Raw genomic sequence first — 57,671 nt, forward strand, 5'->3', positions numbered from 1 at the left:
TGTGGTGCAGGGAGTCGTGGCGGATGGTGAGGGTCTCCCCCTCGCCACCGAGCAGGACCTCCTGGTGGGCGAGGAGGCCGCGCAGGCGCACGGAGTGGACCGGGATACCGTCCACGTCCGCACCGCGCGCGCCGTCCAGGGCCGTCACCGTGGCGTCCGGCTGCGGGGCGCAGCCGGCGTCCCGGCGGGCCTCGGCGATCAGCTGGGCGGTGCGGGCGGCGGTGCCGGACGGGGCGTCCGCCTTCTTCGGGTGGTGCAGCTCGATGACCTCGACCGACTCGAAGAAGCGCGCCGCCTGCTGGGCGAACCGCATGGTGAGGACCGCGCCGATGGAGAAGTTCGGGGCGATCAGCACGCCGGTCTCCGGCGCGGCGGCGAGCGAGGTGCGCAGCTGCGCGAGGCGTTCGTCGGTCCAGCCGGTGGTGCCGACCACCGCGTGGATGCCGTGGCGCACGCAGAAGTCGAGGTTGCCCATGACCGAGGCGGGGGTGGTCAGCTCGACGGCGACCTGGGCCCCGGCCTCGACCAGCGTCTCCAGCTTGTCGCCGCGGCCGAGGGCGGCCACCAGCTCCATGTCCTCGGCGGCCTCGACGGCCCGTACGGCCTCGGAGCCGATGCGCCCCTGGGCTCCGAGTACGGCCACGCGCAGCTTGCTCATCGTTTCCAGTCCTTCGTTCGGCTTCGTTCGGTGGTACGGCGAAGGGGCGGGGGTGGAGCGGCCCTGCGGCCTGTGGACCGTGGCCTGTGCAGGAAGTCCGTCCAGAAGTCCCTCCAGAGGTCCCGTCCGGAGAACCGTCTAGGCGACGATGTCGTCCAGGCGGGCCGCCTGGCGGTCCTTGAGGGGGCCGATGACGGACAGCGAGGGGCGCCGGCCCAGGATGTCGCGGGCCACCTCGCGCACCTCGTCCGGGGTGACGGCCGCTATCCGGGTGAGCATCTCGTCGACCGACATCTGCTCGCCCCAGCACAGTTCGCTCTTGCCGATGCGGTGCATCAGCGCGCCGGTGTCCTCCAGGCCGAGGACGGTGGATCCGCGCAGCTGGCCGATCGCACGGTGGATCTCGTCATCGCTGAGGCCGTGCGCCGCCACGTGGTCCAGTTCGTCCCGGCAGATCTTGAGGACGTCCGGCACCTGGCTGGGACGGCAGCCCGCGTAGACGCCGAAGAGCCCGCAGTCGGCGAAGCCGGAGGTGTACGAGTACACGCTGTAGGCCAGGCCGCGCTTCTCGCGGACCTCCTGGAAGAGGCGGGAGGACATGCCGCCGCCCAGGGCGGTGTTCAGGACGCCCATCGCCCAGCGGCGGTCGTCGGTGCGCGCCATACCGGGCATGCCGAGGATGACATGGGCCTGCTCGGTCCGGCGGTTGAGCAGCCCGACCCGCCCCGCGGTGCGGATGGCGCGGGTGCCCGAACGCGGGGTGATCGGGGTGGCGTCCGTCCGGTGCAGGGCCCCGGCCTGCTCGAAGGCGCGGCGGACCTGGCGGACGACCTTGGCGTGGTCGACGTTGCCGGCGGCCGTGACGACGAGGTGGGTGGGGTCGTAGTGCTTCTTGTAGAAGCGCCGGATGCGTTCGGGCGTCAGGGCGTTGACGGTGTCGACGGTGCCCAGGACGGGGCGGCCGAGCGGGGTGTCGCCGAGCATGGTGTGCGCGAACAGGTCGTGCACGCAGTCGCCGGGGTCGTCCTCGGTCATCGCGATCTCTTCGAGGATGACGCCGCGCTCGGCGTCCACGTCCTCGGCCTCGATCAGCGAACCGGTGAGCATGTCGCAGACGACATCGATCGCGAGCGGGAGGTCGGTGTCGAGCACCCTTGCGTAGTAGCAGGTGTACTCCTTCGCCGTGAAGGCGTTCATCTCGCCGCCGACCGCGTCGATGGCGGCGGAGATGTCCAGCGCGCTGCGCCGTTCGGTGCCCTTGAAGAGCAGGTGCTCCAGGTAATGCGTGGCGCCGTTGAGCGACGGGGTCTCGTCGCGGGAGCCGACGTGCGCCCAGATCCCGAAGGTGACGGAGCGGACCGTCGGCAGGGTCTCGGTGACGACGCGCAGGCCGCCGGGGAGGGTGGTGCGGCGGACCGTGCCGGCGCCGGCGGTGCCCTTGAGAAGCGTTTGGGTACGGGCGACGGCCCGCCCCTCCTGGGAGGGGCGGGCCGTCGTCCTGTGCGTACGGGACGTCACTTGTCGGCGTCGTCCTTCTTGTCGGCGTCCTCTTCCTCGATCACGGGGATCAGGGAGAGCTTGCCGCGCTGGTCGATCTCGGCGATCTCGACCTGGACCTTGGCGCCGACCCCGAGCACGTCCTCGACGTTCTCCACGCGCTTGCCGCCGGCGAGCTTGCGGATCTGCGAGATGTGCAGCAGGCCGTCCTTGCCCGGGAGCAGGGAGACGAACGCACCGAAGGTGGTGGTCTTGACGACCGTGCCCAGGTAGCGCTCGCCGACCTCGGGCATGGTCGGGTTGGCGATGCCGTTGATCGTGGCGCGGGCGGCCTCGGCGGCCGGGCCGTCGGCGGCACCGATGTAGATCGTGCCGTCGTCCTCGATCGTGATGTCGGCGCCGGTGTCCTCCTGGATCTGGTTGATCATCTTGCCCTTGGGGCCGATGACCTCGCCGATCTTGTCCACCGGGATCTTGACGGTGATGATCCGCGGCGCGTTCGGGGACATCTCGTCCGGAACGTCGATCGCCTCGTTCATCACGTCCAGGATGTGCAGGCGGGCGTCGCGGGCCTGCTTCAGGGCGGCGGCCAGGACGGAGGCCGGGATGCCGTCCAGCTTGGTGTCGAGCTGCAGCGCGGTGACGAACTGCTTGGTACCGGCGACCTTGAAGTCCATGTCACCGAAGGCGTCCTCCGCACCGAGGATGTCGGTGAGGGTGACGTAGTGGGTCTCGCCGTCGATCTCCTGGGAGATCAGGCCCATGGCGATACCGGCGACGGCGGCCTTGAGCGGCACACCGGCGTTCAGCATCGACATCGTGGAGGCGCAGACCGAGCCCATGGACGTCGAGCCGTTGGAGCCGAGGGCCTCGGAGACCTGACGGATCGCGTACGGGAACTCCTCGCGGGTGGGCAGCACCGGCACCAGCGCACGCTCGGCGAGGGCACCATGGCCGATCTCGCGGCGCTTGGGGGAGCCGACGCGGCCGGTCTCGCCGGTGGAGTAGGGCGGGAAGTTGTAGTTGTGCATGTAGCGCTTGCGGGTCACCGGGGAGAGGGTGTCCAGCTGCTGCTCCATGCGGAGCATGTTGAGGGTGGTGACGCCCAGGATCTGGGTCTCGCCACGCTCGAACAGGGCGGAGCCGTGCACCCGCGGGATCGCCTCGACCTCGGCGGCGAGCGTACGGATGTCCGTCACGCCACGGCCGTCGATGCGCTTCTTCTCCTTGATGACGCGCTCGCGGACCAGGGTCTTGGTCAGGGAGCGGTACGCGGCGGAGATCTCCTTCTCGCGGCCCTCGAACTCCGGCAGCAGCTTCTCGGCGGCCAGGTTCTTGACGCGGTCCAGCTCGGTCTCGCGCTCCTGCTTGCCGGCGATGGTCAGCGCCTGGGCGAGCTCGCCCTTGACGGCCTTGGTGAGCGCGTCGAGGACGTCGTCCTGGTAGTCCAGGAAGATCGGGAACTCGCCGACCGGCTTGGCGGCCTTGGCGGCGAGGTCCGACTGCGCCTTGCACAGGACCTTGATGAAGGGCTTCGCGGCCTCGAGACCGGCGGCGACGACCTCCTCGGTGGGGGCCTCGGCGCCGTCCTTGACGAGCTGGATGGTCTTCTCGGTGGCCTCGGCCTCGACCATCATGATCGCGACGTCGCCGTCCGGGAGGACGCGGCCGGCCACGACCATGTCGAAGACGGCGTCCTCCAGCTCGGTGTGGGTCGGGAAGGCGACCCACTGGCCCTTGATCAGGGCGACGCGGGTGCCGCCGATCGGGCCGGAGAAGGGCAGGCCGGCCAGCTGCGTGGAGCAGGAGGCGGCGTTGATGGCGACCACGTCGTAGAGGTGGTCGGGGTTGAGCGCCATGATCGTCTCGACGATCTGGATCTCGTTGCGCAGGCCCTTCTTGAAGGAGGGGCGCAGCGGGCGGTCGATCAGGCGGCAGGTGAGGATGGCGTCCTCGGAGGGGCGGCCCTCACGACGGAAGAAGGAGCCGGGGATCTTCCCGGCTGCGTACATCCGCTCCTCGACGTCGACGGTCAGCGGGAAGAAGTCCAGCTGGTCCTTCGGGCTCTTGGAGGCGGTGGTGGCCGACAGCACCATGGTGTCGTCGTCCAGGTACGCGACGGCGGAACCCGCGGCCTGCTTGGCCAGGCGGCCCGTCTCGAAGCGGATGGTGCGGGTGCCGAACGCGCCGTTGTCGATCACGGCTTCGGCGTAGTGGGTCTCGTTCTCCACCAGGAATATCTCCTCGTCTGCGTCCGCTGCCCGTATGGCGGCGGACCGTCTTCGGTGGAGCGCCGGTGCGGGCCGGTCTTCGATCGAAGCACCCGGAGTGATGACACCTGGGTCACAGGGATCGTCCGGGGGCCACTACCGAGGACCGGCGGCCAGGAGGCGCTCCTACCGCGTTCACTTTTGCGATATGGCACCAGACTACAAAGCTTCCGTCCACCGTGAGAGGGCGAAGGCGTCCGGTGCGGATGACCGCGTATGGCAAAGGGAGCGGCCCCCGGTGGGAACCGCTCCCTCTACGGCGTCTTACTTGGCGCCCGCCGCGCCGCGGCGGATGCCCAGGCGCTCGACCAGCGCACGGAAGCGCGTGATGTCCTTCTTCGCCAGGTACTGCAGCAGGCGGCGGCGCTGGCCGACGAGCAGCAGCAGACCACGGCGGGAGTGGTGGTCGTGCTTGTGGGTCTTGAGGTGCTCGGTCAGGTCCGAGATGCGGCGGGAGAGCAGTGCGACCTGCACCTCGGGGGAGCCGGTGTCACCCTCCTTGGTGGCGAACTCGGCCATGATCTGCTTCTTGGTAGCGGCGTCGAGCGACACGCGGTACTCCTCGGGGTTACGGGCCGTCGAGCGTCCCTGGTCTGCTTCACAGGGAATTCTTGGATGACTCGGCCGGGCCGTCACACAGCGTACCAGCTGGAAACGGCCCCCCGACCAGGTGGTCGGAGGGCCGCGACTCAGGGTGCAGGCGCTCTAGGCGGTGAGGCCGCGCACCGTGGCGTAGACGTCCAGGACCGCCAGGCACAGCGGCACCAGGGACAGCAGGATCAGGCCGTCGAAGATGTCGAAGATCCGGCCCCAGAAGGGGGTGACCCCCTTGCGCGGGACGATCAGGCCGACGCCGACGAGGAGGGCGGCGCCCAGCGCGATGCTGCTGGAGAACCAGACGGTGCGGATGTTCAGCGGGCCGGCGTCCTGGTACTGGAGCAGCTGGACGAAGATCTCCTGCGGCGGGTGCAGGGTGATGCCCAGGATCAGCAGGACGATGGTGAGGATGCCGGCGACGGTGAGGCAGGCGACCTGCGCGGTGTAGTCGAAGAGCCGGGCGCGCAGCATGATCGTGATACCGGCGGCCATCGCCAGCAGCTGGGCCCACATGTTGTCGGAGAAGCCGAGGACGACTCCGGCCGAGCCCACGACCAGGGCGGAGCAGCCGGCGACGAGGCCGAGGAGCAGCTCGTGGCCGCGCTTGGCCTGGTTGCCGATCTTGATGAAGTCGACGGACTCGGTCTCGCCGCCGCTGTCGAGGGCGCCCTTGGCGATCTGGTCGGGCGACCGGTAGCCGATGGGCAGCCGGGCGAAGCGGGCGGAGAGGCCGGGCAGCCAGGCGACCATGGCGATGGCGACGACTGCGGTGACGGCGGCGACCTCGCGGGGCTCGGCCCCGGTGAGGATCGCGGCGAAGACCGCGAGGGTGCCGATGGCGGAGAGGAACGCGGCGGCGACGAAGGGGGCGTCACCGCGCGGCAGCAGGACGACCAGGAGGACCGAGGCGATCAGTACGGTCACACAGCCGACCAGGAGGTGCAGCCGTCCGGGGCCGGATCCGGCCTCGACGGGGAAGATGCCGGAGCCGGCGATCAGCAGGTGCGGCAGTGCGGACAGGCCGAGCGCGATGGAGGAGGCGTGGTCGTCGTAGACCCGGGCGCGGATGCCGGCCAGCGCGACCAGGACGATGCCGACGACACCGGCGATGATGCCGGGCAGGCGGTGCATATCGCGGTCGACCGGGTTCGAGAACCACAGCGCGAACGCCATCATGACGAGCAGCAGCACACCGGCGGTGAGGCCGACGAGGTGCATGAGGTCGTCGCTCCAGCGGCTGCGGTTGCGCTTGACCGCGGAGGCGACGGCGTCGGAGACGTCGTCGAAGACCGGGAGCGGCAGCGACTCGGCGAAGGGCTTCAGCAGCAGCAGGTCGCCGTCGAGGATCTGCTGCTGGGCGAGTGACTGCCCGGCGTCGAGGACCGTACCGTCGCGGCGTACGAGGTGGTAGCCGGTGGGTGCGCCTTCCGCCTGGGACTGCCCGGAAAGCCGCAGGATCTCCGGATAAATGTCGACGAGTGCGACATCCTCCGGCAGAGCCACGTCGATCCGTGCGTCCGGCGCGGCGACCGTGACCCGGCAAAAGCCGGTGCCCGTGCTCGTGCTCACCTGGCGGTTCCCCCTATCCGTTGGGCGTTTTGTCGCTTCGCGCGCCGTATATATAGGGCCGTCACTTCGGGGCCGTGGCACGCTCGCGAGGCGTCAGCGTACCGTCCAATTCGGCGGCCGCCCCACCCACCCCGAGACTTGACGGTTGACAGTAGGATCAACGCCTGGTTCGGGCCGCGCACTTGGCCCGGGGGGACCGTCGAATCCAACGGGGGCGGTCCGAGACTGCGACATGCATGAAGGACTGATGCCTCGGTGAGCGTTGTCATCGTCAAGCGCCCGCCCCGCGCGCTGCCACCCGAAGTCCCCTCGGAGGAGGTGACACTTGAGGCGCCGCCCGAGCTGCCCCGCGAGGGCGAGCCGGACAACCTTTTCATGACCTTTATGCCCATGATGGGCATGGCCGGTTCCGCCGGTTTCCTGTTCATGGGCAACCAGCCGTTCATGAAAATCATGGGCGGCTTTATGGTGGCGTCCACTCTGGCAATGGCGATCTTGCAGATCGTCAAGGCGCGGCAAGGTCCTTCCGGACAAATGCTTCAGGAGCGCCAGGATTACCTCAAGTACCTTGCGCAGAAACGAAAGGAAGTGCGGCGCACCGCCCGTAAACAGCGGGATGCGCAGCTTTTCACCCACCCCGATCCGAGCCAGCTGTGGTCCGTCGTCGCCGAGGGAAAGCGCGTGTGGGAGCGCCGCACGAGCGACCCCGACTTCGGGCAGGTACGCCTCGGGCTCGGGCCGCAGCAGCTGGCCACCCCGCTGAAGGCCCCGGAGACCGCCCCGGTCGACGAGCTGGAGCCGCTCACCGCGCATGCGATGAAGGAGTTCCTCGACAAGCACGGGCACTTGGACGACCTGCCGCTCGCCGTCTCGCTGCGCGCCTTCTACCACCTCACCGTCTCCGGTGACCCGGACACCGTCTACGGCGCGTCCCGGGCCGTCATCGCCCAGCTGTGCACCCTGCACTCCCCCGAGGACCTGGCCGTGGCGGTCGTCACCGCGCCCGGCGCGGCGGCGGAGTGGGAGTGGACGAAGTGGCTGCCGCACGTACAGGACAAGACCACGGACGGCGCGGGCAGCCGCCGGCTGGTCGTCGGCGACCTCGGTGAGATCGAGGAGTTGCTGGCGGACGAGCTGGACGGCCGCGGGCGGTTCAGCCCGCAGGGGACGCCGGTCAGCGACACCCCCCATGTGGTGATCGTGCTCGACGGCGGCGAGGTGCCGATGGACTCGGTGATCGCCGGGGCCGAGGGCCTCCAGGGCGTCACCATCATCGAGGTCGTACCGGGCGACCTGGACGAGATCCGCGGCGGTCTCGCAATCCAGGTGTCGCCGGGCAAGCTGGTGCTCGAGTCGGCCGGCGGCGCGGTCTACCACGGCGTCTGCGACACCCTGTCGATCGCCGAGTCGGAGGCGCTGGCGCGTCAGCTGGCCCCGCTGCGGGCGGGTTCGGGCGCGGACGGCGAGGAGCCGCTGCTGTCCAACCTGGACTTCACCGACCTGCTCAACATCGGCGACGCCGGCTCCCTGGACGTCTCGCGTACCTGGCGGCCGCGGACGCTGGCCGAGCGGCTGCGCGTACCGATCGGCGTCGACCGCGACGGCCAGCCGGTCATGCTGGACATCAAGGAAGCCTCGCAGCAGGGCATGGGCCCGCACGGCCTGTGTGTCGGTGCGACCGGTTCCGGTAAGTCCGAGGTGCTGCGCACGCTGGTGCTCGCGCTCGCGGTGACGCACTCCTCGGAGACCCTCAACTTCATCCTCGCCGACTTCAAGGGCGGCGCCACCTTCACCGGTATGGCGGAGATGCCGCACGTCGCGGCGGTCATCACCAACCTCGCCGACGACACCACGCTGATCGACCGTATGCGCGACTCGATCACCGGTGAGCTCCAGCGCCGTCAGGAGCTGCTGCGCTCCGCGGGCAACTACGCCAACATCACCGACTACGAGAAGGCGCGTGCCGCGGGTGCCCCGCTGGACCCGCTGCCGTCGCTGGTGATGATCATCGACGAGTTCTCCGAGCTGCTCGCCGCCAAGCCCGACTTCATCGAGATGTTCATCCAGATCGGCCGGATCGGCCGTTCGATGGGTGTGCACATGCTGCTCGCCTCGCAGCGCCTGGAGGAGGGCAAGCTGCGCGGTCTGGACACGTTCCTGTCGTACCGGCTGGGTCTGCGGACGTTCTCCGCGGCCGAGTCCCGTACCGCGATCGGCGTCCCCGACGCCTACCACCTGCCGAACGTCCCCGGCTCCGGCATCCTGAAGTACGACACCGAGACGATGGTCCAGTTCAAGGCCGCGTACGTCTCCGGTACGTACCGCGGTCCGGGCGGCGGCAACGGCCGCGGCGGCAACGGCGGCCGGTCGATGCGGATGCCGGTGCCGTTCACCGCGGCCCCGGTCATGGAGCAGATCATCGAGGAGCCGGTCGTGGAGGCGGCCGAGCCCGAGATCGACGACGCGCTCGCCGACACCGTGCTGGACGTCATGGTCCAGCGGATGCAGGGCCAGGGCCCGCCGGCGCACCAGGTGTGGCTGCCGCCGCTGGACGAGTCGCCGACCGTCAACCAGCTGCTGCCGGCCCTCGCGGTCACCCCCGAGCGGGGTGTGCACGCGCCGGAGTACACCGCGCTCGGCAAGCTCGTGGTGCCGGTCGCGCTGGTGGACAAGCCGTTCGAGCAGCGGCGCGACGTGATGTACCTGGACTTCTCCGCCGGTGCCGGTCACGGCCTCGTCGTGGGTGGTCCGCAGTCCGGCAAGTCGACCCTGATCCGGTCCACGATCGCGGCGTTCTCACTCACCCACACCCCGTCCGAAGTGCAGTTCTACTGCCTCGACTTCGGCGGCGGCGGCATGCTGACGATGGAGGGCCTGCCGCACGTCGGCGGGGTCGCCTCGCGGCTGGACGCGGAGAAGGTCCGCCGTACGGTCGCCGAGGTCGTCGGCATCCTCAACCAGCGCGAGGAGTTCTTCCGGGCCAACAGCATCGACTCGATCGCGACCTACCGCCAGCGGCGGGCCGCGGGCGCCTTCCCCGACGAGAAGTGGGGCGACGTCTTCCTGGTCATCGACGGCTGGGCGACGTTCAAGACCGACTACGAGCAGCTGGACCCGGTGATACTGGACATCGCGGCCCGCGGTCTCGGTTTCGGTGTCCACCTCGTCCTGGGCGCCTCCCGCTACACCGAGGTCCGGCCGGCGCTGCGCGACCAGCTCCTCAACCGTGTGGAGCTGCGCCTGGGCGACCCGATGGAGTCGGAGTTCGACCGCAAGCGCGCGGAGAACGTCCCGATGGGGCGGCCCGGCCGCGGTCTGTCCCCGGAGAAGCTCGACTACCTCGCGGCGCTGCCGCGCCTGGACGGGATGAGCGACCCGGAGACGATCAGCGACGGCATCGCGAACCTGGTGGCGACGGTCAAGGAGCACTGGCAGGGCGAGCCCGCCCCCAAGGTGCGGATGCTGCCGACGATGCTGCACGTCAACGAGCTGCCCAACGGCGGCGACTACCCGGAGCACGGCATCGCGATCGGTGTCGACGAGACCACGCTGTCGCCGGCGTTCATCGACTTCGAGACCGACCCGCTGCTGGTCGTCTACGGCGAGAGCGAGTCCGGGAAGTCGTCGCTGCTGCGTCTGCTGGCCAAGCAGATCGCCGAGCGGTACCCGACCGACAAGGCGCTCATGGTGGTCGGCGACTACCGGCGCGCCATGCTCGGCGAGCTCCCCGACAGCCATGTCTACAAGTACTGCGCCGCGGGCCCGCAGCTCCAGGAGGTCATCAGCGGACTGGCCGGTTCGCTGGGCCGCCGGATGCCCGGACCGGACGTCACACCGGAGCAGCTGCGCAACCGCAGCTGGTACGACCTGCCGGACGCGTTCGTCATCGTCGACGACTATGACCTGGTGGCGACCAGCAGCGGCAACCCGCTGCAGCCGCTGGTGGAGTACCTGCCGTTCGCGCGTGACGTGGGTCTGCGCCTGATCATCGCGCGCAGCTCCTCGGGCGCCGGACGGTCCTCGTTCGAGCCGGTGATGCAGCGCACCAAGGAGCTCGGTGCGCAGGGCCTGATCCTCTCCGCCGACCCGGGCGAGGGCCCGCTGATGGGCAACATCAAGGGCCAGCCGCTGACACCGGGACGGGCCACGTTCATCACGCGCAAGCGGGGTGCACAGCTGGTCCAGACGGGCTGGCTGCCGGGCCAGGGGCAGTGACCGGTGGCGGCCTGGCCGGTAACCGGTAGTCGGTAGCTGGCAGCCGGTAGTCGGTAGTCGGTACGGCCAAGGGCCGGGTGCACGACGGCGGTGGGGCGCTCCTCTCAGGGGGCGCCCCACCGCCGTTTCGTCGGGCTCTACCGCCGTCTCGTCGAGCTCTACCGCCGTCTCGTCGGGCTCTGTCCTCCGCCTGTCGGGCTCCGGTCAGCCGAAAGCGCCGTGCCGGGTGGTGTCGGGGGCCGTGGGCCCCGCGCCCTGCGCCGGCTTCCCGGGGCCGTCCGCTGCCTCAGGGCTCTCCGGCTTCCCAGCGCCCTCCGGCTCGCTGGGGCCTTCCGGCTGTTCGGGCGTCTCCGGGCCGGCCGGCTGGGTCCGTACGCCCTTGGCGATGCCCTCGCCGCCGCGCGTCCTGGCCTCGCCGGGCTGGACCGGCCCGAACGGGTCGGGCCCCGGCGCGGCCGTGGAGGTGTCCCAGCGGTGCCGTACGAGCGGAGCCTGGCTCTGGCCACCGCCCTTGCCGCCGTTCCGGCCCAGTGCGGCGCCCAGACCATTGGCGAGCTGGCCGAGCGCCATGAAGCCGTAGGCGGCGCTGCTGCCGGACGGGGTCGAGGACGAGCCGCCGGGGTCCCGCGCAGGCGGCGCGCCGTGCCCCTGACTGCTGTCCGGGCCGCCCTGACCGTTCTGGCCGTTCTCGCCGTCCTGGCCGTCGTGACCGTCCCCGCCTCCGTCCGGCTGCGCGGCGGCGGTCTCCAGGTCCGCCGCGGCCAGTTCGAAAGCCGGCAGCGACTCGTCCACGGCCCCCTTGAGGCGGTGCCACTCCGCGGCGAACGCCTCGCCCGCCGGACCGTGCCAGTTGGCCGCCGCGGCGGTGCCGACATGCCGGTCCAGTTCGCGGACCATGCCGTCGAGGTGCTTGCCCATCGCCCGCCAGCCGGCCGCCGCCGCGTGCAGTGCCTCGGGGTTGCGTCGCTCGCTCACTTGACGCTCCGCATGATCTCGACCAGCTCGTCCTCTGCCGCCTGCGCGTTGGCGACGGTCTCCCTGATGTCACCGCCGACGTCGGCGAGCCGCTGCTGCAGCTGGACGAGGGCCCGCTCGGCCTGCTCGTACAGCTCGCGGAACGGCCGGGACGCCTCCTCGCTGCCGAATCCGTCCCGCAGCGCCTCGGCATCCGCCCGTCGTCTGAATGCGGCCAGCTGCCGGCTCAGTTCTTCCGCGTGTATCCCGAAGGTCGCACCGAGTGTGTGCAACTCATCAGTACTGAGCCGGACGTCGTCGGACATCTTTTCTCCCCGAATTGAATGACAGCTGCCTGCCCACATCGCCTCAGGTCTAGCACACCCGCAATAGCCCGGAAGTCCGCCGCCGAGCAGACCGCGGCCGGACTCGGAATGCATAAGGAGGAATACCTGGCTATGCAGCAATACCCGGCAATACCGACAACCCCACCTTGACGACCCGTTCGCACCCGTCATTAGACTCAGGACGCCGGTGCGGCACACGCGGTTGCTGCGCATGACGCCCTAGGGGGACTGAGATGAGTAACGAGCGAGAGATCCGGGACGAGGACCTGATGGACGTCGCCCAGGATCCGGAGCAGGCGCACCGGCTGCGCAAGGCCCTGAAGGTCCTGGCGGACAACCCCAAGGTGGGCGGCAAACTGCAGGAGATGGCCCAGGAGGTGCTGGCCGGCCGTATCGGCATGAAGGAGGCCATCCAGACACCGGGCTACATGGACGCCATCGGGGACCGGCTCGGCGAGATGCGACGGGCCGCGGAGAACCAGACGATGGCCGAGCGCGAGGAGTCGCGGACGAAGTTCGCCGCCTGGCAGCAGGAGCAGGAGACCAAGGAGGCCGAGGAGCGCGCCGAGCGCGACGGCCCGTCCCTCAACATCGTCACCGGCTCGCGACGCGGCGGCGGCCGCAGCCACCGGGGCTGACACACGTAGCAAATTCACCTGTTTACGTGGAGAATTCGGGCAGGTTTGCGCCCTTCTCGCTCTCGCCTTGAGCACATCAATCCCGAATTCTCCATAACTATCGCAACGGGCTACAGGGACAACACGCACCGCATTCGCCCCATGCGGCGGATCGATGGGGGACAAGAAAACATGAGCACCTCGGACGAAGGCAGCGCCGCCGACGGAAGCAGTGCCGCTGACGAAAGCAGCGCCGCCGACGGAAACGGAAGCAGTGCCGCAGACGAAAGAAGCGTCGCCGCACCGGCCGCCGGGTACGCACCGCATCCCTACCTCGGCGGCCGCACCGCCGCACTCCGCGCCCTCGCGGCGTGGCGTATGCGCTGGCCCGGCGCACCGCGCGTCATCGTGCTCACCGGGAACCCGGGCAGTGGGCGTTCGCGCCTGGTCACCGGCTTCCTGATGCTCTGCGATCCCGAGTACCGCAAGCAGCTGCCGCTGGACGACCTGGACCCGGCCACCGTGCCCCCGGACCTGCCGGCACCCGCCGTACCGAGCCCCAGGGGGCGCACCGCGGCACAGGTGCTCCAGCTCCTCACCGAACACTTCGGCCTTCACGGTGAAGACATCTTCACCGAACTCGCCACTCGTGCGGAGCCGGTGAGCATCGTGGTGCCGGACGTCGACCGGGCCGGTCCGGTACGCGCCGCGCACGAGCCGGCCCGCCTGGTACGGGACGTGCTCACGCCGCTCGCCGCCACCGAAACGGTTCAGCTGCTCGCCGACGTACCCCGCGAACTCGCCGCCGAACTGGCCGGGGCACTGCCGCACGGACAGGCGCAGATCATCGATCTGGACGCCCCCGAGTGGGCCGACCCCGAGGGCCTGGTACTGCACGCCGAGACCGCCCTCGACCCCGCGAACGGCGCGCCGGACCTCCCTCACCCCCTCCCCCGCACCACCGACCCGGCAGTCCGCCGGGCGCTGGCCGAGGTGCTGGCCGAGCGGGCGGCCGGCAACCGGCTCACCCTCCAGCTGGCCGTGCGGTCGCTGCTCGCCCAGCCCGGTGGCTTCGATCCGTCGGATCCGGCGGACGCCGCCGCTCCGCTGCCGGGCAGCGTCGGCGAGGCACTCGACCTGCACGCCCGCCGCCTGGGCGCCGATCCGCAGACCCTGCGGCTGGTGCTCGCACCGCTCGCCTTCGCGGAGGGTGCGGGGCTGCCGGTCCAGCTGCTGGCGCCGCTGGCGACCGCCGTAGCGGGCCGCGACATGAACCAGGCCGTCGCCGACGGCTTGCCGCTGGCGGGCCCGTTCATCCAGGGGGCCACGGGAGACACGCCGAGATCCGGTGGCGACGGCGGCCGCCCGCTGCTGCGCCTGGCACACCCCGGCATCGCCGAGGAGATCCGCTCCGGTCTGCCGGACGTCCGGGACGCCCAGACCAGGATCGCGATGGCGCTGCTGGAGGCGGTGCCCCAGCAGGACTGGTCCCGCGCCGACCCGTACATCCGCGACCACCTCGCGGCACACACCCTCGAAGCCGGCCTGCTCCCCCAACTCCTCACCGACCCGGGCCTGTTCGCGCACGCCGACCCGGCGGCACTCCAGGCGGCCGTCGAAGCCGTACCCCTGGAGCAGCTGGGCGCTCCCGCCCGTACGTATCTGCGCACCGCTCCGCTGCTCACTCGTACGCAGGCACCGGCCGTCATGCGGGCGGCGTACCTGGAGTCCGCCTTCGTCGAGGACGGGCTGATGCCCTACGCGGAGGCACTGCACGAGCTGGGCCTCGACCTGCCGTGGCGCACGCTCTGGAGCGCACCCCTGACCGGTGTACGCGCGGTGACCATCGGCTCGCTTCCCCAGAACAATGGGGACGGCGGGGACGATGGGGACGGTGAGGGCTATAGGGACGGCGGGAACTATGGGAACGACACGGATGACGCGGCTCCCCGCCCCGTCGCCGCCTTCCTCGTCCCCGAAACCACCCCGGGCGCCCGTACGCTGCCCGGCCCGGCCGATGGCTCCGGTCCGGCGCTCCTCCTCCACGACCTGCTCACCCCGGAGTATCTCGACGCCGACCCGTCACACGTCGTACCGCTCTCGGAGGAGGCCCTGGCCGCCGCGCCCTTCGGCCTGCGTCACGGCGCCGACGCGTTGCGGGTCCGGGCCCGTGCAACCGAGGAGGTGCTGACCACCCTGGTGTCCGACACCCCGATCACCGGCGCCGCCCTCTCACCGGACGGTGTCCTCGTCATCGCCACCGAACGCGGCGTCACCGCCCGGCAGATCCGCACGCCCGCTCAGGACGAGACATGATCGCCCCTCAGGACAGCAATCATCCTCAGGGCAACAACCGGCCCCAGGGCAAGAATCGCCCTCAGGGCAACAGGAGCCAGTCCGAGGTCAGGGCGGCCGCCAGCCCGATGCCGAGCAGCCAGGTGCCGAGCCGGGTACGCCCATGCCGGCTGAGCTCGATCACCACGCCGCAGAGCACCAGCGCGGCTCCGTACACCCCCACCACCAGTACCGACGTACGCGATGCCAGGCGCACCACCAGTACCGCCGCCATCGCGGCCATCAGCACCGAGGCCAGGACGATGCGTATGCGCCGCGCCTGACGGGGAGTCAGCCCACTGCGGCCCTCAGTCTCCTCGGATCCCTCAGTCTCCTCGGGTCCCTCAGCTGCTTCAGGGTCCCCAGTTCCCTCGGAGACGGGCTCTTCACGGGACTCTGACTCTTCCTTAGCGCGTTCGCTCATGAGCGCATCATCCCCCTCGGTGTGCGGCGGCGACGAACGCCTCCATATGTGCGCGCACCGCGCTGCCCAGGGCGATCCATGAGCCGTCGACGAACGTGACATCGAACCGCCCCCGGGCCGCCAGGGCCTTGGGGTGCGGGTCGATACGGGCGATGTTCGGCCGGGGCACCGCCGATCCAACAGCCCACTGCGGGGCGGCATCCCGCCGGCCGGTGCCGTGATCCACGAGCAGGATCAACCGGCGGTCGGTCAGCGCCTGCCGCCGTGGATCACCGCCGGCGTTGGTCAGATTGACGAGGAAGCGCCCGGCCATGCTCTGCCAGCCGCCGTCCATCACCGTGCCCCAGATCGCCTTCTCGACGGCACGGTCGGCGGCATGGTCCAAGGCATCCGTGGTGCGCTCGATCCGATCCCCGACGCGCCCCGCGGCCCGAGTGAGCGGGTTGTTGACCAAGCGGCTGCCGGTCACCGCCTCCAGCGGACGGGCCACCTTGCCCAGTGCGTTGCCCAACACGCCCCGTACCCGCTCTTCGAGCTTCGACTGAGCCGGTGGGCCCTGCGGCGTGCGCAGCTCGGCCGGGACAGAGGGCAGCGCCGTATTGGGCCAGTAGTCACAGGCGATGACCAGCCTCTCGCCTGGATGAAGAAAGGGCAGGAAACAATCGCGGTACTCGGGCTTCATACGGCGCGACTCCTCTCGTCGAATGCGGGCGTCAGCCGAACGGGTTGTCGGGATCGCGGGGCTGCTGGGCTGCGGCCGGGCGCGGGAAAAACCGCGGGTCATTTTCGACCGCCGGTTCGCGGTAACGGCTGAGCGGGTCCTGCGCGACGGGCGCCGGATCCTTCTCAACCGCCGGATCCCGGTAACGGCTCAGCGGATCCTGCGCGACGGGCGCCGGGTCGAAGTCCGACACCGGCGGCAGATGGTGGCTGCCGGGAGCGGCGGTGCGCTGGCCACTGCCGCCCGCACCGGACGGGGCCTGCTTGCCGCTCAGCGCCTCGTCGATCTTCTCGGCAGCCTCGTCGATCCCATGGCTGATGACGGGCTGCGCCGCGGCGCCCACCGGGTTCCCGGTGAATCCCAGACCGTGCATCACACCCTTGGCGCCGTGCTTGATCGCCTTGTGCGTCATCCTGGCGCCCTGGGAAATGGCGAACTTCTCCGCCTCGCCGGCCTCCTTGATGTGCTTCCACGTCAAGGGGTTGTACCGCTTGACCTTGGACAGCTTCTTGGCCTGCTTGAGCATCTTCAGGATATTGGCGAGGCTCTTGAGTTCCGCGGCAAGGTCGTACACGACTTTGGCGATCCGGGACGTGGCGACGCTCGCCTCGGTGGCGGCCATCGCGGCTTCGGCCGCCATGGACACACCCGCGGTCACCACGGACAGCGCCACCGCCGCGGCCAGCGTGATCAGGGCCCACTCGATGAGTTCACGGATGACGGCCTCGACCATCTCCTGAGCCATTTGGGCCTGCTCGGCCGCCTGGTCCAGGACATCGGCCGTGGAGTCCATGTCCGCGGCTTCCGCCTCCATGGCGGTTTCCAGCTCGGCGAGGTGGTTCTGGAACGCCTCGGCGGCCGGGCCGGTCCACTCGTGCGACAGATCCGCGCGGTCACGGCGCTGGTCGGCCACGATCTCCCGGAACTCGGACGCTTTCTCCCGCCACAACTTGGCCGCTTCTTTGAGCGTTTCCGGATCGCCGGTCACGCACTCCAGCTGGTCGGCGAGCGGTTCGACGAGCGGACGCATGATGCTGTCCACCACATCGCTCATCCCGCTCATCCAGTCGTTGACCTTGTTATAGGCGCTGACCGCCGTCGACGCGGGACCACTCATCGACTACCGCCCCCCGAGTGCACGTTGCGCAGGGCCGAGACAGTCTCGTCGTCGCTGCTCTGGTAGGACTGCGCCGTGTCGGTGACGGCCTCGCCGATCTTCTCCTCCAGCGTGGCGAGGGATTCCAGCGCCTCCAGAACGTGCTCTTGCCGGTCCTCGTAGTCCTTGGCTATCTCGTCCGACTCCGGCAGCTTCCCGAAAGCCTCTCGGTGCACCGAGTGCGAAGCGAGGCTGCTACGGATCGCCCGCAGTTTCTCGGCGCGCTGCTCGGAAGTTTTGGCAAACTTCCGCAGCGCCTCCTGGGCAGCGGTGAATTGCTCCGCCACAGGTCTCCCCCCATTTTTCGTTGTGAGCGTGCGGCCAAAGGCCGATCCTAGCAATGACTTCGGACAGCAGTGCGGTGCCCCATCTCTTAGGCGGAGCACCGCACCATCAATTCCCAGCTACCGCAAAGACAACATTCCGCCCTTAAGAGGGCGTCTCACGTTGGTGACGCACCGATCCACGGCATCGCGCATACGCGTCCGCCCCGTCGAGCCGTCGCCGCGCGCGGCGGTGCGCCACCACCCCGCGAACGACCGCGAACGACCACCTCGAAGCCACCACCTCGAAGCCACTGAACGACCGCCTCCGGAACGGCCCGAAGCCGACGAGCAGGCAGCCGAGCCCGACCAGACAGGCGAGACAGGCCACCCGCCCCGCAACCCAGCCGAGGCATACGGCACTGACGCATCAGCCCTCCCCCCCACCGCACCAATACCCCAATGCCCCAATGCCCCAATGCCCCAATGCCCCAATTATTCAAAAAAGTCCACAATCTCCTTCCGGCCCAACTCCACATCTCCTCCACGCCACTCCACACCCCCGACACCTTCTCCCGCCTCGCCCCCTCGCGGTTGACACGGCCGCGCGCAGACCGCCTAAACTGAGAGGGATAGACGTGGCAAATGCGCTACGCGGCAGGCGGAAATACCGGGGGTCTTGGTGTCGGGCAAGGCATTTGATGTCGATCCGGATGTACTGCGGACACAAGGCAATGCGTTCGTCCACATCGGCAACGACTTCTCCAAAGCCTCGAAGAAACTGCAGGATGACCTCAAGTCCCTCGGGGACCCCTGGAACGACTGCGACTTCGGAACGATCTTCGACACGATCTACACGCCCATCCGGGACGGTATGTTCACGTCGATGGACTCCCTGGGGGAGCGAATCGAAGAGATCGGCGACAAGCTCCAGCACATGGCCCGCAAGTACGCCGACTCCGATGAACAGAACATCCACACCATCAGCGCCGTGGGCCGCCCGGCCATCTGAGGCACTGCCTTCCCGTGAAGGCGAGAGCGCCCGCCCCTCACTTCACTCCACGCCGCCCCACCCGGCCTGCCCGGCCGGCCCCACCCTCCACTCCACCCACCATCCCGCCACAACCGCACGGGGGACGACCACTGTGTCACTGATGCTGCCAGGCGAGCTCGTCTGGGTGCTGGATCTCCTCGGATACAACTGGCCGAACGCCGACGAGGAAAAGCTCCACGAATGCGCCCAGGCCTGGCGCAACTTCGCCGAGTCCGTCAACCAGGCGGCGTCGTCCGGCACTTCGGCGTCCAATGAAGTCGTCTCCGCCAATTCCGGCGAAGCGATCGAGGGCTTCACCAACGAGTGGGGCACTTTCACCGGCGGCGGGGACAGCGGCGACAACTACCTCCGTGACGCGGCCATGGCCGCCGAGGCCATCGCGATCGCCTTCGACGCGGCCGCCATCGCCGTACTGGCCGGCAAGGTCGCGGTCATCACCCAACTCGTCATCCTCGCTGCCGAGCTCATCGCAGCCCAGGCCGCCGCTCCCTTCACCCTGGGCCTGTCGGAACTCGGCGCGGCCGGCGCCACCCAGGCGACCCGCGTGATGGTCCGCGAGATCCTCGAGAAGATCAAGCGCGAGGTCATGGAGGCGGCCACCAAGGCGATGGAGCACGCCACCAAGGACGCCCTCAAGAAACTGGCCAAGAAGGCGGTGTCCAAGGAGACCCGAAAGGTCGTCGCGGACTACGCCAAGAAGACGGTCAAGGACACGGTCAAGGAGACCGCCAAGAGCGCGATCGTCGACGGGGCCAAGGAGAAGGCCACCGAGGCCGCCACGGAGATGGGCCAGAACGTCGCACAGCAGGGCATCGAAAGCCACTTCGGCGCACGCGACGGCATCGACTGGGGCGAAACCGCCGACATCGGCAAGGAGAAAGCCGGCGAATATGTCGACGGCGTCAAGGAAGGCGCCCAAAGCCTCACCGACCCCAAGACCTACGTCGATCACGCCAGGGACGACCTCACCCAGCGCGGCCTCGACCAGACCCAGAAACAGGTCGACCAGCGCACCGGCGGCGCCGCCACCCGCCACCAGAACGTCACGGACGGCGCCCGCTCCGCCGTCGAGGAACAGGTCCGCTCAGTCTTCGGCTGACCGGGCGACGACCGCCCCATCACACCTGCCGAACCGCCGCCCCGCCCAGCTACGCGAAGCCACCCGGCCCCGACCAAGCGCCCCAGGGCCGCTGCTCCCGACCACCTGGTCCCCCGCAGCGGCCCTGCCGCCATTCCCCGCCCCTTCCCTCCGCTCCCCGGCGTGCTAGCTCGCCCCGGACGATCCCGCCGACCCACTCGGCCTCGGAACGAGCCGGCCGAACGCCGCACGGGACAAGGCCCTCGACACGCTCGCCAAGTCCCTCAAGGACACATACGAAGAGGCGTACCCGAAGCCCTTTCAGGGGCAAGAGATCAAGAACCGCGCGAGGAGGCTCTTCCACGACCTGATGAAGGCGCCTTCAAAATAGGCCCCTTTTCGGGGCCCGAGAACTACCAGGTGGTCACCGACTTCCGCGGTGCGACCGAGCCCGATCGACGGTCCTCAAGCAGGCGCACGTGCTGGTCGTTTCGAACAAGAAGCACCGGAAGGACACGGAGCGGTTCACACCCTATATTTCTCGTGCCGCTGACGACGATGTCGAGGCCTGGGAGAAGAGCGGAGCGGACACTTCCAGGACCTCCAAGGGCGCACTGACCGTGCTGGAGCCCGATCGGACGGTGTACGAAAAGTTCCACCGGGGTGAGGGGGTCACGACTCCCTGAAGGCCGGCGTCAACCTGGCCCTTCCGAAACACAAGGCCGAGTAGAAGGACAGCGCGCAGTAGGCGGTTCCAGAACGTCATGGATTCGTCCCAGCGCCGCTTCACCTCACCCACCACGTGGCAGCGCGGCCGCCTCAGTCGAAGACTGAGGCGGAACGACCCCTGAACGGTTACAACTTCGGCCAACGGCAAGGAACGCCATACCAACTACGCACTTGCCAGACGGGTGATCCAGTACATGGTGCACAGGTACGGCGAGAAGGCCACCTTCAACTTCGTCACGGCCGAGTACGCGAACCCGGTGAAGCCGCACGAACATTTCGTGAAACACCTGGGAGTCCAGCGCCAGGAATTCTTTGGCGGCTGGCACGCCTACGTCCGGGGCTGAAGTGCCCGGCCTCGGTGGTGTCACCAGCTGACGTGCCATGCGGCAGCGCCAAGGCCCCGGTGCCGGGCCTCCTCCCCAGCACAGGACCTCGGCATGTGGACACAGCGGCCACGTGGACAGCACAGTGGAAGTGTGGACACCACGGTGAAGACGCCGATGGCCCACCAGCGCGTGTGCTACGACTTCTCCCTGCACTTCTCCGCCCGTGGCTGACGCCCCGGCCCGTGTATGAAGGGATCCGTATCCGTGTCCGACCGATACTTTCCACCGCCACCGAATGAGCAGCACCACCAGCAGCCGTATCAGCAGGCTGCGCCGCCGCAGACGCAGTACGGGCAGTACTCGTATCAGCAGCAACCGCCGACCCCGTATCAGCACCAGCATCAGTACGAGCCGCCGACGCCGCCTATGGCGGCGCCGCGTATACCGCCCGCGGCCACTAATACATGGCGCCACCTCGTGGCAGTCGCAATCGACGCCGCGCTGGCCGCGTGCCCCGCATACATCGCCTCTGTCATCGCCGACGGAGTGCAGCAGCAGATATACGCCATATCCATCGCGTTTTTCGGGGTCTCTTTCCTCAACCACGTCCTCGTGACCCGCGTCTACGGCGCGAGCCTCGGCAAGTTCGCCACCCACACCCGCGTGATCACGGCCACGGACGGCAGCCGCCCCCGCCTGCCCCGCTTGGTCCGCCGCTGGCTGGGCGGGTGCCTCTTCGCCGCGTGGTCACTGATCGACCGTTGGGCGAAGGATGAGGAAAGGGACCGTACGGACGACTGGCGACCCAATCGTCCAGGGCCGGACCTTCCCAAGGACTTCTGCGGCGTCCGCCTGGTGCGCCTCTGTGATCTACGGACAGCCGGCTCTATGCAGGCCAAGTAGGAACTGCGCGAGGACTGACTTCAGCCCAGCCCATCGGCGGGTCCTGGCCCTGAAGCCGCGTCGCCGCGAGCATTCTTGACGACCGTCGGTTCTCCACGTCCACGCCGTCCATCCCACGCCCTTGACCAGCGTCTCAAATGCATCCTGGTGCGGGTGGCGACGACCGTACGCCTGTAGGGTTATCGGAATCCTATGTGCTTGCGCAGCACATAACGAGGCGAGCGACGGGGGGCACCTCATGGCAAGTTCTGGCTACAACATCGATGTGGACGTTCTCAAGGAGCAGGGCAAAAGGTTCGCGGACCTCTCCGCCGACTTCGGTGCAGCAGCTACGGAGTTCTCGAGCAAGGTGACCGAGTGCGAGACGAGCTGGGGGACGGACAGCGTCAAAATCGTCAAGACTCTCCTCGACGGCTACAAGCCAGTGAGCGCGGCCATCCAGAAGGTTCTGCCCCGCCTTGAGGTCGAACTCGGCGAAATCGGGAAGAAGCTCACCCAGACCGCCAACGAGTACGCGGCCGCTGAGCAGGAGCAGATCACAACCCTCTCGAAGGCTGTGCCCGGGGGCCACTCCTAGCCGCTCTTCCCGACTCGAGTCTCGCCAACCATCAACACCTTTGCTCCTGGGGGAGTACGCCTTGTCCATCATGCTGCCTGCTGAGCTCGACTGGCTCTTGGATCTGCTGGGCTTCGAGTGGCCCAACCTCGACGAGGACAAGATGATGGAGGCGGCGCAGACCTGGCGCACCTTCGGTCAGGCCTGCCAGCAGTGCCAGAACAGCGGAACGTCCGCAGCCAACGAGGTGCGCAGTTCCAACTCGGGTGACGCCATCGAGGCCTTCGGGGAGGCCTGGGGCAAGTTCACTGAAGACGGACTCATGGGTATGGGCTACCTGGACGCCCTGTCAGATGCGGCCGAGATTCTGGCAGCCCTGCTCGATATCTGCGCGATGATCGTGCTGGCGCTGAAGATCTATGTCATCGTTCAGCTCATCGATCTGGCCATCGAATTCGCCATCGCCCAGGCATCGGCCCCGATCACCCTCGGGGCATCCGAGGCGGCTCTGGCCGGCCGGGTCGTGATGATCCGGGCGCTCGTCCGGCGGGCGCTCACGGAGGCCGGGCAAAAGATTGCCGCAAAGGTCACTGAAGCCCTGGAGCAGAAGGCGGTCAAGTCCGTCACGGAGATTCTCAAAGATATCGGGAAGGAATCCCTGATAGCGGTCGCGAAGGAGGGCGGCAAGCAAATAGCCCAGGGCAAAGGCGCCAACTGGGCGGACCTGGGACGGGCGGCGGTCAATCCGGCACTCAAGCCGGTCGCCGGCGAAATCACGAAGGACAAGGACGGCGAGTACGGCTTCAAACCCGGGGGCCTGGGGGCGGTCGCCGCCGGCGCCTATCACCAGGGCGAGGGCCTTGGGAGGATCGCGCAGGGGGATGTGTCCGGAGGCTTCGAGAAGATGCGTCAGGGACACAGCGAGGCGGTCGGGGGAGCCAGGACAGCCTTCGAAACCGTCACAAAGGACAAGCCAGCGCCGGACGCGGGAGGGGCGCCCACACCGAGTCCGTCAGGTGACGAACGCCCGGCTCCTGCCCGGCCCACCCCTGCCCCCACGCCGGCCCCGCCCACGACCCCGGATACGCCCAGCGCCCAGGCCGAGCGTGAACGGGCCCGTAACACCTTCGGCTGACAGGAACCCCACAATGCGCAGCAACCACAGCGATTCCGGTGCCCTCGGCGAGCGCGACTACCCCATCGAGGAAAAGGACCTCACCGAGGAACAGAACGAGCACCTCACCAAGTCCCTCCGGGCAGTTCGCGACAACTCCAACGCACCCGACGCACTGAAGGAGTTGGCGCGGAAGATGCTCAGCGGGCGGCTTCAGCTCAAGGACGCCCTGGACGACCCGGACGGAAACCGCGCGCTGGTTGCGGGGCTGGCCCCGCTCAGGGATCAGTGGCGGTCGATGTCTCCGCAGGAGCGTCAGGCCGTCCGAGAGCGGGACCCCGACGAGGACGCCCGGCGCGGGGACCTCGATCCCCGCCGCGCCCCGAGGCGCTGATCGGCGGCGGCTGGACCGGCACTGACGCACGGCACCGGGACAGCTTCAGGGGCCTGCGGGAGTACACCGCAGGCCCCTGAAGACTGCACTCTTCGTGCACTCGCTGACTCTGGTGCCCTTGGCTTGGCGGCTGTTTCTTCCGGCGTCGCGCTGAGGTCGTCATCCGAAGGGCCACGCCGGTGGTCGCAGGCCCTCACCCTCGTCCGCCGACGTGTCGCCATCGGCGGACGAGACTTGCGCGTCCCGGCTCCAGGCGATCCGCAGAGCATCGTCCAGTGACTCCGTCGCCCTCTGCAAAGCGAAACGGATCAGCCGGGCTTCCGCGTCCGGGGCGGCCAGTACCCCCTTGGCTCACATCAGCACCACAGTCGCCGAACTCATCAACTCGCCCTCGACGCGGTCAGCCAGCCGGGAGAGCAAGCCGTTGCCATCGGAGCTGAGGACGCATCGCTTCCCACCCCTCCCCGGTCCCGGGCAGGAGCCGCGAGGAGGAAAGGAGAGTCGCCTCCACGGCGCGGCAGCTGGCGTTCCTGGGAATCCACTCGGATCTGCTGACGGTTGGCTGGCATGCGCACGGATCACCGACTTTGCGGGGTGACGACGCGATGACACGGGCAGACGCACTGCTCATCCGTCACGGGAAGCAGGAGCGGTGCGCGCCTGGGCTGAGCCTCCCTGCACTCGGCATGTCTGCCTCTGCGAAAGGCCGACGACCGGTACGGCGCGGGTGCGGGCGCAGGTGTGCCGCGGCGCCCCTGCCACTGCGGCCGCGTCGGCATCAGCAGGTCCCCGCGAGGTCGAGAGGCTGATAGTGATCGAGGGGCACTCGGGCGTGTAGCTGTCTGCCGCCGCACGGTGCGTTCCGTCGGGGGCAGTACGTACGGCCGGACAAGGGCGGTGTCCTCTCCACTGAGGAAAAGGCCCCCGTTCCACGCGGACATGGCCGCTCTCGGGAAGCACGGATCCTGGGAGAGCCGCACCGAAGCCAAAATTCCCGCCCCCCGCAGCCATCGCTGAGCGACTCGGCGTCGCCGAAGGGGACCTCTGCGTCCGCACGACGTACGAGTTCTTGACTGACGGCAAGCCCATCCCGTTGTCGACCAGGTGGGAGCCGTACAGCCTCACGGCCAGCACTCTCGTAGTGCTGGCCGAAGGCGGGCCTTACGCCGGGATCGGCGTGGTCGGCCGCATGGCCGAGATCGGCATCACGGTCAGCCATGCCGTGGAGCGGCCGGAGCCAGGAACGGCAATGCCGAGGAAGCACACCTCCTCGGCATTCAACGGGGCGCACTGGTCACCCGCATCGAGCGGACGTATTACAGCGACGACGACCAGCCGGTCGAGACCGCGGACATCGTACTGCCCACTGCCTTCTGCGAGATCGTTTACGAAGTGCCGATCAATCGGAGATAGCACCTGCCGGCCGAACTGCACAAGACCAATCGCTCGTGGCTTCACGTAACTTGACGTGGGCGGAGCGGGCTGCCAGGGCCTGGTGCCGACGAGCTCCACACGCTCACGACCCGCGTCGATCTCGGCGCGGTCGCGCGGCTGGTCGCCTGGCCAGGTCGCTCACGGTAGGAGCGCCGAGCCGCCGGGGAAAACCCGCCACGGCCCTTGGCGTTCAGCGCCAGCAGCAGTCTCGCGTCCTCCAAAAGGACAGCAGGACCGTCCCCCACCAAGGGCGCGACCTGACGCCTTGGGGTCCGCAGCACAAATGCTGCGGACCCCAAGGCGTCCTTCTGGCCTCCTACCTCACGGCCGCATCAGACACGAACCGCGCCGTACTCTCACTGCCCCGGTGGCTGGGTGGGCGGAGCCGGTGGAAATGCCCCCGGAACACCAGGCTGCTGCTGGTACGGGCCAGGTTGCTGCTGATACGGACTGGGCTGCTGAGGGAAGCCGGGGCCACCGAAGCCGCCTCCAGGGCCACCGGGAGGCGGACCATTGCGCCCGTTCTTCTTCTGCCGCACCACGACGAGGACGACAACAGCCGCGACAACTACCAGAACACCGGCTGCGATACCCACGATGGCACCGGTACCGAGCCCGCTGTCCTTCTGCCCGCTCGCCTGGTCATCCCCCGCACCCGGAGCGCTCGGCACACCGCCGTTTGACGCCGGTCCGGCCTCAGGAGCCTTCAGCGGGCCGTTCTTCGGGCCTGCCGGGATGTCAGCAGTCAGTGCCTTCAGTGGCTGGATGAAGCCGTACCCGTAATGCGGGTCTGGAAGCTTAAGACCTTCCTTGCCAGGCGGCAGACCAGCAGACTTTACGAGGCGATTGGCGATCTGACCTGCGGAGAGATTGGGAAACTTGGACCTCAGGAGTGCCGCAGCGGCCGAGACGTACGCCGTTGAGTCAGAAGTACCGTCAGCCACCCGATAGAGACCGGGAGTGGCAGAAGCAGACGTGATCTCCACGCCGGGGGCTGAAAGCATCAGTTGGCTACCCGAGTTGGACTTCGACCAGACCTTTCCAGCCTTATCCACTGCCCCGACGGAAACGACCCCAGGCACAGAAGCCAATTCGCTGATCTTGCTCTGCCCATCGTTTCCTGCACCAACTACAACCAGTGCATCCTTCTCGAGCGCATATGCCAGCGCGCTCTTGTCAGCCTCGCCAACATAGTAGGGGTTGAGCGAAATGTTGATGACTGACGCGCCCTGATCGACCGCATACCTGACCCAGCTACCAACACTGCTACCGCTGGCGTCATCTCCCCCTCCTGGCACTGCAACAGGAAGGATTTTCGCATCGGGGGCGAGCCCCATTACCCCATCGGAGTTCCCCGCACCATGCCCATGTCCAGCGATAAGAGACGCCATGCCGGTTCCATGATCACGCGTCCCCTTTTGGTCGCCACGCCCACCGTCGACGAAATTCTTCCCAGGTAGCACATTACCTTTCAAGTCCGGGTGGCTACCGTTGACAGAATCATCGATTACTGCGACAGTGACGCCCTTTCCTGTGGATTCCTTCCATACGCTCTGAGCGTCAAACGCTTTGAGTGGCCATTGGTCGTCCCTGTTCTGGTCTGCCAAAGCGGTCGGGGCGGCGCTGAAGAGCAGCGCTCCCGCCGCCACCGCGCTGCCCACTGCACGCAGCGTCCGCGTGAAGCTCATGCCGATACACCTTCCCGTAGCAAGCTGGGGCCCGCAGCCCGAAGACTGCGGGCCCCGTTGTTTCCGCCTAGCGGCTCATACCCAACCGGCAGGTCCCTACTCGATGACCTTGGGCGCCAGATTACGCTCTGGCGTCCAGGTCTCCTCATCTTCTACCAAGTAGTCCGGACGCTGTCCGTTCTCGTTGTTCTTGTCCTTGCCCTTGGCGCCATGAGCGCCCGGAGCACCCATCATTCCTGCCGGACGGCGACCACCGGTGGCACCCTGTTGCGTACCGCCACGGCTGCGGTGCAACCCCGAGCCACCCTGCGTGCCTGCTCCGGCCTTGCCTGCCTGGCCACCGATCACGCCGCCCTTCTGGCGGGCAAGCGAACCACCGCGTCCGGCGCCCCCTGCGCCCTTGGCACCAGCGCCCTTGCCGGCACCAGCAGCGCCAGCCATTCCTGGCATGCCAGCCCGACCAGCACGAGCACCCGCACCACCCCCGGTTCCGCCGGCACGAGCACCACCAGCGCCGCCCACCATTCCGGGCATGCCTGGGCCACTGATACCTGGTCCAGCCCCTGAGCCTGCACCAACGCTACCGGCGCCTGCACCCAAACCTCCGGTGCCTACGCCTCCGCTGATGCCCCCGCCACCACCGCCAGTCTTGAGAGCACTTCCACCAGACAGGCCATCAAGCCCAGTTCCAATGTGCGGGGCCCCGGACCCGCCGTGCGGTGCCGGTGCCGTCGGCATACTGCCGATACCGCCGTTGATGCCGTTCGGTCGCGGCGCTTCCATCGGCTGGGGAGATGTGTATCCCCCACCCTTCATACCGGGAATCTTCGCTCCACCTACACCCGGCTTCGGCCCAGAGGGCGGAGGTCCGTACGGACCAATCGGGGGGATACCGCCACCGTCAGGGCCATTCTCTGGCGCCTTGATCCGATCTTCATCGACCCTGGGGGGCACCAAAGCCTTCACCCCAGCCCGGTACGTCGTCCCCAACTGCTCCATGTAATGAGCAGCCTCAAGCTGCCGCTCCTTGCCGAGCGACAGTTGGTGACGGTTCTTGCTCATCGCATCCCAGATGCTCATCTTGGGATTCTGAAGGTCAACCTTCAGCTGCGAGTCATCGCGCCCGTCACCGCCGACCATTCCGCCCACAAGACCGCCGACAAGGGCGCCGCCACCTCCAGGGAGGATCGTATTTCCGATTGCTGCACCCTTGCCGACACCGGAACTTGCCTTGTCAGCCAGCCAGTCTTTCTTGCTCTCCCAGTCGCTCGGCTCCTTGACGTCTTCGACGAACTTCTGGACTTCCCCGAGGTTCTCGCCGATCTGCTTGAGGACCTCGCCGACACTATGCGGGTACGGAGCCAGGTTCGCGAAGTTTTCGCTGATCTTTTGAGCCGCTGTGGCGAACTGATCCGCGGAAGAGCCGTGCCACGTCTGCAGGACCTTCGTCACCGCATCGTCGAACTTCTTCTTGATTCCGCCGTCCCAGCCCTCACCGACGAGTGCGATGCGAACGTCCCGCCAGCCCTTGGCGACATTGGCGACCTCACCCGGGTTGGCGCCTGCCACCATCGCCTTCAGGTCGTTGAGCCCCTTTTCGGTGAACTGGGAACGGCTCGCGATGACCTCGTGGTCCACCTCCTGAGCCGCACCCGACCCCTTTGCCGGCCTCTTACGTGGCTCCGGTGCCTGGACCTTTGCCGGATTGAAATCGCTTTCCTTGGCTGTCATCTTCTGTCCCCCAGTCCATCAACGTGACTCATGCCTGGCTTCGCCCCACCGACGGACATCACTGACCAGTCATCTTGATCGAATTGTCCGCCTCGGCGTCCTGGTACGCGCCCCTGACCTTGGACGACTTCGTGCCGAACGTGTCCACGAGTCCCTCGACCATCTTCATCATCTTCTGGATGTCGGCCTTCACCTTGTCGTGAGCGGCGTACAGCACCGTCGCTTCCTTGAATCCCTCGCCCAAGGAGCCCTGAGGAAGGTAGGTGCTGTTCTCGGCTGTGCTCGTCGAGTCGCCCATCTCCTTGAGGACATGGTTGAGTTTCCTGATGACCTGGTCCAGTTCGTCCAGATCGACGCGATACTGCCCTTGAGCCACGATTAAGCCTCCCCGTGTGTTGTCAAACCAGTCTTCCGTCGCCAGTCGCGCATCGCAACGGCGGAGCCCACTACCGCGGCGACCGCCAGGAGGCCGGCGCCGACGATGTAGATGGAGATGCGGGCGCGCCGGTCCTCGGGGCTTTCGCCCGCGGTGACGGCGGCCGGCTGGATGTTGGAGCCGTCGGCCACGCTGGAGGGCTGGCCCGGCTTGGGCGGGGCGGTGGGTGCGGTGTCGTCCTTGAGGGCGGCCACCGGGTCGACGACGCCCCAGCCGATGAAGTCGTCCCGGTCCCTCTTCACGCGCTCGGCGGTCTGCTCGAGGTGCCAGATGAGCTGCTGCGGAGTCCAGTCCTTGTGCCGTGCCTTGAGCAGGGCCGCGGCGCCCGTGACGTACGGGGCGGCGAAACTGGTGCCCTGGTCCACGCAGTTACCGCCGTCGGGAACGGTGGAGACCATGTCGACACCTGGGGCGGCGATGTTGACGAACTTGCCCGACTGGGAAAAGGGTGCTCGCTCGTTGTTGCGGTCCGAGGCCGCCACCGCCAGGACGTTGGAGTGGTCGTCCGAATAGGCGGCGGGGTACATGCTCTTTTCGCCGCCGTCGGCACCACCATTGCCGGCCGAGGCGACGATCAGGATTTTCTTCTGCTCGGCGTAGGCGACGGCTTGCTCGAGCACGGGCAGGAGCCGGCGGTCGGCCCCGGTGCCCTGCGAGATGTTGATGATGTCGACGTGTGCGTCGACGGCCTGCCGGATGGCTTTGGCGAGGCTTTCGGCGGTGCCGGCCTTCTCCTCCGAAGTCTGCTGGAACGGGATGACCGTTGCCTCGGGGGCGATGCCGAAGAATCCGGAACCGGGGAGGGGCCGGGCCGCGATGATGCCGGCCACCTTGGTGCCGTGGCCGACCTTGTCGTCGGTCGGCTTCCCCTTGACCAGGCTCTCGCCGCCTGCGCCGATCGCGCCTTCGAGCTGCTTGTTGCCCGCGTCGATGCCCGTGTCGATGACGCCGACCCGGATGTCCTTGCCCTGGCCGTGTGCCCACATCTGAGCCGTCAGGAGGCGCTGCAGCGACCAGGGGGTTTCTTTGATGTAGTCCGAGCCGAACTTGCATTCACCGCTGTTGAGCGGCATGTTCTCGTCCGCGACCGCCGGCGCGGCAGTGACGGCCGACAGGCCGACTATGCACGCCGCTGTGGCCAGTACGCCCGCCGCTCGTCGACGGTGCCCGGCTCGGTGACCAATGGCGCGAGATCCCACGGGTTGTCTGCTCTCCATGTGTGGCGTAAGGGGCGGGGGCGGGGCGGAACGAAGGAGCCGGAGGCCCGGCGGAGCGGTGGCGTGGACGGCAGAAGGGCGAGCGCACTGGTGCAGCGCGCTCGCCCTCATTGACCACTGTGCGAGCCGCGGGGGCTGCTCAGCCGATCGCCATCCGTAGCTTGCCGACCTGCGGTCAGCCGCCCCAGATGTTGGCGTTCTTGGACTCGGTGGCCTGGTAGTTCTGGGCTGCGGTGTCCAGCGCCTTGGCGATGGCCTCCAGCGTGGTGTGCAGGTGGTCGGCGCGCTGGTCCCACTCGCGCTGGCGGGCCTGGTAGCCCTCCTGCGCCGCACCTTCCCAGCTGGCGGCGATCTTCTTGACGCCGGCCTCGAGGTCGTCGAGCTGCTGGCGGATCCGGTTGGCCGTCTGCCGCACGTCGGAGCTGGCCTGCGAGATCGTCGAGAAATTGACGAGGATCTGGCCTGACATGGTGTCTCCTCAGGAGTTGATGAGCTGGTCGATTCGCATGCCGCAGCGGGCCGCCGGCGGAGTCCGCCGAGCCGCCCGCACTGCGGCTGCCGGGCACATGCGCCGCGGCTGGCGGCGCGGCCCCATCATCCGAACGGGGAAGCCGAGGCGGAGATGTGCGAGATCGACTGCGCCTGCTCCTCTTCGGAGGCGGAGTAGTTCTGGGTGGTCTGGTCGATCGCTTCCTTGATCTCACCCAGAAGCTGGTTGATCCGGTTGGCGTCTTCGTTCACCTGGGACTGCAGCTGGTTGTACTGGTTGGCCGCAGCGCCCTTCCATCCGGACGTGATCGTGTCGACGACCGAGTTCAAGCGCGAGATCTCGCCCTGGATCGACTGATTGACCGAGGCGATCTTGCCGCTGAACGCGACCATCTCCTCCTCGGTGGTTGTGTACTGCTGACCAGCCATAGTCAACGTCCCCCATGAGGCTCGTACGTCATACCGCGCCGACACCGGCGAGCCGGCTTGCGTGGTGGGCATCTCCTGCTGACGCCTCCGACCACTTTACCCACTCCGCACCGCCGTTCCCAACAGCGGGTCGTCCGTTGTGACGGGATCACAACACAGGCAACTCCCGCTCAGGGGAATGCCGTTCATGGAATTCGGGCAGATGCGGCGCTATCGGTCAGAGGGGAAAGGCGAGAGAAAGGGAGAAGAAGGGTGAGTGAAAGGCACATGCCGGGAAGGGCGCATGCGGGGAAGGGCGCATGTGGAGAAGGGCGCATGTGGAGAAGGGCGCATGCCGGGGAGAAGGCTGCGGGTGAATCGGAACTCGGGGCGCGGAGGCCGTACGTACCAGCCGTACCGATACGCCTTACCCGTTACCCGTATAACCGCTACCCGTGTAACCGGATCCCCGTGAACGGATTTCGGTACGGCTGGTACGTACCAGAGGTGCGGCGTCGTCGCCGCACCTCCCGCACTTCCCGTACGGCCTCCCGGCGCCGCCCCTACGAGCTCTGCGGCTTCCGTGCGCTCTGGACGTCCAGCATCGGGCCCGCGGGGAGCAGCTGGGACCACGCCTTGAGGATCATCGGCGGGTGTGCCGACTTGTAGCCGAGGTGGAGCTGCGACTTGCCCTGCTCCTGGTCGGCCTTGCCCGCCTTGTCGCCGCCGTCGTTGTTGGCCGGGATGGAGTAGCGCAGTCCGGTGTCCGTGACGAGGAACAGGCTGCCGGAGGTCGCGGAGGTGGTGGCCGCCTCCCGGTACAGCAGGCCGCTGCCGGGGGTGACGTACGCGCTGGCGCCCGGTGCGATCTTGGCCGGGTAGTCCTTGCCGGCCCAGGTCTGCATGTTCGGCACACCGTTCGGGAAGCCGAGCAGCTTGTTCGCCTCGCCCGGGTACTTGGTGGTGGTGCCCTTGTAGACGCTGCAGGAGACGCCGTTGGCCGCGGACGATCCCAGGCCGCCGTTCCCGGATTCCCGCTTGAAGTCGTTCGCGGCGGAGACGACCTCGGTGGGCCACGGCATGTCGATGTCGGTCTGCGGGATCTTGCCCATGAAGGACTTCGCGTGGCCCGCCTCGTCCATTTTCGGGGAGATGCTCGCGGCGGAGACGCCCTGGGGCTTGAGCTCTCCGCCGCCCGCGTGCAGGTCCTGCGCGTTCTGCCCTTCGAGCAGGAGCTTGGCGACGAAGTTCGAGACCTTGTAGACGCCGTCGGCCATGACGACGTACTTCTGCTGGCCTTCGTTGGTCTGCAGGACCGTACCGATGGTCCGGTACTTGTCCGGCACATCCAGGACGGGGGTCTGCTGACCCGCACCGGGGACGACGGGCATGACGACCGGGACCGGGCTCGGGATGAGGGTCGCCATGAACTCCGCGGTGACCTTCTGCGGCTCGGTCTCCCCGAAGACGATGCGTTCGAGGTCGCGGTTGGTCTTCTCCGGTCCCCCCTTCGGACCGAGCTTCCCGCCGAACGAGGAGTCGAACTGGAAGGCCATGCCGTTCTGGTCGACCAGCCAGCGCAGGCCCTTGGGGTCCTCGACGTAGAGCGCCTGGTGGAGGTCGAGCTTGCCCTTCTTGGGGTCGTTGATGGCGTCCCTGTCCTTGCCGGCCAGCACGAACACGGCCTGCTGGGGCTTGCTGTTCTGACCGCTGCCGGGGCGGTCGCAGACGGCCCAGGTCTTCGGCGCGTCCGCGTCCTTGGCGGTCGGGAGCCGGTCGGGGGCGTACGGGATGCCGACCGCCGGGCCGTGCGGAAGCTTGCCGTCCAGCTCGGCCTCCTTGACCTTGACGACCTGGAACTTGTCGGGGTCGAGAAGGAGCTTGGCGGATGCCAGGTTCAGGATGGGGTGCAGGAGTTTCTGCTTACGGCCATTGGCGTCCGTGTTGTTGAGGACCACATAGCGCGTGGTGGATTCGTCCCCGACAATGACATTTGCCCCGACCGTGTCCCATCCCTTGGGCGCAACCGGCTTGATAATGCCACAGGCGCCGAATCCCGCGAGGATGAGGACACCCATCACGATGCTCGGCACCACCGCTTTGAGCGGCCGGGGGGCGCTCTCGATCGATCCGTTCGGCAGCGGCTTCAAAAATGCCGCATTCGTACGCTTTCGAGCGAACGAATACGCATTCAGCTCGTCCCGACGTGATGCCATTGTCGCTTTCTCTCCCCGCCTGTTGGATCCACATCGAACCGCCCCCGGCACTCACGCCGTAGCGCCCTCTACTATGCCGTGTGTCGATCGACCCGTACGGTACGGGTGCCACCTTCCCACGCACCAGTCCAGGCGTCAGTCCAAGCACCAGTCCGAGCAATCAGTCCGAGCAATCGGTCTCAGCGGCGGCCGTTTCGCCCAGAGGCCCGGATCGCCGGTACCAGATCACCAGTAGAGGAGCAGGCCGGGGGATGTCCAGCGCCACCAGGGCTCGACGCCGCAATGGGCGGCATCAGCAGCAACAACCGTCCGCCGCACCGCAGAATGCGGGAAATGCCGGCCAAAACGGTACAGCTCCGGGCAACAGAGGAGATGGGGGCGGAGATTCCGCGGCCCGCCCGGCCGGTCCGGTGGCACCGCGGCTGCGCCAGCAGGCCGGAACGATCGGCGGTGTCCGCGTACAGCAGCTGGCCATCATCGAACTCGCCGCCGCGCTGGTGCTGGTAGGCCTGGCGATGCACAACGCGGTCGCAGTGACCGTGGCCGTCGTCGTGGCGGCGCTGCTGGTCGCCTTCGCGCTGGGCAGGCGGCGCAAGGTGCCGCTGCCGGAGTGGATCACGACCGTCCAGGCGATGAAGCGCCGCGGCAAGGAGAGCAGCTCCGCGCTCGCCGCCACGCAGGGCGTCGACCCGGCGCTGGCGCCCGTCGTGGAGTGCGAACCGGCCCTGCGCACCTTCGAGTACACGACGGAATCGGATCAGCGCGCCATCGGTTTCGTCGGCGACGGGACGTTCCTGACGGCCATCGTGCAGGTGGACGCCCGGGACGAGCCGCTGCGGCCGCAGCGCGGCAGCCACATGCTGCCGCTGGAGGTGCTGCACACCGCCCTGGACATCGAGGACATCCACCTCGAGTCGGTGCAGTTCGTGCAGTACACCCAGCCCGCCCCGGCGCCGCACCTGCCCGAACAGGCCGTCGCGGCCCGCTCGTACGCCCCGCTGCAGGCCCAGTCCCAGACCCCGGCCCTCCAGCTGACCTGGATCGCGCTGAAGCTCGACCCGGAGCTGTGCTCGGAGGCGATCGAGGCCCGCGGCGGCGGGATGGAGGGCGCCAAGCGCTCTCTGCTGCGCGCCGCCGACCAGCTCGTCAGCCGGCTCACCGCGCACGGCGTACGCGCCAGGGTGCTCGACGAGCGGGAAGTCGTGGCCGCGATCGGCACCGCGGTGTGCGTCAGCCCGCGGGCCGCGAGCGGCGCCATGGGGCGCGACGGCCGGGCCGCCCGGCGCACCCAGGAGACCGCCCGCGCGATGCGCTGCGACGACCGCTGGCACGCCACGTACTGGATCGGACGCTGGCCCCAGCTGGGCCCCGGCGGCGCGCCGCTGGCGGCCGTCACCCAGCTGCTCACCAGTACCCGGGCGATGGCCAGCACCTTCGCGCTGACCGCCACGCACGGCAGCGGCCGCGCCCCGGCCATCTCGGGCTACGTCCGCCTGTCCACCCGCAGCGAGAACGAACTCTCCGCCGCGCAGGGCGAGTTGGAGCACCGTTCCGGTTCCGTGAAGGTCGGCCTCGTACGACTCGACCGCGAACAGCTGCCCGGCCTGCTGGCCACGCTCCCCCTCGGAGGTACCCGCTGATGGCCTCTCCCACCTATCAGCCCCGCGTCAACACCAGCGGCGAGGGCTGGCGCAATCCCCCGCTGGCCCGGCCCGGCAGCGGCCAGCGGCCCTCGCACCAGCCGCGTCCGGACGAGGAGCTGTCCGGGCCGGCCGGACCGAAGCCCCGGCCCGGTTTCGGCCTGCGCGGCCCGCGGCGCAGCCCGCATGTGCTGACGGCCGAGTCGCTGGGCGCGCTGACCCTGCCGGTCGGTGACGACGGCGTGATCATCGGGATCGACCCGGAGAACCAGCCCGCCGTGCTGAGTCTGCTGCGTCCCACGCCGCTGGAGGTCGTGCTGGTCGGCAGCGTGTGGATGGCGCAGGTGCTGGCGCTGCGCACGGTCGCCACCGGCGCCCGGGTCGCGGTCGAGACCGCTCGTCCGCCGGCCTGGGGCCAGATGGCGCAGAGCGCGGGCGGCGGCCAGCAGTGCGTGACGGTGCACGACGTGCGCCAGATCGCGCCCCAGGGGCCGTCGGTTTCCAGCCCCGTGCTGGTCGTACGGGACATGGGAGCGCGGCCGCCGCGCAATCAGCTCGCCCCGAGCCCCTGGCAGTCGGTGCTGACCCTGCTGCCGTTCCTCGGTCCGCGCTCGCCGCAGATGCTCGGCCGGGCCGATCTGGTCGGCCTGCAGCGGCTCTCGCCCGAGGAGGCGGAGGTCGTGACGCGCATCATGCGGCTGCCGGAGCAGGTCGGCGCGGTGCTGCCGACGCTCAGCGACAACGCGATGCTGTGGTGCCGGCGGGACGGCGGCCACCAGTTCGTCATGACCCAGCCGACGGAGGCGGAGACCAACCTGCTCGGCGGGCCGCGCCGGATGGACTGACGCGAGACGGTCCGACGGCAACGCGACCGCCGGCCCCGGCACGTTTACGGGCGCACCCTCGGGTGCGCCCGTAAACGTGCCGAAGGGGCTTGAAGACACCATGACACCGACTGCCGTTACGGGGCGACTCTTGATTAGGCTGTGTGGCAGAGCCGCAGGAGCACGGCACGACGGCAGCCGATACGGGGATGGAGAACGTTAGTGTTGGCGCAACCCCGGGTGGTGTGTTCCGACTTCCGCTATATCCGAACGATCCGCCTGTATCCGGTCCTGCCGTTCAGGTGCGTTGCAGTACACCAGGAGGCACAGTGAAGGAGCAGGAGGCTTTCCGTCCGGACGGAAACGATCCTGACGACGACCAGTCCGAGTTCGACCTGACCGGTGAGTTCAAGATCGACTTTGCGGCGCCGGCCTGGTACGCGAGCAACGACACCAGCGGCGGCGGCGCGAGTCCCGCCGCCCCCGCGGCTTCTCCTGCGCCTTCGCCCACCGCACCGCCGACCGGGCCACAGCCCCCCGGGCCGCCCACGGGCCTGCCGCTGACCGGTCCCGCACCGGGCGCGCCGGTACCGGGAGTTCCGGAGCAGGGCGCACCGACGGCCCCGGCGCCCGTGGATGCCGCACCGCCCGGTTTCCCGACGCTGCGCCCGCAGGAGACGGGTGACGCCGCGCCGCCCGCGATGGCTCCGCCGGTCACGCCGGCCCCGCCGGAGGCGGACTCGCAGGCCGCGCCGGCCGCGCACGAGGCTTCCGGCGGCGACGCTTCGGTGGGCCCGGGAGACTCGGGGGACTCCGGGGGCAACGCCCCGGGCAACGACGCCGCCGAGGGCGGCAACAGGCGTTCCGGCACGGGTGTCGATCCGTCGGCGTCGCTCTGGGACGACGAGGACGAGGGCGGCACGGAGCCGGAGGCGGCGACGGAGGCGGCGGCGCAGACCGTCGAGCCGGAGGCCGCACCGGTCGCACCGGCACCGCAGCCGGAGACGGCTGCGCCCGCTCCGCAGGCACCCGTCGAGGGCGCCGCACCGGTCTCCCAGGCCGCTCCCCCGGTCCAGCCCGCACCCGACGCCGCGGCACAGGGCGCACACCCCGCACAGCCCCCGCAGGGCCAGCCGCAGCCGGGCATGCCCCAGCCCGCCGTCCCGCAGCAGGGCGTGCCGCAGCAGCAGGCCGCTCCCCACGGTGTGCCACCGCAGCAGGCGGTTCCTCAGCAGGGCGTCCCCCCGCAGGGTGTGCCCCCGCAGGGCGTGCCCCAGCAAGGTGCTCCCTGGGGTGCCGCGGCGGAAGGGCAGCAGCAGGGCGTGCCCGGTCAGGGCGTACCGGGACAGGGCGCGCTGCCGCCGCTGCCGCCCGAGTTCCAGCCCGCGGACCCGCGGATGGCGCAGGCGCAGCCGCAGCCCGGCCAGCAGCACCAGGCGGGCCAGCAGGGCCAGCAGCCGTCCGTCCCGCAGCAGCCGCAGGCCGGTTATCCGCAGGGTCAGCCGCAGCAGCAGGCGGGCTTCCCGCACCAGCAGCAGGGCGGGCCCGGTCAGCAGTCCGCGTACGGCTATCCGCAGCCCGGTTACGGCTACCCGCAGCAGCAGGCCCAGCAGCCGCCGCAGAACCCCAACGCGCCCGCGCAGCAGCCCGCGTACGGCTATCCGCAGACCGCACCACAGGGCTACCCGCAGCAGGGTCAGCAGGCCCAGCCCGGGTACGACCAGCAGCAGGCAGCGCAAGCGGCCCAACAAGCACAGCAGGCCCAGCAGGCAGCACAGGCCCCCCAAGCCCAGCAGGCCCAGCCGGCGCAGCAGTACCAGCCGCTCCCCGGGCAGCAGTTCGGCGCCGGTGACCCGAACGCGGCGGCGAACTACGCGTCGTACTCCCAGCCCGGTCAGCAGCAGCCGCAGCGGGCCGCTCCGGGTGCGCCGCTCGGTTACAGCGCCGCCGTCGAGCTGACCTCCGACCGGCTGCTGCGCAACCAGCCCAAGAAGCGCAAGCCGGGCGCCAACGCCCAGCCGTCCAAGTTCAAGCTGGGCGCGAAGAAGGAGATGGAGGAGCGGCAGCGCAAGCTGGAGCTGATCCGTACGCCGGTGATGTCCTGCTACCGCATCGCCGTCATCAGCCTCAAGGGCGGCGTCGGCAAGACGACGACCACGACCGCGCTGGGCGCCACTCTGGCCTCCGAACGGCAGGACAAGATCCTGGCGATCGATGCCAACCCGGACGCCGGCACGCTCGGCCGCCGGGTGCGCCGCGAGACCGGTGCGACCATCCGTGACCTGGTGCAGGAGATCCCGCGTCTGCACAGCTACATGGACATCCGCCGGTTCACCTCGCAGGCCCCGTCGGGTCTGGAGATCCTCGCCAACGACGTCGACCCGGCCGTCTCGACGACCTTCAACGACGAGGACTACCGGCGGGCGATCGACGTCCTGGGCAGGCAGTACCCGATCATCCTCACCGACTCGGGTACGGGTCTGCTCTACAGCGCGATGCGCGGAGTGCTCGACCTCGCCGACCAGTTGATCATCATCTCCACCCCGTCCGTGGACGGCGCGAGCAGCGCCAGCACCACCCTGGACTGGCTGTCCGCGCACGGCTACGCCGACCTGGTGCAGCGCGGGATCACGGTCATCTCCGGTGTCCGCGAGACCGGCAAGATGATCAAGATCGAGGACATCGTGTCGCACTTCGAGACCCGCTGCCGCGGTGTGGTCGTCGTCCCGTTCGACGAGCACCTCGCGGCCGGCGCCGAGGTCGACCTCGACATGATGCGGCCGAAGACCCGCGAGGCGTACTTCAACCTCTCCGCGCTGGTGGCCGAGGACTTCGCACGGCAGCAGCAGGCGCAGGGGATGTACCCGCAGCAGCAGATGGGCGGCGATCCGTACGCCCAGCAGCAGATGGGCGCCGACCCGTACGCCCAGCAGCAGTACCCGCAGCAGGGCCAGCAGCCGCCGCAGGGTTACCCGCAGCAGCAGGGGCAGCCCGTCCAGCCGCCGGCCGGCTACCCGCCGCAGCAGGGCGGCTGGCAGCAGCAGCCGCCCGCTCAGCCGCCGGCCCACTGGCAGCAGCAACAGCCGGCCCCGGACGCCCCGCAGCCGGAACAGCAGCCCGGCCTGGCTCCGGGCTGGCAGCAGCAGCCGCCTCCGCAGTGAGACCGGCGTGGTGTCCGTGCCCCCGGCGGCACGGACATACACAGCCATACGGGGCGGGGCCCGGCACTCGTACAGTGAGTGCCGGGCCCCGCCCCGTATCACGGCATACATCGCCGTATCACGGCATACGTCGAACGAGTGAACCGCTCTCGGCCGAACTCCACCCGAAACCGGCCGAGTTGGCGCGGCGAGCGGCTCTAGGGCTCCCTAGGCCACCGGGCCCCGGCCCGCCTCCGCGATCAGCTCGCGGGCCAGCTTCACATCGACCGCCATCCGCTCCAGCAGCGCGTCGAGAGTGGCGAACTTCTCCTGGCCGCGGAGGTAGGCGACGAAGTCCACCCCGGCGTGCAGGCCGTACAGGTCCAGGCCGACACGGTCGATCGCATACGCCTCGACCGTGCGGACCTTGCCGTCGAACTGCGGGTTCGTACCGACCGAGATCGCGGCCGGCATGGCCTCGCCCCCGACCTGGAGGTAGCCCGCGTAGACGCCGTCGGCGGGGATCGCGGTGTGCGGCAGGGTCTCCACGTTGGCCGTCGGGAAGCCCAGTTCGCGGCCGCGCTGGGCGCCGCGGACGACGACGCCCTCGACGCGGTGCGGCCGCCCCAGGACCTCCATCGCCCCGGCCACATCGCCCTCGGCGACCAGGCGGCGGGCGAGCGTGGAGGAGAACGGCTCCCCGCCGCCGGCGGTGCCGCGCTCGTAGAGGTCGACGACCTCCACGGTGTAGTCGTAGGTGGTGCCGAGCTCGGCGAGGGTGGCGACCGTGCCGGCCGCGCGGTGCCCGAAGCGGAAGTTGGGGCCCTCGACGACGAGCTGTGCGTGCAGCTTGTCGACCAGCACCTTGACCACGAAGTCGGCCGGTGCCAGCTTCGAGAACTCCTTGGTGAACGGGAGGACCAGCACCGCGTCCACCCCCAGCTCGGTCATCAGCTCGGCCCGCCGGTGGTGCGGAGCCAGCAGCGGCGGGTGGGTGCCGGGCCGCACGACCTCGCTCGGGTGCGGGTCGAAGGTGACGACCACCGCCGGGATGCCCAGCTCCCGGGCGCGCTCGACGGCCTTCCCGATGATCAATTGATGGCCGCGGTGCACTCCGTCGTACGAGCCGATGGTGACGACGCTGCGTCCCCAGCCCTCGGGGATGTCCTCCAAGCCACGCCAGCGCTGCACTGTGCCCGCTCCTCGCCCGAACTTCGGTCAGTTCCTGCGCGCCACGTCGGCATGGCGCAGCTCTAAGACTGCCATGCCGTACGAGGTGCCTCGCGGGAGGGTCGCCCCAGGGGCCCGCGCAGTGGATCTTCGCAGGCCGTGTCCGGGCACCGCCACCAGGCCGCGACCGGGCCGCCACCAGGCCGGGAACCCGCGATTCCCGGTGCCGGTCCGCCGACCGCCCCCGCACACCCGGCCGGGCTCAGCCGCGCAGGCAGCCGGCGAGCGTGGCCCGGGCGCCGGGCCCCACCACGGCCGCCCACTCCCCCGGCTCGGCCACCAGCCAGTCCTGTACCCGGCGTGCGAAGCCCGGCACCCTGCGTCCCAGCTCCACCAGCTCCCGGTCGAAACAGGCCGCGCCCTCGGGGGTACGGATCAGCAGCATGCCGGTGCGGTGCACCAGCTCCCGGGTGCGGTCCTCCGGCCGGCGCTGCACGCCCTCGGCGGCCGCCCGCAGCAGCGCCTCCAGTACGCGGGTGTCCTGGATGCCGTCCCCGTAGGCGCTGTGCGAGACCGCGTCCGCGTACGACGCCTCGTACGCCAGCAGCACCTCCAGCAGCTCCCGGCGGAGCGGGGCCGAGTCGCCGGATCCGGTCTCGGCCAGTACGGCGGCGAGCGCGCAGCGGACCGGTGCGGGGTACGCGGTGAGCAGCTCCACGGCGAGCGGGCGGAGCGTGGCGCGGGCGGCCGGTCCGCGTTCCAGGCGGTGCGCGAGGAACTCCGCGACCGGGCGCGCCGCGCGCTCCGGGCACTGGCCGGCGTAGCAGCGGACCACGGCGGCGGCACGGGCGGCGAGGTCCGGTGTGTCGAGGCGGGCCAGCAGCCGCAGCAGGGCGGCCGCCACCGGCGGTCCCTCGCCGCTGGTCAGCCGGGTCCGGAAGGCGGCGAGCACGGCGTCGGGGCAGTCCGTGAGGGCGTCCGTGAAGGCCGTCGGCGGCAGCTGGGGGTCCCCGGCCACGAAGCGGGCCAGGGCCCGTTCCAGGAAGCGGGGCCGGCTGGCCGGGTCGCCGACCAGCAGGGCGAGCGCGGAGCCGTGGTGCGCCTCGTCGGCGGGCCGGGAGAGCAGGCGGAGGGCGGTCCGGCGCAGCAGTGCGCGGTCGGTGTCGCCGGTGGCGTACGGGGCGACCCGCAGGCCGTAGGTCACGGCGGCGAGGCGGCGCCGGGGGCGCTCGTCGTGCGCCCAGCGGTGGACGGCCCGGCACATCGCGGACGGCTCGTCCTCGGCGAGGGCGTCGAGCAGTTCGTCGCCCTTGGGGTGTGCGGCCGCCACCAGCGCCTCCGTGAGTTCGTCCAGGGCCGGCCGGCGGTGGGTGTGCAGCAGGGCCTGGGCGGCGCCCGCGACGGTGATCTCGCTCGGGGCGCCGGGGGCGGGGCGGGTCCGGCCCGCGGTGCCCCGGCGGCGTTGCAGGGGGCGGGGGTCGTCGAACCAGGCGCACAGCAGCGGCTGGATCCGGCCGGGGTCGGTGCTCAGCAGTGCGGCGGCCGCGTCGAGGAAGCGCGTCGGGCGGGCGGCGGGCGGCTCGCCGGGAGCCTCCGGTGCGGGCTCCCCGGGGGCCGGCTCCGGGGGGACGGGGTGGACGCGGACGCGGGGTGGCCGGGCGAAGGGGAGGCGGTCGGCGCGGCGGCGTTCCGGGCCGGCCGGCGGCCCGTCGGCGGGCAGCAGGCGGCGCAGCAGGTCCATCCGGTCCCCGTCGGGCAGGGCCAGCCGCGCCCAGAACCACGGTCCGAACGCCGCCAGGCCGGTCCGTGCGAAGCCGCCGGCCCGCAGCGAGCGTTCGGTGATCCGGTCGGCGAGCAGCCGCAGCACACCCGTGTACGGCCGGGCGTCGGGGACCCGGAGCAGCACCCCGGCCAGCACCTGGGCGGACCACCGGCGGCTCGCCGCGTCCCGGCCGCCCGGCTCCGCGTCCGCGTTCGCGTCCCCGTCGTCGGCGGCGGTCGCCAGCTGCGCCAGCTCCGCGAGGCGGAAGGTCAGCTGTACCGTCCCCTGGCGCCGGGCGAGCAGCAGCAGTCCGTGTACGGCGGGCCCGAAGCGGAGTCCGCCGGGGACGGGCAACAGATCGGGGTCCGCGTGGGCGCCCTGCAGCCACTCGGCGAACTCCTCGTGCGCGAAGCGGTATCCGGGGCCGGCGGCGACCAGCAGCCCCTCGGCGAGTACCGCGGCGGCCCAGCCGGAGCCGGGCGGGAAGACCTCCTCGAAGGCGGTACGGTCCAGCGCGCCGGGGCCGGAGCCCAGGCAGCGGCGGGCGGCCTCGTGGACCTGGCCGGTGACCTGGGCGGCGAGCCGGCGGACGGCGGTGCCGCGCGGCCCGGGACGGTGGGCGGCCGCGATCCGCCGGGCGATGCGCAGGCACATCAGGCCGAGGTAGGCGTCGAAGATCTCATGGCGGTCCGGGCTGCCGAGGACCGGCGGCGGCCCGTCGGCGGCCCCCCCGGCTCCGGGGGCGTACGGTCCGTCGCCGCGCGATCCGTCGCCGTCCTGTCCGTCGCCGTCCTGTCCGTCGCCACGCGATCCATCGCCGCGCGATCCGTCGCCGCGCCGTCCATCGCCGTCCGGCCCGTCACCGCACGGCCCGTCGTCGTCCAGGAGCTCCGCCCCGACCTCCGCGAGCAGCCGCAGGGCCAGGGGGTGGCGGGCGTCCGGCGCGGCCGGTGCGCCGGCCGGCAGCCGGTAGCGGCGGCGGGCCAGCTCCGCCGCCGCCTCGGGCAGGTCCCCGATGCCGGTACAGGCGGGCAGCCCGGGCAGCGGGCGGCGCGGGCGGTGCAGCAGACCGGGCGGGAAGAGCGGGCCGGCCTGCTCCCAGTACGCGGGGCGGCAGGCGAGGACCAGCCGTACGCCGGCGGTGCGCAGCCAGTCGGCGGTGGCGGCGGTCCACGCGGCCAGCCGCTCCCGCCGCGCCAGGTCGGCCGGCATCTCCTCGGGCGCGTCGAGGAGGACGAGCAGTGGACGGCCGGTCGCCCTCGCCAGCCGGGCCACGGCGTCGGGGGTGAGGTCCGCCGGGTCGCCGGCGGTCCGGCCGGCCGCGGCGAGGGTCTGGCCCGCGGAGCGCAGTGCGCGCCCGACGGCGGCGCGTACGCCGTCGTCGCCGGCCCGCAGCTCGGCGCCGCGCAGCCGGACGGCGGGCCCCGCGTCCGGGCCGGCGGCGCGGCGGGCGGTGAACCGGGCCAGCTCGGTGCTGCGCCCGGTGCCCGGCTCCCCCACCAGGGCCAGCACGCCGGGCCCGTCGCCGTCCGCGAAGTACCTGAACTCCTCGGCCACGTCGGGCCGTTCGACCGCCTCCGGGCCGCGCGGAGGCCGCTCGCTCCGGCCGGCGAGGACCGCGGTGAGCCGTAGCGCTCCGGCCGCATTGAGCTCGCTGCCGTACGCGGGGACGGTCCGTGCGTTACGCTCCAGCAGCGCGGCGAGCGCGCCCCGGGGGACGGCCTCGGCGACCGCGCGCAGCGGGATGGCGAAGCCGCCCGCCCGGCGGCCGGAGTGCAGGGCGGTGCCCAGGACCCCGAGGACGGTGCCGGTGCGGGCGTCCAGTACCGGGCCGCCGACCGCCGGGCCGCCCAGCCGCAGCGCCTCCCGGCCGCCCGCGCAGAGGCCCAGCTCCAGCGTCTCGTCGAGGAGATGGACACGGTCGGTGGCGGTGTACGTCACTCCGGAGGCGGGTCCGGTGACCGTACCGTCCAGCCAGCCGCCGGCCCAGATCCGGGCGCCGGTGCCCGGGGCGGGGCGGCCGGTGGCGACGGGCAGCGGTACCAGCCGGCGCAACCGGTGGTCATCGGTCCGTACGAGGGCGAGCCCGGCCTCCGGGAGGGGCGTGACCGTGGTGGGCTCCGCCGGGCGGCTCCACCCGGCCGTCCCGGAGACGCTCCCGCTCGCGGCCATCGGCTGCAGCACCAGCCGCTCCGCGCCGTCCACCGCCTCGTGGCTGGTGACGATCGTGCCGTCGTGGTCCGCGAGGAACCCCGTGCCGCGCGTGCGACCTGCCAGATCGCGGATGCGCACCAGCGCCGCGTCCGCATCGGCATCCAGCAACGCCATTGCCGATCCTCCCCGCCTGTGCCGTCCTCCGACGGTAGGCAGGTGGTGATCGTTACGGGAGAGGGCTCTGGGAACGCGCCCCCGTCCGCGCCTTGATTCACTCCGAGCGCCTCACCGAATGAGTGAAAGCTCCTGGCCCGCTGGATAGAGATCCAGCGGAGGGGGATGGTGGAGCGCGGACCGCCGCTCCGCTCGCGCCGGGCGGCCCGCGTTCCACCACCCTTCCGGCCCAGGAGTGCCGGTGAGCCCAGGGGTGCTGGTGCGCCTCAGACGGCGAAGACCGCCAGGCTCTTGGCCTTCCCGCCCTGGTTCTCCACCAGTGCCAGGAACGTGCCGTCCGGCCCGAAGGCCGCGACGGGGCCGTCGCCCTCGAAGCGCGGCATGGCGATCCGCGCGCCGTTCAGCAGCAGCCGGGCCTGCGCCTCGGTGACGTCCCAGCGGGTGAACGCCGCGTCGGCGGCCTCCCCTACGGGCATGACGGGCAGCCCGCCGCCCTCGGGGTCGTCCACCGCGGCCTGCAGCTGCTCCAGGGTGCGCGCCCGGTCCAGCTTGTACGGGCCGACGCGGGTGCGGCGCAGCGCGGTGAGGTGCCCGCCGACGCCGAGCCCGGCGCCCAGGTCGCGGGCGAGGGCGCGGATGTACGTACCGGAGGAGCACTCGACGGAGACCAGCAGGTCGGTCACCGGCGTGCCGTCCTCGGCCTCGGCCTCGTGCACGGAGTGCACCACGAACGAGGAGACGGTCACCGGGCGGGCCGGGATCTCCACGTCCTCGCCCTGGCGGATCCGCGCGTAGGACCGCTTGCCGTCGATCTTGATGGCGCTGACCTTGGACGGGACCTGCATGATCGCGCCGGTCAGCTGTGCGACACCGGCGTCGATGTCCTCGCGGGCGAGGCCGTGCGCCGCCTTGGCGGCGGTGATCTCGCCCTCGGCGTCGTCGGTGACGGTGGTCTGGCCGAGCCGGATGGTGCCGACGTACTCCTTCTCCGTCAGCGCGAGGTGGCCGAGGAGCTTGGTGGCCCGCTCCAGGCCCAGGACGAGTACGCCGGTGGCCATCGGGTCGAGGGTGCCGGCGTGCCCGACCCGGCGGGTACGGGCCATCCCGCGCATCTTCGCCACCACGTCGTGCGAAGTGAAGCCGGACGGCTTGTCGACGATGACAAGGCCGCCCGGCTTGTTGCTCTGCCGCTTCATGCTCCCGCTCGGCCCTCGTCGTCCACGTCGCTGCCGGGCTTGCGGTACGGGTCGGCGTCGCCGGCGTACTGGGCGCCCGAGGAGACCTCCCGCACCTTGGCGTCCGAGGCCCGCGCCTTGTCGAGCAGGTCCTCGATCGTCTTGGCGTTCTCCGGCAGGGCGTCCGCGACGAACGTCAGGGTCGGCGTGAACTTGGTGCCGGCCGCGGCGCCGACCGCGGAGCGCAGGATGCCCTTGGCGCTCTCCAGGCCGGCGGCGGCGCTGGCACGGTCCTCGTCGTCGCCGTAGACCGTGTAGAAGACCGTAGCCTCCCGCAGGTCGCCGGTGACCCGGGTGTCCGTGATGGTCACATGCGTACCGAGCCGCGGGTCCTTGATTCCGCGCTGCAGCTTCTGGGCGACCACCTCCCGGATGAGGTCCGCCAGCTTCTTCGCCCGCGCATTGTCGGCCACTGGTCCTTCTCCTTCTTGTCTTTCACGATTGTGCTTCCACCGGCGGTGACGTGCCCCGTCATCGGGTCAGTCGTCGTCGCCGTGCAGCCGCCGGTGTACCGACAGCAGCTCCACTTCGGGCCGTGCGGCGACCAGGCGCTCGCAGCGGTCCATGACTTCGGTGAGGTGCCCCGGGTCCCCGGACACCACCGCCAGGCCGATCCGGGCCCTGCGGTAGAGGTCCTGGTCCCCGACCTCCGCGACGCTCACCGCGAACTTGCGATGCAGCTCGGCGACGAGCGGGCGGACGACGGAGCGCTTCTCCTTCAGCGACCGTACGTCGCCGAGGAGCAGGTCGAAGGACAGTGTCCCTACGTACATGCATCAACAGGTCAAGCCACCTGTGGGGCCTTAGGTGTACGTGTCATTTCGAACCGTACACGCAACGGCCGGGGCCGATCGACGGGGTTTTTCACCCCGCCAACCGGCCCCGGCCAGCCCCTCGCCCGGCCACCGCCCCTAGTGGGCCGCGCCGAGCGCGGGCTGTGACATGCGTGATCAGCCGCGCGGCTTCTCCCGCATCTCGTACGTCGCGATGACGTCGTCGACCTTGATGTCGTTGAAGTTGCCGAGGTTGATACCGCCCTCGAACCCTTCGCGGATCTCGGTGACGTCGTCCTTGAAGCGGCGCAGGCCCTCGATGGTGAGGTTCTCCGCGACCACCTTGCCGTCGCGGATGAGGCGGGCCTTGGTGTTCCGCCGGACCTCGCCGGAGCGGATGAGAACACCCGCGATGTTGCCCAGCTTGGACGACTTGAAGACCTCGCGGATCTCCGCCGTGCCGAGCTCGACCTCCTCGTACTCCGGCTTGAGCATGCCCTTGAGGGCCGCCTCGATCTCCTCGATCGCCTGGTAGATGACCGAGTAGTAGCGGACGTCGACGCCCTCGCGCTCGGCCATCTGCGTGGCGCGGCCCTCGGCCCGCACGTTGAAGCCGATGACGATCGCGTCGGAGCCGGACGCCAGGTTGATGTCGGACTCCGTGACCGCACCGACGCCGCGGTGCAGCACCCGGATGTCGACCTCTTCGCCGACGTCGAGCTGGAGCAGCGACGACTCCAGAGCCTCGACCGAACCGGACGCGTCGCCCTTGATGATGAGGTTGAGCTGCTGGACCTCGCCGGCCTTGAGCACCTTGTCCAGGTCCTCCAGCGACACCCGGCGGGTGCGCTTGGCGAAGGCGGCGTTGCGCTCGCGCGCCGCGCGCTTCTCGGCGATCTGGCGGGCCGTACGGTCCTCGTCGACCACCAGGAAGTTGTCGCCGGCGCCCGGGACGTTGGTCAGACCCAGGACCAGGACCGGGGTCGACGGACCCGCTTCCTCGACGTTGTTGCCCTTGTCGTCGAGCATCGCGCGGACCCGGCCGTAGGCGTCGCCGACGACCATCGTCTCGCCGACGCGGAGGGTACCGCGCTGGACGAGGACGGTGGCCACGGCGCCGCGGCCGCGGTCGAGGTGGGCCTCGATCGCGATGCCCTGCGCGTCCTGCTGCTCGTTGGCGCGCAGGTCGAGGGCGGCGTCCGCGGTGAGGACGACGGCCTCGAGCAGCTGCTCGATATTGGTGCCCTGGCGGGCGGAGATGTCGACGAACATGGTGTCGCCGCCGTACTCCTCGGCCACCAGGCCGTACTCGGTCAGCTGACCGCGCACCTTGGTCGGGTCGGCGCCCTCGACGTCGATCTTGTTGACCGCGACCACGATCGGCACATCGGCCGCCTTGGCGTGGTTCAGGGCCTCGATCGTCTGCGGCATGACACCGTCGTTGGCCGCCACCACGAGGATCGCGATGTCGGTCGACTTGGCACCACGGGCACGCATGGCGGTGAACGCCTCGTGACCCGGGGTGTCGATGAAGGTGATCGCGCGGTCTTCGTCGTTGACGTTGGTCGTGACCTGGTACGCACCGATGTGCTGGGTGATACCGCCGGCCTCGCCCGCGACGACGTTGGTCTTGCGGATGGCGTCGAGCAGGCGGGTCTTGCCGTGGTCGACGTGACCCATGACGGTCACCACCGGCGGACGCGCGACGAGCATCTCCTCGCCGCCCTCGTTCTCACCGAAGTCGATGTCGAAGGACTCGAGGAGCTCGCGGTCCTCCTCCTCCGGGCTGACGATCTCGACGACGTAGTTCATCTCGTCGGCGAGCAGCTGCAGCGTCTCGTCGGAGACCGACTGGGTCGCGGTGACCATCTCGCCCAGGTTCAGCATGACCTGGACCAGCGACGCCGGGTTGGCGTTGATCTTCTCCGCGAAGTCGGTCAGCGAGGCACCGCGCGACAGGCGGACGGTCTGGCCGTTGCCGCGCGGCAGCATGATGCCGCCGACCGACGGGGCCTGCATGGCCTCGTACTCCTGACGGCGCTGCCGCTTCGACTTGCGGCCACGACGCGCCGGACCGCCGGGACGGCCGAACGCACCCTGCGTGCCACCACGGCCGCCGGGACCGCCGGGACGGCCACCGAAGCCGGGACGGCCGCCGCCGAAGCCACCGCCGCCACCGGGGCCGCCGCCACCGGGACGGCCGGCGAAACCGCCGCCGCCACCCGGACGACCGCCGCCGCCACCGGGACGGCCGGCGAAGCCGCCGCCGCCACCCGGACGACCGCCGCCACCGGGACGCCCGGCACCGCCGGGACCACGGCCGCCGCCACCGGGGCCCGGACGCGGGCCGGCAGCCGGACGCTGCGGCATCATGCCCGGGTTCGGGCGGTTACCGCCGCCGGGACGCGGACCGGCGCCGCCGCCGGGAGCCGCACCCTGCGGGCGGGGCATACCACCGGGGGTCGGACGCGGGCCCTGGCCCTGCGGACGGGGGCCGCCCTGGCCGCCGCCCTGCGGACGCGGCGCACCGGGACCACCCTGGCCGCCGGGGCGCGGAGCGCCACCGGGACGGGGGGCCTGCGGACGGGCCATGCCCGTGGAGCCGCTGGAGGTGAAGGGGTTGTTGCCCGGACGCGGACCGGACGGCCGCGCACCGGGACGGGGGCCCGGACGCTCGCCGCCGGGACGCGGGGCGCCGCCACGGCCCTGACCGCCCTGACCGCCCTGGGCGGGGCCGGGACGGGCGCCGGGGCGCGGACCGGGGGTCGCGCCGGGGCGGGGTGCCGAAGGAGCCGCGGGCGCGGACGGCGGGGCCTGGAACTCGGGCTGCGCGGGGGCGGCCGGAGCGGGCTTGGGTGCCGCGGGGCGCGCCGGGGTGGGGCGCGGGCCCGGGGTGGGAGTGCTCTTGGGGGCCGCGGGGGCCTGGGCCGCCTCGGCGGCGGCGGGGGCCGGAGCCGCGGGGCCCGGCTTGGGGGCGGCGCCCGGCTTCGGGGCAGCCGGACGAGCCGCCTGCGCCGGAGAGGGCGCCGACGGCTTCGCGGGGGCCGACTTGCGCGGCGCCGCGGGCTTCCCGGCGGCGCGGCCGCTGCCGCTGCCTGCCTGGAAAGCGTCGGTCAGCTTGCGAACAACCGGCGCCTCGATCGTCGAGGACGCCGAACGGACGAATTCACCAAGTTCTTGGAGCTTGGCCATGACGACCTTGCTCTCTACGCCGAACTCCTTGGCGAGCTCGTATACCCGGACCTTAGCCACTTCGCTCCTTCTGGTCCGGGGTGTCCACCGGACCGTCGCTACTTCATGGGCGTACTCATCGCGTACTCATCGAGTGCTCATCGCAATCTCGACCTACTTCCGACTCGCGAGGTACCTGACCGCACGGTTCTCCGTGCGCTGTGCGTTTCTTGCTGTGCTCTGTTGCAATGGCGGCTTCAACCAGCGCCCCGCTCGAGGTACCGGCGCAAGTCCGTCGTATCGAACGGTCCCCGGCCCCGGAAGGCCCGGGGGAACGCCCGGCGGCGAACCGCCAGGTCGAGGCAGACCAGTGTCGGGTGCACGTATGCACCCCGGCCGGGCAGCGTACCGCGAGGATCAGGAGCACACTCACCCTCGATCACCACGATGCGCAGCAAATCGCCCTTGGCCGTCCGCTCCCGGCATCCCAGACATGTGCGCTCAGGGCATGCGCGGGCATGCGTCCGGCCAGACACTGCTTAAGTCTACCTCCCCGCGCCGACCCGGCCTCGATGGGGTAAAGGCCGGAGCGCTGCTCAGAATTCCCGGCGGACGGCCGCGGCGCCACCGAATTTCCGGTGCGCGCCGCGGGCCCTCCGACTACCGTGCGTGTGCTGTGTTCCGCGGTGCGTGGTCACCCCTGGCCGGGGCCCGCCTCACGGCCCGGCGGGGGCCGCCACGGTGTCCGGCCGGATGTCGATCCGCCAGCCGGTGAGCCGTGCCGCGAGCCGGGCGTTCTGCCCTTCCTTCCCGATGGCCAGCGACAGCTGGTAGTCGGGGACGGTGACCCGGGCGGAGCGCGCCGCCAGGTCCACGATCTCGACCTTGCTGACCCGGGCCGGCGACAGCGCGTTGGCGACCAGCTCCGCCGGGTCGTCCGACCAGTCGACGATGTCGATCTTCTCGCCGTGCAGCTCGGCCATCACGGCCCGGACCCGGCCGCCCATCGGCCCGATGCACGCGCCCTTGGCGTTCAGCCCCGAACGGGTGGACCGCACGGCGATCTTCGTACGGTGCCCGGCCTCGCGTGCGATGGCGGAGATCTCCACCGACCCGTCGGCGATCTCCGGCACCTCCATGGCGAAGAGCTTCTTCACCAGATTGGGGTGGGTGCGCGAGAGCGTCACGGACGGCCCGCGGACGCCCTTGACCACCCGGACGACGTACGACCGCAGCCGCGTCCCGTGCGCGTAGTCCTCGCCGGGGACCTGCTCCTGCACCGGCAGGATGGCCTCCAGCTTGCCGATGTCGACCAGGACGTTCTTGGGGTCCTTGCCCTGCTGGACGACGCCGGTGACGACATCGCCCTCCCGTCCGGCGTACTCGCCGAAGGTGATCTCCTCCTCGGCGTCCCGCAGCCGCTGCAGGATGACCTGCTTGGCAGTGGTCGCCGCGATCCGCCCGAAGCCGGAGGGGGTGTCGTCGAACTCGCGCGGCTCGGCGCCCTCCTCCAGGTCCTCGGGGTCCTCCTTCGCCCACACCGTCACATGGCCGGTGTTGCGGTTCAGCTCCACCCGCGCCCGCCGGCGGCTGCCCTCGGTGCGGTGGTATGCGATGAGGAGGGCCGACTCGATCGCCTCGACCAGCAGGTCGAACGAGATCTCCTTCTCCCGCACCAGTCCCCGCAGGGCACTCATGTCGATGTCCACGGCTACGCCTCCTCCTTGTTCTCGTCGGTCTTGTTCTCGTCGATCCTGCCGCCGTGCCCGGCGTCCCGCTCGCCGGACGTACCGGCCTGGTCGGACTTGCGGCTGAACTCCAGCTCGACGCGCGCCTTGGCGATCTCACCGAAGGAGACCCGGCGCGCGGTCGGCTTGCGGCCCTTGACACCCGGCACCTCGAGGTCGAGGCCGTCCTCGTCCACGGCGGTGATCCGGGCCACCAGCTCCCCGCCCTCGTGGAGTTGGGCCTTGATGAGGCGGGCGGCGGCGCGGCGGTAGTGCCGCGGCTCGGTCAGCGGCCGGTCGGCGCCCGGCGAGGTGACCTCGAGGGTGTACGGGGCGCCGCCCATGACATCCGTGTCGTCCAGGACCTGGGAGACCTCACGGCTCAGCTCGGCGCACTCGTCCAGCTGGACGCCCTCGTCGGAATCGACCACGATCCTCAGCACCCGCCGCTTTCCCGCCGGGGTCACCTCGATCTCTTCCAGATCCAGGTCTCGCGAGGCGACGAGCGGTTCAAGCAGTCCGCGCAGCCTCTCGCTCTGGGTGGTGCTCATCCGGGTGACTCCTCGGCCGCGTGTGCTGTTGTGGGTAGGTCGCGTGTCGGGTCAAAGCCTATCTGTTCCGGCGGGGTACTGACGATTCGGTGGGCGGTCACGGATAGTCTCGCCTGCGGTGATCACGACGGAAGACCCCGGGAAGTGCAACGTGCCGAACGTGGCGTTCATGCGCAGAAGGACCCTGCTGGCCGGCGCCGCCCTCGGGAGCGGGGCGCTGCTCGCCGGCTGCGCCGAGGAGGACCGCCCCGGCCGGGACGAGAGCTCCACCGCCGCCGTCCGGCTGCGCGAGCGCGCCGCCCGCGACAGCACGGCCCTGCTGGCGCGCTACGACGCGACCCTGGCCGCGCACCCCGCCCTGGCGGAGCGGCTGCGCCCGCTGCGCTCCGAAGTGGCCGCGCACGCCCGGGCGTTCACCGACGACGCCACGCCCTCCGCCGGTGGCACCCCGTCCCGTGAGCCGGTGCACAACGCAGGCGCGCCCTCGGTACCCGCCGAGGAGCGGGCCGCCCGGAGCGCGCTGGCCGACGCGGAGCGCCGGATCGCCGACACCCGCACCCGGGAGCTGCTCGCCGCGCCCCCCGAGGTGGCCCGGCTGCTCGCCTCGGTGGCCGCGTCCGGCGCGGCCCACGCGTATCTGCTCACGGAGCCGGCCGAGTGACAGGCACCGGACGACGGAACACGGCACCGACCAGCGAAGGGGCGCGGCCATGAACGATCGGGACGAGCTGACGGCGGTACAGGCGGCGCTGGCCGCCGAACACGCCGCGGTCTACGGCTACGGCGTGGTCGGCGGCCGGATCGCCGACGACCGGCGCGCGGAGGCGAGGACGGCGTACGACGCCCACCGCGCCCGCCGGGACGCGCTCCACCGCCAGGTACGCGACCTGGGCGGCACACCGGCGGCCGCGGCCGCCGCGTACAAGCTGCCCTTCCCGGTCCCGGACGCGGCCGCCGCGGCACGTCTGGCGGCGGAGCTGGAGGACCGGCTGGCCGCCGTCTACGCGGACCTGGTACGGGCCGGCGGCCGGGCCCGGCGCGCGGAGGCGGCCGCCGCACTCCGCGAGGCGGCGGTGCGGGCAGTGCGCTGGCGCGGCAGCGGCGCGGCCTTCCCCGGCCTCACCGAGCGGGCCGCGGCCGCCGCTCCGGCCGGCTCCGCGAGCGCCTCCACGGGCGCGCTCTGAACGGCCGGCGGCCCCGCACCCCGAGACAGACGAGCAGCAAGACGCGCCGGGCGAGCGCGGCATCCCGCACCCGCCCGGCTGAAGGGACAGCTCAAGCATGGCAACGGCACCCATCGAACCGCCGCAGCGGTTGGTGAGTTCCCTGAGCGGCGATCCGGACAGCCCCGCCCGGCAGTGGCTGCGCGCGCTTCCGGCGCTGGTCCAACAGCTCCTGGACACCTGGGAACTGACCCTGGAGCGGGTGCACGCCCCCGGTGGCCGCAGCAGCCTGCTGGCCCTCGTACAGCAGCGGGACGGGACCCCCGCGGCACTGAAGCTCCCGGTGCCCACCCGGCTGCCCGCGCACGAGGGGGCGGCGCTGGCCGCCTGGGACGGCCGGGGCGCGGTACGGCTGCTGCGGTCCGACGACACCAGCGGCGCGCTGCTGCTGGAACGCCTGCGGAGCGCGGTCTCGCTGCGTTCGCTGCCGGAGGCCAAGGCGCTGCTGGAGGCGGCCGGTACGGTGCGCCGGCTGTGGGTGCCGCCGGCCGCCGGGCACCCCTTCGCGACGCTGGCCGCGCGCACGGAGGAGGCCGTGGAGTCGCTCCGTACGGCCGGGGCGCTCACCCGCGCGGCCGGGCCCCTCGTGGACGAGGCACTGGAGCTGCGGCGCGCCCTGCCGGCGGAGTCCGGCGAGGAGTTCCTGCTGCACGGCGCCTTCCGCCAGGGCAAGGTACTGGCCGGGGAACGGGCGCCCTGGCTGGCGGTCGGCCCGTCGCCGGTGGTCGGCGAGCGCGCGTACGACCTGGCGGCGCTGGTGCTGGACCGGTTCGAGGACCTGCTGGCCGGCTCCGGCGCGGCCGCCGCGGCACGCCGCCGGGTGACGAAACTGGCCGACTCCCTGGACGTGGACCGGGACCGGCTGCGCGCCTGGACGCTGTACCGGGCGGTCGACACCGGCGTCCGCGAAGTCGCCGTGGGCGACCGTCAGCGCGGCGAACTCCTGCTGGAGTTCGCGGCCTGGCTGTAGGGACGGGCGTCCCGGGGGGGCTCCGGGGGCGGGCCCCTAGGGGGTGGTCGAACAGATCCCCTAAGGGATGCGTGGGCCCCCTGCGGGGCCACAACGCGGCGGGCCGGGGTGGGTATTCCCGGGGCGGCGCCCAGGGTGCCCGGTGCGTCGGCCCGTGCACGGACAGCTGCGCGTACGTGGGCGGGGAACGCATGCAATAACTGAATTTACTGAACCAACTGGAGGTGGACGCCTACCCGCGCGGGAGCGCATACGCGCACGGGCCGGCCGGGGGTGTGACCCCGGCCGGCCCGTTGGTGTCAGGCCCGTCAGGCGCTGAGACGCGCCACCGCCTCGTCCACCGTCAGCTCCTCGCGCTCGCCGGTGCGGCGGTCCTTGACTTCGACGATGCCCTCGCCGGCGCGCCGCCCGGCGACCACGATGGCCGGTACGCCCAACAGCTCGGAGTCGGTGAACTTCACGCCCGGGGAGACCCCGGCCCGGTCGTCGACCAGCACCCGCAGGCCCGCGGCGCCGAGCCGCTCGCCGACCTCCAGGGCCAGCTCGGTCTGCTTGGCCTTGCCGGCCGCGACGACATGGACGTCGGCCGGCGCGACCTCGCGCGGCCAGCACAGGCCCTTGTCGTCGTGGGTCTGCTCGGCGAGCGCGGCCACCGCGCGGGAGACGCCGATGCCGTACGAGCCCATGGTGACCCGGACCGGCTTGCCGTTCTGGCCGAGGACGTCGAGCTCGAAGGCGTCCGCGTACTTGCGGCCGAGCTGGAAGATGTGGCCGATCTCGATGGCGCGGTCGATCCGCAGGCCGGTGCCGCACTTCGGGCAGGGGTCACCGGGCTCGACGACGACCACGTCGAGGTACTCGTCGACCTCGAAGTCACGGCCGGCGACGACGTTGCGGGCGTGCTTGCCCTCCTTGTTGGCGCCGGTGATCCAGGCCGTGCCGGGGGCGACGCGGGGGTCGGCGAGGTACTTGAACGCCTTGCCGGCCAGGCCCTGCGGGCCGACGTAGCCGCGGACCAGCTCCGGGCGGTCGGTGAAGTCGTCGGCGGTGACCAGCTCGACGGTGGCCGGCGCGAGGTGCTCGCCGAGCTTGCCGAGGTCGACCTCGCGGTCGCCGGGCACGCCCACCGCGACGATCTCTCCGTCGACCTTGACCAGCAGGTTCTTCAGCGTCGCGGAGGCCGGTACGCCGAGGTGCTCGGCGAGCGTCTCGATGGTCGGGGTGTCCGGGGTGTCCAGCTCCTCGACGGGGCCGTGTCCGGCACCCTCGACGGGCTGGAGCGCGAAGGTGACGGCCTCGGTGTTGGCGGCGTAGTCGCACTGCGGGCAGTCGACAAAGGTGTCCTCACCGGCCGCGGCGGGCGCCAGGAACTCCTCGGAGGCGGAGCCGCCCATCGCGCCGGAGACCGCGGAGACGATGCGGTAGTCCAGGCCGAGGCGCTCGAAGATCTTCTCGTAGGCCGCGCGGTGCAGCGCGTAGGACTGGGCCAGGCCCTCGTCGGTGGTGTCGAAGCTGTACGAGTCCTTCATGTGGAACTCGCGGCCGCGCAGCACACCGGAGCGGGGGCGGGCCTCGTCGCGGTACTTGGTCTGGATCTGGTAGAGGATCACCGGCAGGTCCTTGTAGGACGTGCACTGGTCCTTGACCGTGAGGGTGAAGATCTCTTCGTGGGTGGGGCCGAGGAGGTAGTCGGCGCCCTTGCGGTCCTTGAGGCGGAAGAGCAGGTCGCCGTACTCCTCCCAGCGGCCGCTGGTCTCGTAGGGCTCCTTGGGCAGCAGGGCCGGCAGCAGGACCTCCTGGCCGCCGATGGCGTCCATCTCCTCGCGGACGATGCGGGAGACGTTCTCCAGGACCTTCATGCCCAGCGGCAGCCACGTCCAGATGCCGGCGGAGGAGCGGCGGACGTACCCGGCGCGGACGAGCAGCTTGTGGCTGGCGGTCTCGGCGTCGGCCGGGTCATCGCGCAGTGTCTTGATCATCAAGCGGGACATGCGCTGGACCTGTGCGGCGTTGGCCATGGGAGTTTCTCCTGCGTAAGAAAAGTGACTCCCTGGAGGTTAGCCGCCCGGGCGCGGCACAAGGAAATGCGTTCCGCTGCGCTTGGCCGGCTTCCCACGTCTTTGGCTGCGGCGCCGTACCTTCCGTGAGGAAGGCCGGTGGGGGCGTGTCCTTGACGTCGGCTTCGGCATCAGGGGCGCTTCAGGGGCAGCAGTGCGCCCATCACCGCGTACGGGGTCGGGGCGCTCGGGAACAGCACCCGGCGGGCGATGTCCTGGTAGCCGAGGGAGCGGTAGAGGCCGCGGGCCGGGCTTTCGATGTCGATGGCGGAGAGGATGGAGCGCGGTTCGGCCGCCTCGTCGGTGATGCGGGTGATCAGCGACCGTCCGATGCCCCGGCCCTGGTAGGCGGGGTGGACGTGCAGTTCGGTGATGGTGAAGGAGTCGTCCAGCCAGTGGTCGAGGCCTGCGCCGCGCAGATAGGGCTCGACGACGGTGGACCACCAGTGGGTGCGGTCGTTGGGCATGCCGTAGACGAAGCCGACGAGCCGGCCGGCGGGGGTGGTGGCGCCGAGGGCGCGCGCCCCGGGGCAGCGGAGGTGGCGCAGCACGATGTGCCGACGGACGGCGACCTCCTCGTCGCTCAGCCCGAAGGCGAGCGCCTGGACGGCGAGCGCGTCATCCACGCGGGCAGCGAGGTCAAGGGGGCCGACCGCGACGTCATCCATGGTCGGAGCGTACAAGGCCGCGGGCCGGGACAGTACGGGGGAACCACTCGGCGGGAGGCCGGAACCGGGGCGGAACAGCTCACTCCCGGTCAGAACAGGACGCTCATAAACGCGCCGACTTCCTGGAAGCCCACCCTCCGGTACGAGGCGCGGGCGGCGGTGTTGAAGTCGTTGACGTACAGGCTGACGACGGGGGCGACCTCGTTGAGCGCGTAGCGCAGCACGGCCGCCATTCCGGTCTCCGACAGGCCCTGGCCGCGGTGGCCGGGGTCGACCCAGACGCCCTGGATCTGGCAGGCGCGCGGGGTGGCGGCACCGATCTCGGCCTTGAAGATGACCTTGCCGTCCTCGACCCGGGCGAAGGAGCGGCCGGCTCCGACGAGTTCGGCGACCCGCGCCTGGTAGAGCAGCCCGCCGTCACCGGCCATCGGGGAGATGCCGACCTCCTCGGTGAACATGGCCACGCACGCGGGCATGATCAGGTCCATCTCGTTCTTGCGGATCCGCCGGACGTACGGGTCGGGGGCGATCTCGGCGGACGGCGAGCTGGTGACCATCAGGGGCTGGTGGGCGCGGATCTCGCGGGCGGGCCCCCAGTACGGCTCCAGGAGCGACCACAGTTCCGCGGTGGGGCCGGCGGGTCCGACGATGGAGGAGCAGCGGCGGCCCTGCCGGCGGGCCCGCTCGGCGAAGCCGTGGACGGCTTCGGAGGTGGCGCAGACCGGGACGAGGTTGGCGCCCGCGTAGCAGAGCGATTCCAGCCGGCCGCCGACGTACCAGCCCCACATCTCGCCGCCCAGCCGCCAGGGGTCGAGCCCGGCGACCTGGACGCGGGCCGCGACGAAGGCGTTGGCGACCGGGTCACGGTCGAGGACCGCGAGCGCGTCGTCGAGCTCCCCGGGGTCGAGGACCTTGAGGGAGGTGGTCGTCGTCAGCACGTGTCGGATTGCCTCACCATGACGGGCCTGGGAGGCCAGGCGGGAGCAGGTGCTGGCACTGTACCTCCACCCGCGCGGGAGTTCCCGGCCCGCGGGGCG

At 70.5% G+C, this 57,671-nt stretch carries 46 protein-coding genes and 1 pseudogene; 17 read left to right on the forward strand and 30 right to left on the reverse strand.

Going from position 1 to position 57,671, the window contains the following annotated elements:
* The 5 genes from dapB to eccD all read right to left on the reverse strand — a co-directional run.
* A partial coding sequence (gene dapB, locus AZE13_RS25915; RefSeq protein WP_066936823.1) for a 4-hydroxy-tetrahydrodipicolinate reductase occupies window positions 1-658 on the reverse strand: 658 nt, incomplete at its 3' end.
* Between the two features lie 138 nt (window positions 659-796).
* The gene (locus AZE13_RS25920; protein WP_066936826.1) at window positions 797-2,176 is read right to left on the reverse strand and encodes a M16 family metallopeptidase; all 1,380 of its coding nucleotides are present in this window, start codon (window positions 2,174-2,176) and stop codon (window positions 797-799) included.
* Window positions 2,173-4,386, reverse strand: a complete 2,214-nt coding sequence (locus AZE13_RS25925; protein WP_066936829.1) for a polyribonucleotide nucleotidyltransferase — start codon at window positions 4,384-4,386, stop codon at window positions 2,173-2,175. Before AZE13_RS25925 ends, AZE13_RS25920 begins: the two co-directional genes overlap by 4 nt.
* A gap of 303 nt (window positions 4,387-4,689) precedes the next feature.
* The gene (gene rpsO, locus AZE13_RS25930; protein ID WP_030414166.1) at window positions 4,690-4,977 is read right to left on the reverse strand and encodes a 30S ribosomal protein S15; all 288 of its coding nucleotides are present in this window, start codon (window positions 4,975-4,977) and stop codon (window positions 4,690-4,692) included.
* Window positions 4,978-5,130: 153 nt separating this feature from the next.
* On the reverse strand, window positions 5,131-6,591 hold the full coding sequence (gene eccD, locus AZE13_RS25935; protein ID WP_066936832.1) for a type VII secretion integral membrane protein EccD: 1,461 nt from the start codon (window positions 6,589-6,591) through the stop codon (window positions 5,131-5,133).
* A gap of 255 nt (window positions 6,592-6,846) precedes the next feature.
* Between eccD and eccCa the strand changes: the two genes are divergently transcribed.
* Window positions 6,847-10,806, forward strand: a complete 3,960-nt coding sequence (gene eccCa, locus AZE13_RS25940; protein ID WP_066936835.1) for a type VII secretion protein EccCa — start codon at window positions 6,847-6,849, stop codon at window positions 10,804-10,806.
* A 204-nt stretch (window positions 10,807-11,010) separates the two neighbouring features.
* Here eccCa and AZE13_RS25945 read toward each other — a convergent pair whose 3' ends face one another.
* Together AZE13_RS25945 and AZE13_RS25950 are read right to left on the reverse strand one after the other, a co-directional pair.
* The gene (locus tag AZE13_RS25945; protein WP_066936838.1) at window positions 11,011-11,781 is read right to left on the reverse strand and encodes a WXG100 family type VII secretion target; all 771 of its coding nucleotides are present in this window, start codon (window positions 11,779-11,781) and stop codon (window positions 11,011-11,013) included.
* Window positions 11,778-12,086 (reverse strand): hypothetical protein, encoded by a 309-nt coding sequence (locus AZE13_RS25950; RefSeq protein WP_066936841.1) that lies wholly within the window; start codon window positions 12,084-12,086, stop codon window positions 11,778-11,780. The genes AZE13_RS25945 and AZE13_RS25950 overlap by 4 nt, the downstream gene beginning before the upstream one ends.
* A gap of 254 nt (window positions 12,087-12,340) precedes the next feature.
* On the opposite strand from AZE13_RS25950, the gene AZE13_RS25955 reads away from it, so the two are divergent.
* Together AZE13_RS25955 and AZE13_RS25960 are read left to right on the forward strand one after the other, a co-directional pair.
* Window positions 12,341-12,745: a hypothetical protein gene (locus AZE13_RS25955; RefSeq protein WP_066936844.1), complete on the forward strand. Its 405-nt coding sequence runs from the start codon at window positions 12,341-12,343 to the stop codon at window positions 12,743-12,745.
* 171 nt (window positions 12,746-12,916) lie between these two features.
* The gene (locus AZE13_RS25960) at window positions 12,917-15,040 is read left to right on the forward strand and encodes an ATP-binding protein (protein WP_258527998.1); all 2,124 of its coding nucleotides are present in this window, start codon (window positions 12,917-12,919) and stop codon (window positions 15,038-15,040) included.
* A 61-nt stretch (window positions 15,041-15,101) separates the two neighbouring features.
* Here the strand turns inward: AZE13_RS25960 and AZE13_RS25965 are convergent, their stop codons facing one another.
* The 4 genes from AZE13_RS25965 to AZE13_RS25980 are packed head-to-tail and all read right to left on the reverse strand — an operon-like array spanning window position 15,102 to window position 17,646.
* Complete coding sequence (locus AZE13_RS25965) at window positions 15,102-15,482, reverse strand: hypothetical protein (protein ID WP_079124372.1); 381 nt, start codon at window positions 15,480-15,482, stop codon at window positions 15,102-15,104.
* A 7-nt stretch (window positions 15,483-15,489) separates the two neighbouring features.
* Complete coding sequence (locus AZE13_RS25970) at window positions 15,490-16,164, reverse strand: hypothetical protein (protein ID WP_066936847.1); 675 nt, start codon at window positions 16,162-16,164, stop codon at window positions 15,490-15,492.
* 31 nt (window positions 16,165-16,195) lie between these two features.
* Window positions 16,196-17,320 (reverse strand): WXG100 family type VII secretion target, encoded by a 1,125-nt coding sequence (locus tag AZE13_RS25975; RefSeq protein WP_066936849.1) that lies wholly within the window; start codon window positions 17,318-17,320, stop codon window positions 16,196-16,198.
* A complete protein-coding gene (locus tag AZE13_RS25980; protein WP_066936852.1) occupies window positions 17,317-17,646 on the reverse strand; it encodes a hypothetical protein in 330 nt (109 codons plus the stop codon). Before AZE13_RS25980 ends, AZE13_RS25975 begins: the two co-directional genes overlap by 4 nt.
* Window positions 17,647-18,304: 658 nt before the next feature.
* Here AZE13_RS25980 and AZE13_RS25985 point away from each other — a divergent pair.
* The 8 genes and pseudogenes from AZE13_RS25985 to AZE13_RS34410 all read left to right on the forward strand — a co-directional run bounded on the left by AZE13_RS25985 (window position 18,305) and on the right by AZE13_RS34410 (window position 25,189).
* Complete coding sequence (locus tag AZE13_RS25985; RefSeq protein ID WP_258527999.1) at window positions 18,305-18,634, forward strand: WXG100 family type VII secretion target; 330 nt, start codon at window positions 18,305-18,307, stop codon at window positions 18,632-18,634.
* Window positions 18,635-18,776: 142 nt separating this feature from the next.
* Complete coding sequence (locus AZE13_RS25990) at window positions 18,777-19,775, forward strand: PE-PGRS family protein (protein ID WP_107288446.1); 999 nt, start codon at window positions 18,777-18,779, stop codon at window positions 19,773-19,775.
* Between the two features lie 902 nt (window positions 19,776-20,677).
* On the forward strand, window positions 20,678-20,827 hold the full coding sequence (locus tag AZE13_RS37110) for a hypothetical protein (RefSeq protein WP_181690449.1): 150 nt from the start codon (window positions 20,678-20,680) through the stop codon (window positions 20,825-20,827).
* Between the two features lie 408 nt (window positions 20,828-21,235).
* The gene (locus AZE13_RS37115; protein ID WP_258528006.1) at window positions 21,236-21,712 is read left to right on the forward strand and encodes an RDD family protein; all 477 of its coding nucleotides are present in this window, start codon (window positions 21,236-21,238) and stop codon (window positions 21,710-21,712) included.
* Between the two features lie 265 nt (window positions 21,713-21,977).
* Window positions 21,978-22,289 (forward strand): hypothetical protein, encoded by a 312-nt coding sequence (locus tag AZE13_RS26005; protein ID WP_147264723.1) that lies wholly within the window; start codon window positions 21,978-21,980, stop codon window positions 22,287-22,289.
* A gap of 61 nt (window positions 22,290-22,350) precedes the next feature.
* Window positions 22,351-23,403 carry a hypothetical protein gene (locus AZE13_RS39090; protein ID WP_066936872.1) on the forward strand — a complete coding sequence of 351 codons (1,053 nt, stop codon included), beginning with the start codon at window positions 22,351-22,353 and terminating at the stop codon, window positions 23,401-23,403.
* Between the two features lie 13 nt (window positions 23,404-23,416).
* On the forward strand, window positions 23,417-23,776 hold the full coding sequence (locus tag AZE13_RS26015; protein ID WP_066936875.1) for a hypothetical protein: 360 nt from the start codon (window positions 23,417-23,419) through the stop codon (window positions 23,774-23,776).
* A gap of 777 nt (window positions 23,777-24,553) precedes the next feature.
* Window positions 24,554-25,189 (forward strand): annotated as a pseudogene (locus tag AZE13_RS34410) (UTRA domain-containing protein).
* Between the two features lie 377 nt (window positions 25,190-25,566).
* Here AZE13_RS34410 and AZE13_RS34415 read toward each other — a convergent pair.
* The 7 genes from AZE13_RS34415 to eccB all read right to left on the reverse strand — a co-directional run bounded on the left by AZE13_RS34415 (window position 25,567) and on the right by eccB (window position 33,395).
* A complete protein-coding gene (locus AZE13_RS34415; protein WP_079124375.1) occupies window positions 25,567-26,898 on the reverse strand; it encodes a S8 family serine peptidase in 1,332 nt (443 codons plus the stop codon).
* Between the two features lie 96 nt (window positions 26,899-26,994).
* Window positions 26,995-28,629: a WXG100 family type VII secretion target gene (locus AZE13_RS36450; protein ID WP_147264724.1), complete on the reverse strand. Its 1,635-nt coding sequence runs from the start codon at window positions 28,627-28,629 to the stop codon at window positions 26,995-26,997.
* Window positions 28,630-28,687: 58 nt separating this feature from the next.
* Window positions 28,688-29,005, reverse strand: coding sequence for a hypothetical protein (locus AZE13_RS26045; protein ID WP_066936893.1), 318 nt, complete (start codon window positions 29,003-29,005; stop codon window positions 28,688-28,690).
* A gap of 2 nt (window positions 29,006-29,007) precedes the next feature.
* Complete coding sequence (gene mycP / locus AZE13_RS26050; RefSeq protein WP_258528000.1) at window positions 29,008-30,138, reverse strand: type VII secretion-associated serine protease mycosin; 1,131 nt, start codon at window positions 30,136-30,138, stop codon at window positions 29,008-29,010.
* A gap of 319 nt (window positions 30,139-30,457) precedes the next feature.
* A complete protein-coding gene (locus AZE13_RS26055; RefSeq protein ID WP_066936899.1) occupies window positions 30,458-30,751 on the reverse strand; it encodes a WXG100 family type VII secretion target in 294 nt (97 codons plus the stop codon).
* A 125-nt stretch (window positions 30,752-30,876) separates the two neighbouring features.
* Complete coding sequence (locus AZE13_RS26060; protein ID WP_066936902.1) at window positions 30,877-31,200, reverse strand: WXG100 family type VII secretion target; 324 nt, start codon at window positions 31,198-31,200, stop codon at window positions 30,877-30,879.
* A 542-nt stretch (window positions 31,201-31,742) separates the two neighbouring features.
* Window positions 31,743-33,395 carry a type VII secretion protein EccB gene (eccB, locus tag AZE13_RS26065; RefSeq protein WP_066936905.1) on the reverse strand — a complete coding sequence of 551 codons (1,653 nt, stop codon included), beginning with the start codon at window positions 33,393-33,395 and terminating at the stop codon, window positions 31,743-31,745.
* A gap of 410 nt (window positions 33,396-33,805) precedes the next feature.
* Here eccB and eccE point away from each other — a divergent pair, with 410 nt between their 5' ends.
* The 3 genes from eccE to AZE13_RS26080 all read left to right on the forward strand — a co-directional run bounded on the left by eccE (window position 33,806) and on the right by AZE13_RS26080 (window position 39,020).
* The gene (eccE, locus tag AZE13_RS26070; protein ID WP_066936908.1) at window positions 33,806-35,035 is read left to right on the forward strand and encodes a type VII secretion protein EccE; all 1,230 of its coding nucleotides are present in this window, start codon (window positions 33,806-33,808) and stop codon (window positions 35,033-35,035) included.
* Window positions 35,035-35,880, forward strand: coding sequence for a hypothetical protein (locus AZE13_RS26075; protein ID WP_066936911.1), 846 nt, complete (start codon window positions 35,035-35,037; stop codon window positions 35,878-35,880). The genes eccE and AZE13_RS26075 overlap by 1 nt, the downstream gene beginning before the upstream one ends.
* Before the next feature lie 308 nt (window positions 35,881-36,188).
* Window positions 36,189-39,020, forward strand: coding sequence for an SCO5717 family growth-regulating ATPase (locus AZE13_RS26080; protein WP_066936913.1), 2,832 nt, complete (start codon window positions 36,189-36,191; stop codon window positions 39,018-39,020).
* Between the two features lie 207 nt (window positions 39,021-39,227).
* Here the strand turns inward: AZE13_RS26080 and AZE13_RS26085 are convergent, their stop codons facing one another.
* The 9 genes from AZE13_RS26085 to rimP form a co-directional block, all read right to left on the reverse strand.
* Window positions 39,228-40,190: a bifunctional riboflavin kinase/FAD synthetase gene (locus AZE13_RS26085; RefSeq protein ID WP_066936916.1), complete on the reverse strand. Its 963-nt coding sequence runs from the start codon at window positions 40,188-40,190 to the stop codon at window positions 39,228-39,230.
* 241 nt (window positions 40,191-40,431) lie between these two features.
* The gene (locus AZE13_RS38395; protein WP_258528001.1) at window positions 40,432-44,259 is read right to left on the reverse strand and encodes a trypsin-like peptidase domain-containing protein; all 3,828 of its coding nucleotides are present in this window, start codon (window positions 44,257-44,259) and stop codon (window positions 40,432-40,434) included.
* A gap of 266 nt (window positions 44,260-44,525) precedes the next feature.
* Window positions 44,526-45,455 (reverse strand): tRNA pseudouridine(55) synthase TruB, encoded by a 930-nt coding sequence (truB, locus tag AZE13_RS26095; RefSeq protein WP_066936919.1) that lies wholly within the window; start codon window positions 45,453-45,455, stop codon window positions 44,526-44,528.
* A complete protein-coding gene (gene rbfA / locus AZE13_RS26100; RefSeq protein ID WP_066936922.1) occupies window positions 45,452-45,907 on the reverse strand; it encodes a 30S ribosome-binding factor RbfA in 456 nt (151 codons plus the stop codon). Before rbfA ends, truB begins: the two co-directional genes overlap by 4 nt.
* A 66-nt stretch (window positions 45,908-45,973) precedes the next feature.
* Window positions 45,974-46,267: a DUF503 domain-containing protein gene (locus AZE13_RS26105; RefSeq protein WP_066936925.1), complete on the reverse strand. Its 294-nt coding sequence runs from the start codon at window positions 46,265-46,267 to the stop codon at window positions 45,974-45,976.
* 177 nt (window positions 46,268-46,444) lie between these two features.
* On the reverse strand, window positions 46,445-49,519 hold the full coding sequence (gene infB / locus AZE13_RS34425) for a translation initiation factor IF-2 (RefSeq protein WP_079124378.1): 3,075 nt from the start codon (window positions 49,517-49,519) through the stop codon (window positions 46,445-46,447).
* A 176-nt stretch (window positions 49,520-49,695) separates the two neighbouring features.
* Complete coding sequence (locus tag AZE13_RS34430) at window positions 49,696-49,974, reverse strand: YlxR family protein (protein WP_079124379.1); 279 nt, start codon at window positions 49,972-49,974, stop codon at window positions 49,696-49,698.
* 180 nt (window positions 49,975-50,154) lie between these two features.
* Complete coding sequence (gene nusA / locus AZE13_RS26115) at window positions 50,155-51,147, reverse strand: transcription termination factor NusA (RefSeq protein ID WP_066936931.1); 993 nt, start codon at window positions 51,145-51,147, stop codon at window positions 50,155-50,157.
* Window positions 51,148-51,149: 2 nt separating this feature from the next.
* The gene (rimP, locus tag AZE13_RS26120; RefSeq protein WP_066936934.1) at window positions 51,150-51,716 is read right to left on the reverse strand and encodes a ribosome maturation factor RimP; all 567 of its coding nucleotides are present in this window, start codon (window positions 51,714-51,716) and stop codon (window positions 51,150-51,152) included.
* 169 nt (window positions 51,717-51,885) lie between these two features.
* Between rimP and AZE13_RS26125 the strand changes: the two genes are divergently transcribed.
* From AZE13_RS26125 to AZE13_RS26135, 3 genes are all read left to right on the forward strand, one after another.
* A complete protein-coding gene (locus AZE13_RS26125) occupies window positions 51,886-52,377 on the forward strand; it encodes a hypothetical protein (protein WP_066937174.1) in 492 nt (163 codons plus the stop codon).
* 49 nt (window positions 52,378-52,426) lie between these two features.
* The gene (locus AZE13_RS26130) at window positions 52,427-52,900 is read left to right on the forward strand and encodes a ferritin-like domain-containing protein (protein ID WP_066936937.1); all 474 of its coding nucleotides are present in this window, start codon (window positions 52,427-52,429) and stop codon (window positions 52,898-52,900) included.
* Window positions 52,901-52,997: 97 nt separating this feature from the next.
* A complete protein-coding gene (locus tag AZE13_RS26135) occupies window positions 52,998-53,909 on the forward strand; it encodes an aminoglycoside phosphotransferase family protein (RefSeq protein WP_066936941.1) in 912 nt (303 codons plus the stop codon).
* A gap of 308 nt (window positions 53,910-54,217) precedes the next feature.
* Here AZE13_RS26135 and AZE13_RS26140 read toward each other — a convergent pair whose 3' ends face one another.
* The 3 genes from AZE13_RS26140 to AZE13_RS26150 form a co-directional block, all read right to left on the reverse strand.
* A complete protein-coding gene (locus tag AZE13_RS26140; RefSeq protein ID WP_066936944.1) occupies window positions 54,218-55,927 on the reverse strand; it encodes a proline--tRNA ligase in 1,710 nt (569 codons plus the stop codon).
* 170 nt (window positions 55,928-56,097) lie between these two features.
* On the reverse strand, window positions 56,098-56,634 hold the full coding sequence (locus AZE13_RS26145; RefSeq protein WP_066936947.1) for a GNAT family N-acetyltransferase: 537 nt from the start codon (window positions 56,632-56,634) through the stop codon (window positions 56,098-56,100).
* Between the two features lie 89 nt (window positions 56,635-56,723).
* Entirely contained in the window at window positions 56,724-57,569 is an 846-nt protein-coding gene (locus tag AZE13_RS26150; protein ID WP_066937178.1) for a GNAT family N-acetyltransferase, read from the reverse strand.
* Window positions 57,570-57,671: the final 102 nt, after the last annotated feature.

This window comes from Streptomyces sp. NBRC 110611 (assembly GCF_001590865.1).
In the GTDB taxonomy this organism is placed as follows: domain Bacteria; phylum Actinomycetota; class Actinomycetes; order Streptomycetales; family Streptomycetaceae; genus Streptomyces.

Coding starts and splice junctions, on each gene's coding strand:
- AZE13_RS26135 (WP_066936941.1), top strand. CDS start 52,998: ATGGCAACGGCACCCATCGAACCGCCGCAGCGGTTGGTGAGTTCCCTG.
- AZE13_RS37110 (WP_181690449.1), top strand. CDS start 20,678: ATGGTGCACAGGTACGGCGAGAAGGCCACCTTCAACTTCGTCACGGCC.
- AZE13_RS26105 (WP_066936925.1), bottom strand. CDS start 46,267: ATGTACGTAGGGACACTGTCCTTCGACCTGCTCCTCGGCGACGTACGG.
- AZE13_RS25960 (WP_258527998.1), top strand. CDS start 12,917: ATGAGCACCTCGGACGAAGGCAGCGCCGCCGACGGAAGCAGTGCCGCT.
- AZE13_RS25950 (WP_066936841.1), bottom strand. CDS start 12,086: ATGTCCGACGACGTCCGGCTCAGTACTGATGAGTTGCACACACTCGGT.
- AZE13_RS36450 (WP_147264724.1), bottom strand. CDS start 28,629: ATGACAGCCAAGGAAAGCGATTTCAATCCGGCAAAGGTCCAGGCACCG.
- AZE13_RS26145 (WP_066936947.1), bottom strand. CDS start 56,634: ATGGATGACGTCGCGGTCGGCCCCCTTGACCTCGCTGCCCGCGTGGAT.
- AZE13_RS26125 (WP_066937174.1), top strand. CDS start 51,886: ATGCGCAGAAGGACCCTGCTGGCCGGCGCCGCCCTCGGGAGCGGGGCG.
- AZE13_RS38395 (WP_258528001.1), bottom strand. CDS start 44,259: ATGGCGTTGCTGGATGCCGATGCGGACGCGGCGCTGGTGCGCATCCGC.
- AZE13_RS34415 (WP_079124375.1), bottom strand. CDS start 26,898: ATGAGCTTCACGCGGACGCTGCGTGCAGTGGGCAGCGCGGTGGCGGCG.
- AZE13_RS26055 (WP_066936899.1), bottom strand. CDS start 30,751: ATGTCAGGCCAGATCCTCGTCAATTTCTCGACGATCTCGCAGGCCAGC.
- AZE13_RS26130 (WP_066936937.1), top strand. CDS start 52,427: ATGAACGATCGGGACGAGCTGACGGCGGTACAGGCGGCGCTGGCCGCC.
- AZE13_RS25975 (WP_066936849.1), bottom strand. CDS start 17,320: ATGAGTGGTCCCGCGTCGACGGCGGTCAGCGCCTATAACAAGGTCAAC.
- AZE13_RS26060 (WP_066936902.1), bottom strand. CDS start 31,200: ATGGCTGGTCAGCAGTACACAACCACCGAGGAGGAGATGGTCGCGTTC.
- eccB (WP_066936905.1), bottom strand. CDS start 33,395: ATGGCATCACGTCGGGACGAGCTGAATGCGTATTCGTTCGCTCGAAAG.
- AZE13_RS26075 (WP_066936911.1), top strand. CDS start 35,035: ATGGCCTCTCCCACCTATCAGCCCCGCGTCAACACCAGCGGCGAGGGC.
- AZE13_RS25990 (WP_107288446.1), top strand. CDS start 18,777: ATGCTGCCAGGCGAGCTCGTCTGGGTGCTGGATCTCCTCGGATACAAC.
- AZE13_RS26140 (WP_066936944.1), bottom strand. CDS start 55,927: ATGGCCAACGCCGCACAGGTCCAGCGCATGTCCCGCTTGATGATCAAG.
- mycP (WP_258528000.1), bottom strand. CDS start 30,138: ATGCCGCTCAACAGCGGTGAATGCAAGTTCGGCTCGGACTACATCAAA.
- AZE13_RS25965 (WP_079124372.1), bottom strand. CDS start 15,482: ATGAGCGAACGCGCTAAGGAAGAGTCAGAGTCCCGTGAAGAGCCCGTC.
- AZE13_RS25955 (WP_066936844.1), top strand. CDS start 12,341: ATGAGTAACGAGCGAGAGATCCGGGACGAGGACCTGATGGACGTCGCC.
- truB (WP_066936919.1), bottom strand. CDS start 45,455: ATGAAGCGGCAGAGCAACAAGCCGGGCGGCCTTGTCATCGTCGACAAG.
- AZE13_RS25970 (WP_066936847.1), bottom strand. CDS start 16,164: ATGAAGCCCGAGTACCGCGATTGTTTCCTGCCCTTTCTTCATCCAGGC.
- rimP (WP_066936934.1), bottom strand. CDS start 51,716: ATGAGCACCACCCAGAGCGAGAGGCTGCGCGGACTGCTTGAACCGCTC.
- AZE13_RS37115 (WP_258528006.1), top strand. CDS start 21,236: ATGGCGGCGCCGCGTATACCGCCCGCGGCCACTAATACATGGCGCCAC.
- AZE13_RS26015 (WP_066936875.1), top strand. CDS start 23,417: ATGCGCAGCAACCACAGCGATTCCGGTGCCCTCGGCGAGCGCGACTAC.